Origin of the sequence: Nonomuraea sp. NPDC046570 (assembly GCF_040645915.1) — a bacterium.
Taxonomy (GTDB): Bacteria; Actinomycetota; Actinomycetes; order Streptosporangiales; family Streptosporangiaceae; genus Nonomuraea.
In genome coordinates this window covers 1-57,235 of record NZ_JBEYZF010000004.1, presented here as the reverse complement: position 1 = coordinate 57,235, position 57,235 = coordinate 1, and the positions used below count along the sequence as shown (strand labels likewise).

Here is a 57,235-nt window from a genome sequence, read left to right as displayed (position 1 = left end):
GCCCGCTACCGGGCCGGGCGCGGGTTGAGGGTGTCTCCGTCGAAGCCGATGCCCGTACCGGGATCCACCTCGCAGATCTCCAGCCCCGGTACGGCCAGCAGTCCCGCGATCGCCGCCGCCGAGCCGCCGACGTAGGTGGTCATGAAGTCGATCTCGGTGGCGACGCACCAGGCGCGGTCGTCGGGCCACCACAGGTTCGGCCGCTGCTCCCAGCCGTCCAGCGGCGGCGCCTCCGCGATGGTCGCCACGGTGCCACGCAGCAGGAACATCCCCCGGCCGGGGATCTCGAAGCGGGCCGCGCCCGCCGGCACCGGCACGCCGCCGAACCCGTCCCAGACGGCGTACCAGCACGTGTCCGGGGTCGAGGTGTGCCGGGCGAGTTCAGCCGACAGCCGCTGAGCCGGGCCGGCGGGCAGGGTGCCCTCGTCCGGAGGCTGGTCCCACAGCCCCGGCTGGTCGTCGTGGGAGAGGAAACGGAGGCTGTCGGTGATGGACGGCCACTGCATCCCGGGATGCGCGACATGGCCGCTGGCCTCGGCGACCTCGCGCCAGGACACCTCCCGCCCGTCCAGGTAGGCCGGATGGAACAGCCGCGCGTACGCCTCGAACCCGGCGGGCGTCACCGACCGCACATCCACCCCGAACTCCCCGATCCGGTCCACCAGCCACCGCGCGGGCGCGGCCTCCGACACGAGCTGATACCCGATCACCCCGACACCTTCCCGACACGCCTGGCGAATCCCATCGGCCCAGTCCAGGGCCGCGCTCCCCGATCACCCAGACGCGCCTGCGCGCCTCATCGGCCCAGCGTAGAGCCGCGAAATCCGATGGCCCGTCCGTGTGCGGATATGTCACCGTATGGGAGTGTCGGAGATCTTGAAGCTGCCCCATTCCGTCGAGGAGGCGATCGCCGCCGAACGAGCCGGCCGGCGATTGCGCTATCTGCCCTTCTGGGGGCACCAGCCCGCGCGCCACGGCGCGTCGGGGCGGGCTGTCTGAGCCAGTGGTGGCCGGTGGAGTTCACCGAGGACGGTCACCTGTACCGCTCCGCCGAGCACTACATGATGGCGCACAAGGCGTGGCTGTTCGGTGACGCCGACACCGCGACGAAGATCCTGAACGCGTCCCATCCGGGCGAGGCCAAGAAGCTGGGTCGCGCCGTCCGAGGGTTCGACGACCAGGTGTGGACCGGCCACCGCTACGAGATCGTGGTCCGGGGCAGTACCGCCAAGTTCGGCGGGGCATCCCGGGACTTCCTGCTCGCCACCCACGGCCGGGTGCTGGTCGAGGCCAGCCCCGTCGACCGGATCTGGGGCATCGGCAAAGACGACCGCGCCGCCTCCCCTTCCACCTGGCCGGGCCTGAACCTGCTCGGCTTCGCCCTGATGACCGCCCGCGACATCCTCCGGCTGCCGTCAGCTTCTCGGCCGTAAGTGACCGAGCTTGCAGTTCCTCGCCGTCGATGGCTTCGACGGTCTGGTCCGCGTCAGGCAGCGTGACTCACTGCCCAGCCCGCTACACCGCGTGCGGCGATGTTGCGGGCTGCGTTGACGTCGGCGTGCTCAGCGAAACCGCACGACGTACAGGAGAAGACGGCCTGTTCTGGCCGGTTGGCCCGATCGGTGTGCCCGCAGGCCGAGCATTCCTGGCTGGTGTAGGCCGGATCGACATGGATGAGAGCGATCCCGGCCCGTCGGGCCTTGTAGGCGATGAAGCCACCCAGTTGGGCGAAGCTCCAGGAGTGCAGTGTGACCCGCTGGGGCTTGCGAAGCCGTACCCGCTCGCGGATGCCCTGGAGGTCTTCCAGGGCGATCCCGCGTCCGGTGCGTTCTGCCTCGGTCACGATGCGTTTGGCGATCACATGGTTGGTGTCGGCGGCGAACCGGGCCTCGGCCCGGCGGCGTTTCTTCAGCAGCCGTCTGGCGGATTTGGTCTTCTTGGCCTGCAACCGGCGGCGCAGTTCCCGGTTGCGGTGCCTGACCGCGTTCAAGCCCCGGCCCGTGTGCCGGGTCCCGTCGCCGGTGGTGGCGATGTTGGCGATGCCCAGATCCACGCCGAGGAATCCCTTCGGCTCGGCGACCGGGACGTCGGGTAGGTCACAGGTGGCGATCAGGAACCACATGCCGTCCCGTGACACCAGGTCCGACTCGCCTTTGCGGTGCGCGACCAGCATCGCCAGCTGCCGCTCCGAGCAGGTGAACGCGATACCGCGTAGCCGCCCGGCGATCGTCCAGATCGACACCGTGCGCGCCTCGATCTGCCACGACAGGCAGCGATCGTCATACGGCTGGGCGGCGTGCGGGCGGAAGGCGATCGGTTTGCTCATCGCGCGGGTGCGCCGCCGCGATCCCGGCGGCCCGAGATTGCCGGCCCGCAGGTTGGCCTTGAGTGTGGTGCAGGCGTCGGCGACCTTCTTGATCACGTGCTGGGCGGCCTGAGCGTCCAGACCACGCGCCTTCAGCACCGTGTAGGTGTGCTTGCGCAGGTCGTACTCGCGGGTGATCTGGGTGGTGAACGCGGTCCGCGCGACGAGATCGGCGGCCTGGTTGCAGCCGCGCAGGGTCGCCTCCAGCGCCGCCGCCTGCTCAGGCGTTGGCAGGAGCTTCACCTGCACCACCAGTTTCACAATCGAACAAACTATCATTCGGTCCATGTCACCGCGATGGGAACCGAACCCCGATATCCGCAGAGGCAGGACCGTCGTCCACAGCCTCCACGCCCATTTGGTCTTTACGCCCATATACCGGGGCGAGGTGTTCACCGACGAGATCCTGCGCCGCTGCGAAGACATCATGATCGAGGTATGCGACAGTTTCGGCGCGGTCCTGGTCGAATTCAACGGCGAGCACGATCACGTGCGTCTGCTGGTCTGCTACCCGCCCAAAGTCGCCCTGTCGGTCTTGGTCAACTCCCTCAAAGGCGTCTCGGCCCGGCTCCTGCGCAAAGAGTTCGGCCCGCACGTCCGCCGATATCTGTGGGGCGGGCACTTCTGGTCCCCGTCCTACTTCGCCGCTTCCTGCGGCGGCGCCCCGCCGTCGATCATCGAAGAGTACATCGAGAACCAGAAACGGCCGGGCTGAGCAGCTCACGTGAACCAACTGTCACGGCACCGCCCGGGCCTGGAGCCCTCCCTCGCAGTCGTTTCCTCCCGGGCGTAAACGCCCGGGGTTCCACGCCAGATCCCCCTGAACACGAAAAACGCGGGCCAGAGGAATCCTCTGACCCGCGTTTCCAGGTGGTGGACGATACAGGGATTGAACCTGTGACCTCTTCCGTGTCAGGGAAGCGCTCTCCCGCTGAGCTAATCGTCCGAGGTGGAGACGGGATTTGAACCCGTGTGGACGGCTTTGCAGGCCGCTGCCTCGCCTCTCGGCCACTCCACCGAGTGAGGCCTGAAACACGACCTCTCCGAGCGGAAGACGGGATTCGAACCCGCGACCCTCACCTTGGCAAGGTGATGCTCTACCACTGAGCCACTTCCGCGTTGCCGCCTTACGGCGACGAAGGAAACTCTAGCGGGTTTTCCGGGTGGTTGCGTAATCACTCCGACTTGCGGAGTTGCCTGGCGACGCCGCGATCGATCGCCGGCAGGCTCCGCGCCCGCTCGCAGAGCCCGGACGGCCGGGCGACGCGATCCGCAGCCGCAGGAGCATCCCTGGCCTCCCGGATGTCGTCGCCGGAGGTCACCGCCTACCGGCGAATAACGCTTGAGGCCCGACCTGCGCTAGAACTTGACAGGTGAAGATTGGGCCGATTGAGGTGTGGCCGCCGGTGGTGCTGGCGCCGATGGCGGGCATCACGAACGCGCCGTTCCGGGTGCTCTGCCGCGAGCAGGGCGCGGGGCTCTTCGTGTGCGAGATGATCACGACGAGGGCCCTGGTCGAGCGCAACCCGAAGACACTCAAGATGATCAGGTTCGACGCCTCGGAGCGTCCCCGGAGCATCCAGCTGTACGGCGTGGACCCGGGCATCGTGGGCAGGGCGGTGCGCATGATCGCCGAGGAGGACCTGGCCGATCACATCGACCTCAACTTCGGCTGTCCGGTGCCCAAGGTGACGCGCCGGGGCGGGGGGTCGGCTCTGCCGTACAAGAGGAATCTGCTCCGGAGCATCCTGCGGCAGGCCGTGGCGAACGCGGGGGCGCTGCCGGTGACGATGAAGATGCGGATCGGGATCGACGAGGAGCATCTCACCTACCTGGACGCCGGGCGGATCGCGGTGGAGGAAGGCGTGGCGGCGGTCGCGTTGCACGCGCGCACCGCGCGGCAGCACTACGGCGGGACCGCGGACTGGTCGGCGATCGCCAGGCTCAAGGAGGCGGTGCCGGAGATCCCGGTGCTCGGCAACGGCGACATCTGGTGCGCCGACGACGCGCTGCGCATGGTGGCCGAGACCGGCTGCGACGGCGTGGTGGTCGGGCGCGGCTGCCTCGGCCGGCCCTGGCTGTTCCGCGACCTGGAGACCGCGTTCAACGGCGGCGGCGAGCGGGTGACGCCGTCGCTCGGCGAGGTGGCCGACGTGATGGCCAGGCACGCCGAGGGCCTGACCGAGGTCTTCGACGTCGAGCGGTACGCGATCGCCGACTTCCGCAAGCACGTCGGCTGGTACCTGAAGGGCTTCACCGTGGGCACGGAGCTGCGCCGCGAACTGGCCACCGCCGAGTCGCTCGACGGGCTGCGGGAGAGCCTGGCCAAGCTGGAGCGCGACCAGCCGTGGCCGCCCAACACCGACACCCCGCGCGGCAAGTCGGGCGAGCGCGACCGGGTGCACCTGCCGGACGGCTGGCTCGACGACCCGTGGGACGGCGTCGTGCCCGAAGACGCCGAGTCGGGCATCTCCGGAGGCTGACCGCCCAGAGTGACAAGACTGTGATCCGGAGATGACAGCGGTCGGTCAAAGCTCGGCGTAGCGTGCCCTTCAACGCACGGCACCACCGCGGGGGAGCCTTTGAGCACGACCGCCGACGAACTGATCGCCGAGTACGACGCCGAGCGCCCTGTGCGCAGGCTGACCGGGTGGGTGGCCGGGGCGGTCACGCTCGTCGCGCTGGGACTGTCGCTGTACGTGCTGTGGTGGACGTTCTTTCCCGGGGCGGTCCAGCCGTACCGGATCGGGTTCCTCGCGGTCGTCCTGCCGCTGGTGTTCGTCTGTTTCGGACGTGACAAGCGGCGGCCCAGCGTGGCCGACTGGCTGCTGGCCGCGCTCGCGCTGGTCGCCTGCCTGTACCCGCTGGCGGTGTTCGACGAGTTCATCCGGCGGGCCTCCGAGCCGACCGCGCTCGACGTGGCGGCCGGTCTGACGATCACCGCGCTGGTGCTGGAAGGGGCCCGGCGCACCGTCGGCTGGATCCTGCCCGCGGTCTGCCTGGGCTTCATCGCCTACGCCTACTGGGGCGGGTGGCTGCCGCTGAGCTGGCCGATCGGGCACAAGGGCTACGACGTCGACCGGATCGCGGTGGCGTTCACCATGGGCACCGACGGGATCTACGGCGTGCCGCTCGACGTGGCGGCCACGTACATCATCCTGTTCACGATCTACGGCGCGGTGCTCGACCATTCGGGCGCGGGCAAGTTCTTCGTCGACGTGTCGCTGGCCGCCTTCCGCCGCTCGCGCTCGGCTCCCGGCCGTACGGTCACCCTGGCCGGGTTCCTGCTCGGCACCGTCAGCGGCTCGGGCGTGGCGACCACGGTGAGCGTCGGCAGCGTCGCCTGGCCGATCCTGAAACGCGCCGGCTACCCGCGTGAACAGGGCGGCGGCGTGCTGGCCGCGGCGGGCATCGGCGCGATCCTGTCCCCGCCGACCCTGGGCGCGGCGGCGTTCATCATCGCCGAATACCTCAGGGTCAGCTACCTCACCGTCCTGCTCTACGCGATCATCCCCACCTTCCTGTACTACCTGGGCATCTTCCTGGCGATCGAGATGGACGCCAGAAGGTACGGCACGCAGCCGGTCACCGTCGACGCCCCCCGCCTGTGGCCGCTGCTGAAGCGCTTCGGCTACCACTTCAGCTCGCTCTTCGTGATCGTCATCCTGATGGCGCTCGGCCAGTCGCCGTTCCGGGCCGTGGTGTACGCGACGCTGCTGGCCTTCGCGCTGTCCTTCCTGGACCGCGAGCACCGGCTGACCCCGCGCAGGGCGGCCGAGGCACTGGCCGCCGGGGTGAAGAGCGTGCTGCCCGTGGCGGTGACCTGCGCGGCGGCGGGCACGATCGTCGCGGTGGTCACGCTGACCGGGCTCGGGCTCAAGGTGAGCTCGCTGATCGTGGGGCTGGCGGGCGGCGTGCTGGCCGTCACGGCGCTGCTCTGCGCGGTGGCGGTGCTGCTGCTGGGGCTGGCCGTACCGGTGACGGCGTCGTTCGTCATCGCGGCGGTGATCATCGGGCCGGCGCTGACCAAGCTCGGGGTGAGCTCCCCCGAGGCGTACATGTTCATCTTCTACTACGCCGTGCTGTCGGAGGTCAGCCCGCCGACGGCGCTGTCGGCGTTCGCCGCCTCGGCGATCACCGGCGGCAACGCGCACCGGACGATGATCGCCACCTGGAAGTACACCCTGCCCGCCTTCCTGGTGCCCTTCGCGTTCGTGCTCACCCCGGCCGGGGAGGCGCTGCTCGGCATCGGCTCGCCGGGACAGATCGCCTGGACGCTGGCCGCCTCCGCGCTGGCGGTGGCGACACTCGCGGTGGCCACCGGCGGCTGGCTGGCCGGTCCGGCGGGGCCGGTGGAGCGGGTGCTGTGCGCGGTGGCCGCGCTCCTGCTGCTCGTGCTCTCACCCGTGCCGGTGCTGGCTGGGACGGGTCTCGCCGTGGCGGCGCTCGCCGTCCATCTCATCCTGCGAAAGAGGAGAACCACATGAGGTTGCGCACACTGTCCGCGGCGCTCGTCGCGGGCGTGGTGGCACTGGCCGGGTGCGGCGGCGACCGTTCGGCCCAGCAGGCCGAGCAGACGGGCGGCGGCAAGCGGCTGTCGATCGCGACCGGCAACACGACCGGCGTCTACTACATCCTCGGCGGCGGCCTCGCCGACCAGATCAGCAAGAACCTGCCCGGCTACCAGGCCACCGCCGAGGCCACCGGCGCCTCGGTGGAGAACATCCAGCGGGTGGTGAAGGGCGACTCCGACATCGCCTTCACACTGGCCGACTCGGCGGCCGACGCGGTCGCGGGCAAGGGCGCGTTCACCGCGCCGCAGCCGATCAGGGCGATCGCCCGGCTGTACAACAACTCCACCCAGGTCGTCGCCACGGCCGAGTCCGGGGTGAAGTCGATCGCCGACCTGAAGGGCAAGCGCGTCTCCACCGGCTCGCCCAACTCCGGCACCGAGGTGATCGCGCTGCGCCTGCTGGAGGCGGCCGGGCTCGACCCGGCCACGGACATCACCAAGCAGTCGCTGGGCCTGCCCGAGAGCGTGCAGGGCATCAAGGACGGCACCCTCGACGCCCTGGTCTGGTCGGGCGGCCTGCCCACCCCCGGTATCACCGACCTGTTCACCAGCCTGAAGGAGAAGGTCGCCTTCGTCCCGCTGACGGACCTGCTGCCGAAGATGCGGGCCACCCACGGCCCCGTCTACAGCGCGGGCACCATCGCCAAGGACGTGTACGGCACGCCCGCCGACGCCCCCACCATCGTGGTCCCCAACCTCCTCGTGGTCCACGAGAAGATGGACCCCGTCCTCGCCGAGAGCCTGACCGGGCTGCTGTTCGACCGGCAGAGCGAACTGGCCGCCGTCCACGCCTCGGCCAAGCAGATCACCAAGGAGACGGCCGTGCAGACCGACCCGGTGCAACTCCACGACGGGTCCAAGAAGTACTTCGGTTAGCGTCGGTCCACGCTAGAAGACCGCTCAGACCTCGACGTGTCCGCCGCTGCGCCAGTAGACGTTGTCCCGCCTGCTCAGCAGCTCCTCCTCGATGAGATGGCGGCGCAGCGCCACGTAGTCGTCGTGGAAGGCCCGCAGGGCGACGTCGACGTCCTTCTCCGGGTAGCGCGTCCCCGGCTCGAAGATCCCGGCGATGTGGTGCAGCACGACCAGCCGCTTGTCGCGCTTGGTGGGGATGGCCCGCAGCCGCCCCTCCACCAGGAAGCTCTGCAGCAGCCTCTCCTCGGGCGTGGCCGCCGGCGCGGGCTGCGCCGTCAGGTGCAGCAGTTCGCGGAAGCGCTCGGGACGCGCCTTCCAGGCCCCTTCCTCGTCACGGGTGACCAGGCCGCCGCGCTCTAGCCGGTCGAGCGCCAGCCGCGGGCCGTCGCCGGTCAGGCCCGACTCGGTGCCGAGAATGAGCGCCGCGAACGTGCGCAGCGTGTCGTCCTGGTAGAGGAGCCCGAGGACCCTCCTGATCTCTTCATCGGCCATCCCCCTATTTTGAACCATGAGCGGGTATCGAGCGTCTCATTTGCGTGAACCACAAGATCCTGATCGCTGGCGTGCTCGCGGGCGCCACTCTCACCGCCGCCGCCGCCGCGCCCGCTCTCGCGGTCGCCGGCATCCCCAAGGGCTTCCTGCTGTACGAGAAGGCCGCCGCCAAGAAGGACGACAACCCCGAGACCAACTGGGAGGTCGACCGCCGCACCACGGTCAGGCTGATCGCGAACCCCTGCGGCAAGGCTGACCTCGGTACGGCGGGCCGTACCGCCGCCCGGACGGTGATCTTCACGTCGGTGCCGGACTTCCAGAAGTCCGAGCAGGTGATCCTCTACTCCTCGGCCGCGGCCGCCACCAAGGCCATGGCGGACCTGCGGCAGGCGGTCACGGCCTGCCCGTCGGTCAAGTCGCCCGGCTCGGCCTACCGCTTCTCCGCGACGGGCGCGGCGCTCGGCGACGAGGGGCTGGCCCTCACCGGCCAGATCTACCAGGGCCGCAAGGCCGGGATCGGCGGCGAGCGGGCCATCGTGGCGCGGCGCGGCAGCGCCCTGCTCGTCTACGCGCAGGCGGGGGAGTGGGGCAAGCCGGCCAAGGCCGACTTCACCCAGCAGACCAAGGACGCCAAGAAGATGATCGCGAAGGTCTGCACCGTCGCGACCTGCGGCTGACAGGTATGTCCCGATCTTGGGACACGGTGATGACCCGATCGTGAAACCGCGAAACGGAGACTAGAGGAAGGCGTGTGCCGGAGCGTCCTTGCCAGTCCGCTCCGGCACACGCATCAAGGGTCCTCCCTCAGAGCCGGTTCAGGCCCAGCACGTGCAGGACGGCGCGGCCCTCCTCGTCCGAGGCCGCCAGGTCCACCTGAGCGTCGATGCCCCAGTCGCCGTCGCCCGCCGGGTCCTTGATGACCTGGCGGACCCGCCACAGCTCCTTCTCCTCCTCGATGCGCAGCAGGCCGGGCCCCCGCGCGTCGGCGTCGGTGCCGATCTCCTCGTGGTCGGCGTAGTAGGCGTCCAGCGCCGCGCCCCAGTCGACGTCGGGGGCCAGCTCCTCCAGCTCGGCCTCCTTCTCCAGGGCGGTGAGCTCGACCAGCCGGAACATCGCGTTGCGCACCAGCACCCGGAACGCCCGCGGGTTGCCGGTGACGGGCCGTACCTTGGACTCCAGCTCCCGCTCCTTCTCCAGCGCCTCGTCGGGGTTGGCCAGCTTCTCCCACTCGTCGATGAGGCTGGAGTCCACCTGCCGGACGATCTCGCCGAGCCACTCGATCAGATCGACCAGGTCCTCGGTCTTCAGATGCTCGGGGATGGTACGGCTGAGCGTCCGGTAGGCGTCGGCCAGGTACCGCAGCACCGTGCCCTCGGAGCGGGCCAGCTCGTAGAACTGGATGTAGTCGGTGAACGTCATCGCGCGCTCGTACAGGTCGCGGATGACCGACTTGGGGCTGACGGTGTAGTCGCCGACCCACGGGTGACCCCGGCGGTAGGTCTCGTAGGCGCCCAGCAGCAGGTCCGCCAGCGGCATCGGATACATGATCTCGGCGAGCAGTTCCATCCGCTCGTCGTACTCGATGCCGTCGGCCTTCATCTCCGCGACGGCCTCGCCCTTGGCCTTCTTGAGCTGGGCGGACAGGATCTGGCGGGGGTCGTCGAGGATGGACTCCACGATCGAGACCATGTCCAGCGCGTACCCCGGCGACTCCCTGTCCAGCAGCTCGAAGCTGGCCAGCGCGAACGTGGACAGCGCCTGGTTGAGCGCGAAGTCGTCCTGCAGGTCGATGGTGAGGCGGGCCCTGCGGCCCTGCTCGTCGGGCTCGCCGAGCTGCTCGACCACGCCGCCGGCCAGCAGCGAACGGTAGATCGCGATGGCCTGGCTGATGTGCCGCCGCTGCCACTTGCGGTCCTCGTGGTTGTCGGTCAGCAGGTGCTTCATCGCCTTGAAGCAGTCGCCCGGCCGGTTGATCACCGCGAGCAGCATCGCGTTGCTGACCTTGAAGCGGGAGTTGAGCGGCTCGGGCTCGGCCGTCTGCAGCTTCTCGAAGGTCTCCTCGCTCCAGCCGACGAAGCCCTCCGGCGGCTTCTTACGGGCGTAGCCGCGCCGCCGCTTGGGGTCGTCGCCGATCTTCGCCAGCGCCTTCTCGTTCTCGATGACGTGGTCGGGCGCCTGGCAGGCGACATAGCCGATCGTGTCGTACCCGGCCCGGCCGGCCCGCCCGGCGATCTGGTGGAACTCGCGGGCGCGCAGCCTGCGCACCTTGTTGCCGTCGTACTTCGACAGCGCGGTGAACAGCACGGTCCTGATCGGCACGTTGACGCCGACGCCGAGCGTGTCGGTGCCGCAGATGACCTTCAGCAGTCCGGCCTGGGCCAGCCGCTCCACCAGCCGCCGGTACTTGGGCAGCATGCCCGCGTGGTGCACGCCGATACCGTGGCGTACCAGGCGGGACAGCGCGCGGCCGAACCGCGTCGTGAAGCGGAAGTTGCCGATCATGGCGGCGATCGCTTCCTTCTCCGCCTTGGACGACATGTTGATGCTCATCAGCGCCTGCGCCCGCTCCATGGCCGCGGCCTGGGTGAAGTGCACCACGTAGACGGGCGCCTGGCCGGTGCTGAGCATCTCCTCCAGGGACTCGTGCAGCGGCGTCATCCGGTAGGAGTAGATCAGCGGCACCGGGCGCTCGGCGTGCTTGACCACCGAGGTGGGGCGGCCGGTGCGCCTGGTCAGGTCCTGCTCGAACATGCTGACGTCGCCGAGCGTGGCCGACATCAGGATGAACTGCACGTCCGGCAGCTCCAGCAGCGGCACCTGCCAGGCCCAGCCGCGGTCGGGCTCGGCGTAGAAGTGGAACTCGTCCATGACGACCTGGCCGATGTCGGCGCCCGCGCCGTCCCGCAGCGCGACGTTGGCCAGGATCTCGGCGGTGCAGCAGATGATCGGGGCGCCGGGGTTGACGCTGGCGTCGCCGGTCATCATGCCGACGTTCTCGGTGCCGAAGATCGCGCACAGGTCGAAGAACTTCTCCGACACCAGCGCCTTGATCGGCGCGGTGTAAAAGGTGCGTATGTCCCGGGTCAGCGCGGTGAAGTGCGCGCCGGCCGCGACCAGGCTCTTGCCCGAACCGGTCGGGGTGGCCAGGATCAGGTTGCTTCCCGAGACGACCTCGATCAGCGCCTCCTCCTGGGCGGGATAGAGAGTGAGCCCCCGTTCGGCGTTCCAGGCGACGAACGCGTCGAATATGGCGTCGGGGTCGGCGTCGATCTCTTCAGGCAGGCGGTCTACGAGGGTCACACCCTCCATACTGCCAAGGTCGGCGACCTAGGAGTTAATGCCACCCGTCAGAATGGTGATGACTACGCTCCGCTTACGATTGGTCACATGATGCGTAGAGCGTGCCTTCTCCTGGCCGGACTGCTCGCGACCGGCGCCTGCGGGACGACCGTGCCGCAGGGGGCCGCGCCCGCCACCCCGTCCAACACCGCAGGTCAGACGGCGACCAGGTCGCCGAGCCCATCCCCGGCGTACCGGTTCATCCCCGTGTACGAGCGGGCCACCGCCGGGAGCCTGCTGATGGTGCAGAAGCTGATGCGCGACCGCCAGCTCGTGCAGCACTGGGCGGAGACGGCCAACGACGGGTTCATCCCGCCGGTCAATGTCCGGGTGATCGCCGAGCAGTGCGGCACGGCCGACGCCTTCTACGACCCCCAGGGGAAGTCGATCACCATCTGCTACGAGCTGGGCGCCTTCCTGCGGGAGCTCTTCGCCAAGCCGGCCCCGGGGCAGACGGCCGGGCCCACGCCCAAGGAACTCGACGAGAGCACGGTCGGCGCGCTCAACGGGATCTTCTACCACGAGCTGGGTCATGCGCTGATCGACCTGTACGACCTGCCCACCACCGGCAAGGAGGAGGACGCGGTCGACCAGCTCTCGGCACTGGTGCTCATCACCGGCGCGGAGGAACAGCGGGACTACACGGGCATCATGAGCACCATCGAGGCGTGGGGGCGGATGTCACAGGAGGCCGAGAGTCAGCCACTGGACAAGGAGGCCTTCGCCGACGAGCACTCGCTGAGCGGCCAGCGCTACTACAACATGATGTGCTACCTGTACGGGTCGAACCACAACGCGTTCCTGCCACTGGTGGCGAATCGGGAACTGCCGGTGGAGCGGGCGGCCCAGTGCGAGAAGGAATACGCGAAGATGGCCCGCTCGTGGGCCACGCTGCTGGGCCCGCACCTGCGCGTCGTCCTGCCCAGCCCGTCGCCGATGGCCTCGACCCCGTCGCACACCCGCACCGCGCGGCCCTCGGGCTGACCGCTCAGCGCAGGTCGAGCTGGAGGAGCCAACGGCAGCCCCGCCCCCGAAATCTCGGCCGCCTTCGCCCGCCACGCGTCCACGCCGGGCGGCGTCTCGTCGAAGGTGGCCACACTGCCGTTCACGTAGTGGCCGTAGATCGCGGCAATATCCCGCAGGTCAGCCTCGGTAAGGTCCCTGATCTCCGTCATGACTGTCCATCATGTCCGGGAGGCTCCAGCCACACCAAGGCGGAGGACTTTCCGCCCGTGTATGGCGTGTCATCTTCCGAGCCGGATTCGGCGGAAAATTCGGGGCTTGCGATGCCCGAAAGAGACCCCGCGACTCGCTACTCTCTGTGCCTGGAACATCACCCTCCACCCCCGAGAGGAACTGGTACGTTGACGACCGCAGTAGAGCTGGAGAAGAGGGTCGTGACCCTGGAGGACAGCATGAAAGGGGTGAGTCACCTGGCAGGCGTCGCCTTCGGCCGATACCAGGGTGCCACCGAGATGCTCACGTACCTGACCTTCGACGTGAAGGCCCTGCGTGACGACGTCGCACACGTCAGAACCGACGTGACACTCGTCAAGACCGACATGGCACTCGTCAAGAAGGACATGGCACTCGTCAAGGACGAGATGTCCGAGTTCAAGACGCGAATGGGGCGTCTGGAGAACGACGTCTCGGAGCTCAAGACCGATGTGGCCGAGCTCAAGACCGACGTCTCGGAGCTCAAGAGCGATGTCACCACGCTCAAGAGTGACGTGGCCGAGCTCAAGAGCGACGTGTCCACGCTCAAGAGCGACGTGTCCACGCTCAAGAGCGATATGGCCGAGGTCAAGAGTGAGATCATCACGCTCAAGACCGACGTGGCTGAGCTCAACACCCGTATGACGCGGGTGGAGGAGCGGCTGGACGGGCAGGACGTGGTGCTCAAGTCGCATGGGGAGATGCTGCAGGAGATCCTGCGGCGGCTTCCGCCGGCGGCCTGATCTCGCGAGCTGTCAAGCCGATGGGAGCCCTCCGCGTCAGGGCTCCCGCTCGGCCGTCAGGCGCGGGACTTCGGCGCGGTCAGCAGGAGACCGCCGATGAGGGCGATCGTGGCGAGCGCCGGGGCCAGCCCGGGGGCGAAACCGGTGACGGTCAGGGTCAGGATGCCGCCGCCCACCAGCCCGGCCGCCACGAGCGCGCCCGGCCAGCCCGTCTTTCCGTACGGCAGGGCGGGCGGCTCCTCGAAGCGGGCGAACGCCCGCAGGAGCGGCCACATGACCAGGCCCAGCAGCGCGAGCCAGACCGGCCAGCCCGCCAGCCACGCGAGGCTCCCCGGTGCGGGGGTGTTCACGCCGAGCGTCACCACGACCACACCGGTCACCGCGAACAGCGCGGGCATGTGCCACAGGTAGACGGTCATGATGCGCGGGCCCGCCCAGGCGACCAGCCGGCCGGTGTTCAGCCGCACGATCCACGGCCGCAGCAGTGTGGCCAGGCCGATCTGGCCGAGGCCGACGGCGAGCATGGCCAGCGTGGGCGGCGCCATGTTCGACACCTCGGCGCCGGGCAGGCCGATCATGCTGCCCGGGTAGGGGCCGTAGGCCACCAGCAGCGCCGCCGCCCCGAACCCGGCCGCCGCGAGCACGGCGGGCCGCTTGAGCCGCCCGTCGGTGTAGAAGAAGCCGAGTTGGTGCACGGCCAGCCAGACGAAGACGATGTTGAGGTACCCGGCCGCCTCGAAGCCGGTGGAGAAACGCAGCACGTCGGTCAGCACCGCGCCGGCGGCCAGCACGGCCGGGACGCGCCAGCCGTACCTGTCGTGGGCCCTGAGCAGGAGCGGTGTGGCGGTGACCGCGATCAGGTACACCGCGAGGAACCACAGGAGCTGCCCGGTCAGCCGGGCGCCCACCTCCAGCGGCTGCTCGGGCACGCCGAACGTGAGCAGGATGTGCGGGAGCGGGATCCACACGGCGGCCAGCGGCAGCAGCGGCCAGGCCAGGCGGCGCAGCCGTACGGCCAGCCAGGCGGGGGCGGGCACCGTCGTGCGCCGGAAGCTGATCGCGTTGGCCGCGCCACCGGCGAAGAACACCAGCGGCATGACCTGGCTGATCCAGGTGATCGCCCACGCGCCCGGAGTGGACAGCGCGTTGCCGGTCGCCAGCCGCGCGCCGTCATAGGTGAGCACTGGGATCGTCCAGTGCTGCAGCACCACCAGCGCCATGCCGAACAGGCGCAGCAGGTCGATGAACGAGTCTCGCCCCTTGACGGGGCTCCGGGGGACCGCGACCGGGGTGCTCGTACCGTCGGCGACGGGCAGGGGGCGGTCGAGCAGGACGGTCATGGGGGCCTCGATCTCGTCGGCGGGTGGACGCTTCAAGGCTCCCGTTTCGCGCCGCCGGGCACAGTGACGCGGGCTGCCGTCCTGAGGTTGAGACCTCACTACCGGGGAGGGTAGGGCTAGCCCTACCCCCGGAGGCCGGTGCGCAGGGTCGAGTGAGGGACGCGGTGCTCGTACCGTGGTGGTATGCGCTCCCTGATGAGGCGTGTCCTGCTTGACACGCGCTACCTGCTGATCGGCTTCCCCACCGCGATCATCGGCTTCGTTGTGCTGATCGTGGGGCTGGTAGCGGGAATCGGCACCGCGGTGGTCTGGATCGGCGTGCCGATCCTGGTGGGCACGCTGATGATCGCGCGGGGGTTCGCCGACTCCGAGCGCGGCTGGCTCTCCGACGTGCTGCGCCGCCCGGCCGTACGGCCCCGCTACAAGGCGGCGCCCGAAGGCGCGGGCTCCTTCCGCCGGTTGGTGAACCCGATGACCAGCGGCCAGTCCTGGCTGGACCTGCTGCACGGCATCGTGAACTTCCCCATCGCGATCATCACGTTCGTGGTGGCCGTGGTGTTCTGGGCGATCCCGATCCTGGGCCTGACCTATCCGATCTACGGCCTCGTCACCTCGAACATCCCGGGCAACGTGGAACTCCCCGAGCTGCTCGGCTTCGGCGACGGCTACCTGGTCAACTCGGCCTTCTACGTCGGCCTCGGAGTGCTGGGCGCGATCATCATGCCGCCCGTGGTGCGCGGGGCGGTGCTGATGCGGGCGGGGCTCGGCCGGGCGCTGCTGACCGGCGTGGCCGAGCTGCAGGAGCGCATCGACGACCTGGCCGAGGGCAGGGCCGCGGCGGTGTCGGCGGAGGCGTCGGCGCTGCGCAGGCTGGAGCGCGACATCCACGACGGGCCGCAGCAGCGGCTGGTGTCGCTGGCGATGGACCTGTCGCGGGCCCAGCGGCAGATGGCCAAGGACCCCCAGGCCGCGCAGGCCACCATCGGCCAGGCGATCACCGCCACCAGGGAGACCCTGGACGAGCTGCGCGCCCTGTCCCGCGGCATCGCGCCGCCGATCCTCGCCGACCGCGGCCTGCCCTCCGCGCTCGCCGCGCTGGCCGGCCGCTGCACCATCCCCGTCGAGCTGGACGTGCAGACCGAGGGCCGCTACCAGGCGGCCGTCGAGAACACGATCTACTATGTGGTCGCCGAGACCCTCACCAACGTGGCCAAGCACAGCCGGGCGACGGTCTGCACCGTCCAGCTGTCCCGCACGGGTGGCGTCCTGATGCTGACGATCGGGGATGATGGGGTCGGCGGCGCACACGTCGCCAAGGGACACGGCCTGGCCGGGCTGGCCGATCGGCTCCGCGCAGTCGACGGCGAGCTGACGGTCACCTCGCCGAACGGCGGGCCGACAGTGATCGTGGCGGAGGTGCCGTGCGGGTAGTCGTGGCCGATGACGCAGTCCTCATCAGGGAGGGCCTGGTCAGGCTGCTGGAAGAGTTCGGGCACGAGGTGGTGGCGGCGGTCGGTGACGGGGACGCCCTCGTCGAGGCCGTCGCCGAGCACCGTCCCGACGTGTCGGTGGTCGACGTGCGGATGCCGCCGTCGTTCAGCGACGAGGGGCTCAGGGCGGCGGTGGAGGCGCGCACCAGGGTGCCGGGAGCGCCGGTGCTGATCCTGTCGCAGTACGTCGAGGTGTCCTACGCGGATGACCTGCTCGCCGACGCCAGGGGCGCGGTGGGCTACCTGCTGAAGGACCGGGTCGTCGACGTGGAGGAGTTCCTCGAAGGGCTGCGCCGCGTCGCCTCGGGCGGCACGGTCTTCGATCCGCAGGTGGTGGCCCAGCTCATGGTGCGCAGGCGCAGGAACGACCCGCTGGCGCAGCTCACGCCGCGTGAGCGCGAGGTGCTCGGCCTGATGGCCGAGGGCAAGTCCAATCCGGCGATCGGGCGGCAGCTCGTCATCAGCGACGGCGCGGTGGAGAAGCACATCCGCAGCATCTTCGCCAAGCTCGGCCTCTACGCCGAGGACAGTGACCAGCATCGCCGGGTGCTGGCCGTACTCGCCTATCTGCGGACCTGATGCCGGCCGGTCCGCGCGGGCGCCTGCCGGCGCTGCGCGGACCCGGCACCGGCTTCTAGCCCTGCAGCGCGTCGACCAGCTTCTTGCGCTGCTGGGTGCCCAGGCCGCCGAGACGGCGCTTGTCGTCGACGCCGGCCTCCTCCATCAGCGCGGTCGCCTTGGCGGGACCGACGCCCTTCACGGCGCGCAGCGCCTGCGAGACCTTGATCTTCTTGGCGATGTCGTCGTCGCGCTCCAGCAGGTCGGCGAAGGTCAGCTCGCCGGCCTTGACCTTGGCCAGCAGGGCGGTACGGGCGGCGCGCGCCTCCGCGGCCTTCTCCAGAGCCGCCTTGCGCTGCTCGGGGGTGAGGGTGGGAAGTGCCATCTCTGTTCTCTCCTCGGGGAGTAAGGATTCGGGAGTCTGTTACCCGTGCTGACGCGGCTAATCATGACGGATGCCAGCGGTGCGTGTCGCAGAAAGCCGCCGCTCAGCCCGTTCGCCACACCGAAGCGGCGGCCTCGGCGCACGCCACATCCTGGGCGACGGTACCCCCGCTGACCCCCACCCCGCCGATCACCCGTTCCGCCGCCCAGAGGGGGACGCCGCCGCCGAAACAGATGAACCGATCCCCGGCCAGACCGTAGAGCTCGCCCCCCGGCACGGTCAGCAGTGCCAGATCGGCCGTCGACCTGCGGTTGGCCACCGAGGTGTAGGCCTTGCCCGGCGCCAGTACCGGGCCGGCGATCTCCGCACCCTCCATACGCTGGAACGTCACCAGATGGCCGCCCGCGTCGACGACGGCGACCGAGATGAGCGCGCCCTCCCGGGCGGCCTGCTTGAGCGCGGCCTCGCACATGCGCAACGCGATTTCGAGGTTCACGGGCACCCCTCAGCTATGCCGAAAAATCATGAGACAGAGTGACTTTAGGCACAGGGTCCCCCGGGATTCGACGGGGTCGCGCGGACGGGTTTCGGACGGCTCCGGTTTCCTGGGGCGGTCGTTCCCGCCGGGGCCGGAGGGCCTGCGAACGTGTCGTCCATCACAGGGCGCGCGCCGGGCGTGTCGTTGTGCGCTTCGTCACCTCCAGGTGCCGGTCAGCCGCTCCGCGCCGAGCGCCAGGCGTCCAGGCCCTCGACCGTCAGGAACGCGTCGAACACCGACTCCATCGCCCCCGTCAGGGGCCCGGCACGGCCCAGGGCCGAGGGGACGATCGGGGGTGGCTGACGCTCGCGGAAGGCCATCAGGCCCTCCGCGTAGGTCTCCGACAGCGCCCGCCCGGCCAGCGCGTGCAGATCGACGCCCAGACCCGACAGCGTCACGACCTCGGGGTCGTGCGCGTTCACCAGGGCGCCGATGCCGGTGCCGAGGGCGCGGGCGACGGCGGTCACCGCGGCCAGCGCCGCCGCGTCGCCGTCGCCCGCCTGCCGGACGAGGCGGTCGGCGTGCGGTCGGCCGCGCCCGCCGCCCGCGCTCAGGCCGGCGTGGCGCAGCAGGGCGTTGCCGCCGACGTCGAGACTCCAGCAGCCGATCGCCCCGCACGGGCAGGGCCGCCCGCCGCCGGTGAGCGGCATGTGGCCGAACTCGCCCGCCGTGCCGGAGGCGCCGGTCAGCGGGCGGCCCTCGATCAGCAGCGAGCCGCCGAGGTCGAAGTCGACGTGCAGGTGCAGGCCCACGCCCACCCCGCGCAGGCGCCCGCGCCGCGCCTCGGCCAGCCCGGCCAGCCGGGCGTCGTTGCCCACGTGCAGCGGTACGGCCATCGGCAGCATCGCGGCGAGGTCGACGTCCGCCCAGCCGAGGTGCGCGATGTCGAGGATCCGGCCCCACCGGACCGGACCGGCCGCCGACAGGCCCACGCCGACCACGCGAGGGGTCAGCCGGTCCCTGATGGCGGCGCCGAGTGGCAGCAGGGCGCCTTCGGGGGAGCCGTCGTGGCCTCTGGTCTCCAGCACCGTGTACCGCCCGCCGAGTTCGCACGCGGCCAGTTCCCAGGCGTCCTCGCGCAGGTCTGCGGCGAGCACCAGGGGGCCGTTCGGGTGCGGGCCCGGCACCTGGGTGGGGCGGCCCCTGGCCTGCTCGGCGGCGGGCTCCTCGTGCAGCAGCTCGTCCTCGGCCAGGCCGCCGACCAGGACCGAGGCGGTGCCTCTGGCCAGGTCCAGAGCGCGGGTGAGCTGGGACCTGGTGCTGGCGGCGGCGCGGTCGTGGATCGCGCGCAGGAGGCGTACCCGGTTGTGGGCGCGTAGCTCGCCGCTCGTCTTGGCGCCATACATGCCGCCATTGTGGCAGCCGGATTCAGCGCTTATGCTCTCGGCGTGAACAAAATTGTGGACAAGGTGGCGTCGCGGGCCCGCACGGGTGTCTTCGGGTACTTCTTCCTCAGCGGACTCGTCATGGGCATGTGGGCCGCCGGGCTGCCGACGCTCAACGACCGGTTGCACCTCGGGCCCGCCCTGCTCGGGTCGGTGCTGCTGCTCACCTCCGGCGGCGCGCTGGTGTCCATGCTGATCGCCGGGCGGCTGGTGGACCGCTGGTCGAGCCGGCTCATCTGCTGGATCGGCGGGCCCCTCTCCGCCGTGGTGCTGCTCGGGCCCGCCCTCGCCCCCTCCTACGCGTGGCTGGCCGTGCTCGCCGTGGTCTTCGGGCTCGGGCTGGGGATCACCGAGGTGGCGATGAACGTGCACTCCGTGGAGGTGGAACAGCGCTACAGGCGGCCGATCATCTCGGCTTTCCACGGCGTGTGGAGCCTGGGCGGCGCGGCCGGGGGCGCGCTGACCGCCGCCGGGCTGAAGCTCGGCGTGGACGGGCAGGTGCTGCTCGTGGTGGCCGCGCTCGTCGTGCCGTTCCTGTACATCCCGCACGCCAGGCTCCTGCTGCCCGGACGCCCCGCCGCGCACGCCGCGGGAGCGGACGGCGCCAGGGCCGGGGGCGGGGCGATGCCGTGGGGGCTGGTCGGGATGCTCGGGCTGGTCGCCTTCGCCGGGCACCTCAGCGAAGGCGCCGCGATCGACTGGGCCGCCCTGCACGCGCGGCTCGTACTCGACACCGATCCGGCCGCCGCGCCGCTGGCGTACACGATCTTCTCTGTGGCGATGACCACCGTGCGGTTGATGGGCGACCCGCTGCGCGCGCGGCTCGGGTCGGTGCGTACCATCCAGCTGGCGGGCGTCCTCGCCACCTGCGGGTACGTCTTGGTGCTGGTCGCCCCGCTGACCGGCGCCGCGCTGCGGGTGGCGTGCGCGTGGAGCGGGTGGGCGCTGGTGGGGGTCGGGCTGGCGACCGTGGTGCCGGTGGTGTTCAGCTCGGTGGGCGCGGCGGGCGGGGCGGTCGGCCGGGCACTCTCCCTCGTCACGGCCTTCGGCTACACGGGCCTGCTCCTCGGCCCCGCGGTACTCGGCTACGTCGCGGAGGTCACCTCCCTCCAGATCGCCTTGATCATCCCCGCCGCCCTCGCCGCCGTCGTCACCCTCGCCGGCACCCCCGCCATCCGCGCCCTGCCCACCTCCCCCTCCCGCCCCCTCACCGAATCCAACGCCCCCTGACCGTCTCTCTGCGCGTGCACGGTGAGGCTCTCCGCCCGTACGGCAAGCCGGGGCCGGGCTCCCAGGGTGGTCACCGGCGGACGCCCGCCGGTCGACGCCGCTCGGGAGCCGACACCGGGCCGCCGTTACGTCGCTTGGGTGATCGAGGCTGGGCCCTTTTCTGGCCCCATGGTGGGATTCGGCGGTTCGGGGCCGGGAGAATGGCGGGATGGGGCTTCACGATCTTTCCGCTGGTGGCGGGGTGCTGTCGGAGGTGGCGGTGGTGGCGCGGGCCGCGCTGCGGCGCTACGACCTTTCTCCGGCGGCGACCGCCACGTTGATCAACGTCTCCGAGAACGCGACGTTCCGGGTGGACGATCCCGAGGCCGGACGCACCGCGATCCTTCGAGTGCACCGTCTCGGCTACCACTCTCCCGGCGCCATCGCCTCGGAACTGGCGTGGCTCGAAGCGCTCAGACGTGACGCCGGCGTGCGCACACCCCGGGTGATTCCCGCACGGGACGGCGCCCGGGTGGTCGAGGTCGGACCGGGCGAACCGGGCGTGATCTCCGGCGTCCAACCAGGGGGATCCGGTGATGGGTCGGTTGGGGGGCGGTGCTGTGTGATGTTCGAGTTCTTGCCGGGGGGTGAGCCGCCGCAGGAGGGGCTGGTCGCCGATTTCGGGCGGCTTGGGGCGGTGACGGCGAGGATGCATCGGCATGCGCGTGGGTGGTCGATGCCGGTGGGGTTCAGTCGGTTTCGGTGGGATTGGGATGCGGCCTTCGGGGTGGAGGCCAGGTGGGGGCGGTGGAGTGACGGGATCGGGGTGGATCTGGAGGCGCGGGCCGTGCTTGAGCGGCTGGAGAAGGAACTGGGGGAGCGGCTCGGGCGGTATGGGATGGGGGCCGAGCGGTTCGGGCTGATCCATGCGGATCTGCGGTTGGCGAATCTGCTCGTGGACGGTGACGGGCCGCCGAGTGTGATCGACTTCGACGACTGCGGGTGGGGGTGGCATGTCTACGATCTGGCGGCGGCGCTGAGCTTCATGGAGGACGATCCGCGGGTGCCCACCTTGATCGACTCCTGGCTGCGCGGCTACCGCACCGAGGAGTCGCTGAACAGGGAGGACGAGGCGGAGATCTGGACGTTCATCCTGTTCCGGCGCCTCCTGCTGACGGCCTGGATCGGCACCCACCAGGGCGTGGAGATCGCCAGAGAACTCGGCGCCACCTACACCGAAGGCACCTGCACCCTCGCCGACCGCTACCTAACCTCCCGCGGCCACCTCAACTCCCTCTGACCCCCCAACCTCCACCCACCCCACACCCGGTGAGGGTTGCCGGGTGCTGAATGTGGCCTGGGGCTTGGGGGGTTGCTCAGCCCCTTCCGTTCGGGGCTTTCCGCTCATCTCTCGGAGGCGGAGGTCGTGTGGGTGGTCTCTCCGGACTCGTGGGGCTTGTAGTTTGTGGGGCGCACAGGGTCTGACCTGGCGTTATGGGATCGTGACTTGACCCTGATGGTGCGTGCCTGTTTCATGAAGCCCATCGCGGTAAACGTTTACAGTCGCTTACTGGAAACGTTTACCCCCAAGAAAGGACGCGCCTTGGCCGACGGACCCACGATCAACACCATCGCCGAGCGCGCCGGGGTCTCCATCGCCTCGGTCTCGCGGGTGTTGAACGGCCTGCCGACCCGGCAGGAGACGGTGAGCAAGGTGCTGGCCGCCGCCGAGGAGCTCGGGTACGTCCGCAACGCCGTCGCCCGCTCGCTGAAGTCCCGCCGTACCAACCAGATCGCCTTCGCGATGGCCGACATCGGCAACCCCAACTACCTGGCGATGGTCCGGCAGATCCAGCCGGTGCTGAAGGCCGCGGGATACCGGCTGGTGCTGCAGTCCACCGACGCGATCGCCGCCGACGAGATCGACGTGCTGCACAGCCTCGGCGAGCGGTACGTCGACGGGCTGATCCTGAGCCCGCTGCGGGTCACCGACGAGCACCTGAAGATGATCGCGAGCGCCCGCGCGCCGGTGGTCATCATCGGCCTGATGCCCGACGGCATCCCGGTGGACAACGTCAGGGCCGACTCGCGGACCGGTGTACGGCTGGCGCTGGACCACCTGCACGCGCTCGGCCGCCGCCGGATCGGCCTGGTCAACGGCCCGGTCGACACGGTTCCGGGCGCCGCCCGAGGCGAGGCCTACCGGGACGCGCTGGGCGCGCTCGGCCTGCCGTACGACGAGAGTCTGGTGGAGATCGGCGACTTCTACCGGGCGGAGGGGGCGCGGGCGGTGGCGCGGCTGCTGGAGCGGGAGCCCGAGGTGGACGCGCTGATGTGCGCCAACGACCTGATCGCGCTCGGCGCGCTGGACGTGCTGCGGGCCACGGGCCGGCGGGTGCCGCAGGACGTGGCGGTGGTCGGCATGGACGACACCGACCTCGCGGCGGCGGCCTGGCCGTCGCTCACCAGCGTCTCGCTCGGCTCGGCCGAACGTGGCAGGGCCGCCGCCGAGCTGCTGCTGGACCGCCTCGACAACCCTGGGCGCGAGCCGCGCGTGGTGACGGTCGAGCCGAGGCTGGCGGTGCGCGCCTCCACGGTGGGCGAGGCCGCCGCGGTGCCCGCCTCGACTTCGTCCGAGGAGCCCCCGTACGCGGAGGCCCGCCGCGCCGGCCCGGCGGATGCCCCCGGCGACGCACCCGCGCGGGCAGAAGGCGTACAGGCCGGGGACGGCACGATCACGAACGGGGGCGTCTCATGACGGCGACCGCGACCAGACCCGCGCCGACCGCGCGGAAGCCGCGCGGCAAGCCCCGCTCCCGCCGCAACCGCGAGGTGCTGATGCTGATGCTGCCGGCCCTGGTGCCGGTGGTGCTGTTCAGCGTGATCCCCCTCGTGTACGGCATCGGCCTGGCCTTCACCGACGCCCGCGCGGGCCGCAACGACGTCCCCGACTTCGTCGGCCTGGCCAACCTCGGCGAAATGCTGGCCGACGACGTCTTCTGGTCCTCCTTCAAGATCGGGATCATCTGGGCCGTCTCGGTGACGACCCTGCAGTTCCTCCTCTCCCTCGGCCTGGCCCTGCTGCTCAACCAGAACCTGCGCTTCCGCGGCCTCGCCAGGGTGCTCGCGGTGGTGCCGTGGGCGATGCCGCCGGTGGTCATCGGCCTGATGTGGCGGCTCGTCTATCACCCGGACGCGGGCATTCTCAACAGCATGCTCGGCACCAACATCGACTGGCTGGCCGACTTCTCCCTCGCCCTGCCCGCGGTCATCGTGATGGGCGTCTGGGCGGGCATGCCGCAGACCACGGTGGTGCTGCTGGCGGGCCTGCAGAGCGTGCCGAAGGAGCTCTACGAGGCGGTCGAGGTGGACGGCGCGGGCAGGTGGCGCAAGTTCTGGAACATCACCCTGCCGCAGCTGCGCCCGGTCGTGGTGGCCATCACCTCGCTCGACTTCGTGTGGAACATCAACCAGTTCAGCCTCGTCTACGTGCTCACCCAGGGCGGGCCCGGCGGGCAGACCAGGCTGCCGATGCTGTTCGCCTATGAGCAGGCCTTTCGGTACGGCTTCTTCGGATACGCCGCCATGCTCGGCCTCGGCATCGTGATCGTCGTGCTGGCCGTCCTCGGTCTCTACCTGTGGCGGCAGATGCGGGAGGCGTCATGAGAAGGACTCCGCAGTACCTGGCCCTGCTCGCCTACCTGTTCTTCCTGGCCTTCCCGCTGGTCTGGCTGCTGTCGACGGCGCTGAAGACGCCGCAGGAGATGGCCAACCTCAATCCCACCTGGATCCCGCAGAACCCGACGCTGGCCAACTTCTCCGACGCGTTCGGCGAGCAGGACCTGGTCGGCGCCGGGCTGCGCAGCCTGATCGTGGCGGTCTGCAGCGCCTTCCTGACCGTGGTGCTCGCGCTGCCCGCGGCGTACGCGATGGCCCGCTTCAAGGGGCTGGTCAGCAAGATCGGGCTCGGCTGGGTGCTGGTCAGCCAGGTCTTCCCGTTCATCCTGATCATCATTCCGCTGTTCATGGTGCTGAAGAACCTGGATCTGATCAGCACCCTGCAGGGGCTGGTCATCGTGCACGTGACGTTCACGCTGCCGTTCGCGCTGTGGATGCTGCAGGGCTACGTGCGTGCGGTGCCGGCGGAGCTGGAGGAGGCCGCCGCCGTCGACGGCGCGGGCCGCGCCCGGACGCTCGTCAGCGTGGTGGCGCCGCTGCTGGTCCCCGGCGTGGTGGCGACCCTGCTCTTCTCGTTCATCTCCTCGTGGAACGAGTTCATGTTCGCGCTCGTGGTCCTGAGGGACCCCGACGTGATGACCCTGCCGCTCGTCCTGGCCCGGTTCACCGGGCCGGAGGGAGTGGCCAGGCTCGGCCCGATGGCCGCGGCGTCGCTGATGGCGACCATCCCGAGCCTGATCTTCTTCGCAATCATCCAGCGGCGGCTGAGGTCCGGCCTGATGGCCGGAGCAGTCAAGGGCTGACCCCTCGATAGGAGAGTGCCATGCGTATCAAATCCGCGTTGGCGGCAGCGGCGATCGTCGCCCTGGCCGCCGGGTGCGGCGGTGGCGGCGGTGCGGACGGCGAGGCCGCCAAGCCCGGCGAGCCGGTCAAGCTCGACTTCCTCAGCCTGGCCTGGCAGAAGGAGTCGGTCGCCGCGAACAAGGCGATCGTGCAGGCCTGGAACGCCGCCAACCCGAACATCCAGGTCACCTACGTGCAGGGCAGCTGGGACACGGTCAACGACCAGCTCGTCACCTCCTTCGCCGGCGGCGAGGCGCCCGACGTGATCCACGAGGACTCCCCGGCGCTGTCCGGCTTCGCCGCCCAGGGCTACCTGCTGGACCTGAAGGACAAGGTGCCCGCCGAGCTGAAGAGCGACATCCCGCAGGCCGCCTGGGACACCGTCACCTTCGACGACGGCAAGGGCAACCAGGGCGTGTACGGCGTGCCGTTCCTGCAGGAGTCGCAGGTCATCATCGCCAACAAGAAGCTGCTCGACGGCGCCGGCGTCCGCATCCCCACCCCGGACAACCCGTGGACATGGGACGAGTTCGCCGAGATCAGCAAGAAGCTGACCAAGGACGGCAAGTTCGGCACGGCCTGGCCGATGAAGGCGCCGGTGAACAAGACGCTGAACCTGGCGCTCAACTTCGGCGGCACCTTCTTCCAGACCGGCGCCGACGGCAAGACCACGGTCAAGGTCGGCCCCGAGGAGAAGCAGGTCCTGCAGCGCATCCACGACCAGCTGCACAAGGACAAGTCGGCCGACCCGGCCGCGCTCGGCCAGGGCACCGCCGACCCGCTGCCCGCCTTCTACGCGGGCAAGTTCGCGATGCTGCCGGCCGGGGTGTTCCTCCGCCAGCAGGTCGCCGAGCAGGCGCCGAAGGACTTCGCGTGGGTCACGCTGCCGCCGCTGAAGGGCACCTCCACCGACCAGGGCGCGGTCTCCCAGACGCTGTCGGTGGCCACCGACAGCAAGCACCCGGAGGAGGCGATGAAGTTCATCTCCTACTTCCTCAACGGGGAGAACCAGGCCAAGCTCGCCAAGGGTGACTGGCTGCTGCCCACCTCGCAGCAGGCCGCCGCCGACCCGTCGATGACCACCGAGGAGAACGGCTGGGCCGTGGCCACCGCCTCGGTCAAGAACCTGGTCGTCGCGCCGTTCCTGAAGGTCAACGGCTTCGACGAGTGGAAGAGCAAGGTGGCGACGCCGACGCTGCAGCAGTACTACGCCAACAAGATCTCTCTCGACGAGGCGGCCAAGCAGCTCGTGGACGAGGGGAACAAGGTGCTGGAGCGGTACCAGCGATGACGCCGCTCCTGGATCGCGCCCGGGGGTGCCTGCTCGGCCTGGCGGCCGGCGACGCCCTCGGCGCACCCGCCGAGAACCTCGAGCCGGAGGAGATCGCCCGCAGATGGGGGCGGCTCACCGAGATCGAGGGCGGCGGCACCGACGACACGGAGTACGCCATCTTCGCGGCCTCCCTGCTCGTCCGGCACGGCCACGACCTGACCTCCGAGCACGTCGCCGACGCCTACCGCACCCAGATCATCCCGTCGGTGACCGGGCCGATGCGCGGCGCCGGGTTCTCCGAACTCGGCACCATCCAGGCCATCCGGCGCGGGCTCGAACCGCCGATGACGGGACGGGTGCACGCGCACGGCTGGTCCGACGGGCTGGCCATGCGGGCGGCGCCGTACGGGATCTTCTGCCCCGGTGATCCGGCTGAGGCGGCCCGGCTGGTCGAGCAGGACGGGCGGGTCAGCCAGAGCGGCGAGGGCATCCTCGGCGGCCGGGCGGTCGCGGCGGCGGTGGCCGCCGCGATGGCGGCGGCCGAGCCCGCCGACGTGGTCGCCGCCGGGCTGGCGGCCGTCCCCGCGGACTCGTGGACGGCCCGCAACCTCCGCCGGGTGCTCACCGTGCTGCACGCCCACCCGGTAGACGACACAGCCGCGCTGACGAGGGCGCTGCACGACGCCGTCGTCGTGCGGCACTACCCGTGGACCGACCTCGCGCCCGAGGCCGTCGCCCTGGCCTTCGCCGCCTATTTGGCGGGCGGCGGCGACGTGGAGGAGTCGGTGACCTTCGCGGTCAGCCTCGGCCGCGACGCCGACACCATCGGCGCCATCGCCGGCGCCCTGGCGGGCGCGAGCAGGGGAGAGGACGGCGTGCCCGACCGCTGGGCCGACCGGATCGGTCCCGCCACGGGCAAGTGCCTGCCGATCGTGGCGGGCAGACACGTACTCGACGTCGCCGACGAACTGGCGAAGGGACTGTAGGGACATGTCGGGGGACAGGATCAGAGGGGCGTTCGCCGGGCTGGCCGTGGGTGACGCCGCGGGCTGGCCGGCCGCTCGCCATCGATCGGCGCTGCACGCGCCCTGGAGCAGGCGGCTGCGTCACGAGCTCGACGCCTTCGCCGAGAAGTACCGCGTCACCACGCTGCCGGTGCCGTTCGCGCTGAACCAGCCGATCGCGCCGCTGGCCGCCGGGCCGTCCGACGACACCGAGTGGCTGGCCTGGACCGCGCTCACGCTGGAGGACGACCGCGCGGCGGCGTTCCGGACATTCGTCGGGCGTGAGGACATCAGGGCGCGGATCTCGGTGACGACCGCCATCGACAACCTGGCGCGCGGCGTCGAGCCGCCCGCCAGCGGGCACGACAACCCGCACCACTTCGACGACGCCGCCGCGATCAGGGCGGTCGCCTTCGGCGCGACCGGGCGCGACCCGGTCGCCGACGCGCAGGTCACCAACGCCGGTGACGGCGTGCTCGGCGCCCGCGCGATGGCCGCCGCGATCGCGGCCGCGATCTCCTCGGGCTCGGTCGCGCAGGCCGTACGGGCGGCGCTGGCCGAGCTGCCCGAAGACACCGCCATCGGGCTGAACGCGCGCACCGCGCTGGCCGTGGCCCGCGAGGCGGGCGACGCGTTCGGGGCCGTGCCCGGCCTCGACGCCGCGCTGCTCGACCACGTCTACAGCTACGGCGTATCGGCGGCGGCGACCGTGCCGGTGGCGCTGGCGCTGGCGGAGGTGTCGGGCGGGGCTATCGGCGCCGCCGTACCGGCCGCCGCCTGCCTGGCCTCGCTGGCCGACTCGGCGCCCGCGCTCGCGGGCGCGCTGACCGGCGCGGCCGGCGGCTACGCGGCGATCCCGGAGGGGTGGACCGCCGCGGCCGCCCGGCTGGCCGGCTGTTGCCTGCCCGAACTGGCGGGCAGGGATCTCATGGACATCGTGGAGGGAATCGCATGACGCCGCTGCAGGACAAGGCCACCGGATGCGTGGCGGGAGCGGCGGTCGGTGACGCGCTCGGCGGCGCCACCGAAGGCTGGACCCCCGAGCAGATCGTGCAGAGGTACGGCGGGCAGGTCGAGGGGGTCGTCCCGCCGTACAACACCGACTGGCGCAACGCCAGGCCGATCGCGCCGTACCACAAGGGCGACGGCCACATCACCGACGACACCCTGATGACGCACGCCCTGATCAGGGTGTACGAACGCGCGGGCGGGCACCTGGACGCCTACTCGGCCGCCGACCACCTGGTGCCCGAGCTGATGGGCGCGCGGGTGTGGATCCCGGAGCTGGAGGCCGAGGCGCTGCCGCTGCAGCGGATCTTCCTGGCCGAGAAGTGGATCGTGGCCAGGCTGCACTACGGCCACGTCGACCCGCGCGAGGCGGGCACGGGCAACATCGTCAACTGCGGCGCCGCGATGTACATGGCGCCGGTCGGCATCGTGAACGCCGCCGACCCCGACGCCGCCTACGCCGAGGCGGTCGACCTGGCCGGGGCGCACCAGTCGAGCTACGGCCGCGAGGCGGCGGGCGTCATGGCGGCCGCGGTCGCCGAGGCGATGCGGCCGGGCGCGACCGTCGACTCGGTGGTGGCCACCACGCTGCGGCTGGCCAAGGACGGCACCCGGGCGGCCATCGACGCGGTCTGCTCGGCGGCGCGCGGCCTGGGCCACTGGGACGGCTCCTTCGAGGTGCTGCGCGCGGCCATGCGGCCCTTCGACACCGTCGCCGACACCTACCGTGACCAGGGGCTGGGGGCGCGGCGGCCGAGCCGTACGCACAGCATCGAGGAGTTGCCGCTGGCGCTGGCGTTCCTGGTGATCGCCAAGGGGGACTACCGGGAGACGGTCCTGGGCGGCGTCAACTACGGGCGCGACGCCGACTCGATCGCCTCCATGGGCGGGGCCGTCGCGGGTGCGCTGGGCGGGCTGGCGGCGGTGCCGGGCGAGTGGGTGGAGCAGGTGGGGACGGCCAGCCGTACCGACCTGGTGGCGCCGGGGTTGGTGATCGCCGAGCTGGCCGAACGGATCCACCGGCAGGACCTGGCCCGGCGGCGCGCCCACGAGGACGCCTTCGCCGCGCTGTCCGAGGGGGAGCGGGCGTGATGCTGCGGCTCACCTGGGTGCAGCCGGAGGACCTGGTCGGGCACGAGCTGCGCCAGGCCGCCGAGGACGGGCGCGACGTGCGGGAGATCGCCGCCCGCTGGCACGCGGCGGGCGGCCACGACGCCCCGCCGCGCGCGGGCGCCTCGGAGCCGGGCGCGCTGCGGCTGCGCGCGCTCGCCGGGGAACTGCTTGACGAGCTGGACGCGATCCCGTCGCCGCTGCCCGAGCCGTCGGACCTGGCCGGGATCCTCGGCGCGGCCCGCGAGCCGGGGAAGCGGCGCGCGCCCGAGGAGGGCCGGCTGCTCGGCGCCTGGCAGGGGCGGGCGGCCGGATGCGTGCTCGGCAAGCCGGTGGAGAAGATCCCACGCGAGGGGGTACGGCAGATCGCCCAGGCCACGGGCAACTGGCCGATCAGGGGCTGGTTCACCGCCGAGGGCCTGCCCGCCGACCTGGCCGCGAAGTGGCCGTGGAACCGGCGCAGCGCGCTCAACTCGCTGGCCGAGAACATCGACGGCATCCCCGAGGACGACGACCTCAACTACCCGCTGCTGGCCCTGTCCGTCCTGGAACGGCACGGCCGCGGCTTCACCACCGAGGACGTCGCCAAGCTGTGGCTCGACGAGCTGCCCGCCAGCCGGACGTTCACCGCCGAGCGGGTCGCCTACCGCAACCTGCTCGACGGCGTCGAGCCGCCGGAGACCGCCACCCGGCGCAACCCGTTCCGCGAATGGATCGGCGCGCTGATCAGGGCCGACGTCTACGGCTGGGTCAACCCCGGCGACCCGGTGACCGCCGCGGCCCACGCCTGGCGCGACGCCCGGCTCAGCCACACCGCCAACGGCGTCTACGGCGCCATGTTCGTCGCCGCCATGTGTGCCCAGTCGCTGGTCGCCGACTCGGTGGCGGAGGTCGTCGAGGCGGGCCTGTCGGTGGTGCCGCGCGAGTCGCGGCTGGCCGTGGCCGTACGGGAGGCGGTCGCCGACGCCACCCGCGAGCCCGACTTCGAGCGCGTCCTCGACCTCCTGCACGAGCGGCACGGCCACCTGCACTGGGTGCACACGATCAACAACGCCGCCCTGATCGCCGCCAGCCTCGTGCACGCCGGGGGCGACTTCACCGCCTCCGTCGCCGGGGCCGTCGCGGGCGGCTGGGACACCGACTCGGCCGGCGCCACCGTCGGCTCCATCGCCGGGGCGCTCAACGGCGGCGTCCCGGAGCGGTGGCGCATGCGCGACAGCCTGGCCAGCAGCCTGACCGGGTTCGACGGCATCGGGCTGGGTGAGCTGGCACGGCGGACACAGAGGATGATGGACCTATGATCTCGGTGTTCGGCAGTGTCAACATGGATCTGGTCGCCTACGTGAGCAAGGCGCCCGCCAGGGGAGAGACGGTCACGGGGCGGGCCTTCCACACCATTCCCGGCGGCAAGGGCGCCAACCAGGCGATCGCCGCCGCCAGGGCCGGGGCGCGCGTGGCGTTCCTCGGCGCGGTCGGCGACGACGGCTTCGGCGTGCAGATGCGCCAGACGCTGGTCAGGTCCGGCGTCGAGGTGACGGGGCTGCGCCAGGTGCCGGGCGCCAGCGGGATCGCGCACATCGTGGTCGACGACTCCGGCGGCAACTCCATCATCGTCGTCCCGGGCGCCAACGGCACGATCTCCGGGCCGTCCGGCGAGGACCTGGCCGTCATCGCCCGGTCGGCGGCGCTGCTGCTGCAGCTCGAACTGCCGATGGAGGCGGTGATCGGCGCCGCCCAGGCCGCGCGCGTCTCCTCCGCCCCGGTGATCCTCACGCCCGCGCCCACCCAGCCCCTGCCCCGGGAACTGCTGGAGGCGGTCACGCTGCTGGTGCCGAACGAGCACGAGGCCGCCGACATCACCGGCCACGCCGACCCCGACGACGCCTTGGCCGCGCTGCTGGACCTGGTGCCGGAGGCGGTCATCACACTCGGCTCGCGCGGCGCCCTGTACGGCTCGCGCGGCGGCGAGCGGCTGCGGGCGCCGGCCGTACCCGTGCGGGCGGTCGACACGACGGCGGCGGGCGACACCTTCGTCGGCGCGCTGGCCGTGGCCCGCAGCGAGGGCAGGCCGCCCGCCGAGGCGCTGCGGTTCGCCTCGGTCGCGGCCTCGATCTCGGTGACGCGCGAGGGCGCGAGCACCTCCATGCCGACCCGTCAGGAGATCGACGCCGCCGGCTGAGGATCGCTCAACGTGCCGACTCTACTCCGGAGGGTCCATTTCCGGCCGTGAGTGGGTAGTTCACCTGGCATGTACGAGATCGCCCAGCGCGTCCTCCCGATGGACGCCGAACCGCACGAGGTCATCGTGACGATCGGCCTGCCCTACGAGGAGCCGACCGGGGAGTGGTCGTGCCCGTACCGCATCGACGGTCTCGACGGCTGGGAGCACGAGCGCAAGGTCACCGGGCCCGACTCGCTGCTGGCCCTGGAGCTGGCGCTGGTCATGGTGCGCAGTGCCGTCGCGGGCTCCCACGAGGCCCGGCGGGGGCTGCTCGCCTGGGACGAGTACCGGCCGTCCCGCGTCCCGCGGACCGTCTACGTGACCAGGTACGGCGACAGCGCCTACATCTCCCTGACCCGCGAGGCCGTGCCCGGCGAGGCGGAACGGCAGCAGCAGGTGGCGGACATCGTGCTCGACTTCGGCGAGTCGGGTGAACTGGTGGGCCTCGAACTCCTGGACGCGGCCACCCTCATGCCCGCGGAGCTGCGCGGCTGACCGGTGCTCAGCCGCAGGCCCGGGTGATCACCTGCAGGTAGTCGGCGGTGTCGGACCGGATCCTGTCCACGGCCGCCGCGGCGTTCGTCGTGTCGATGGTCCGGTAGGTGGTGGCCAGGCCGGTGAGCGCCTCGTTGAGGGTGGGCTCCCCCGCGCGGGCGGCGGCCTTCCCGAGCTTGACGGCCGTGTCGTCCAGCGCCCTCTTCAGCCCGCCCGGATCCCCGGTCAGCCCCGCGGTCCTGCCGATCAGGTCACCGGTGAGCTCGGTCGCCTCGTCGCACGCCTGCGCCAGATCCATCACCCCGCCCATGTCCTGGATCGCCCCGCACCCTGCCACGAGGAACATCGCGGGCACGACCATGAGCACACGGGGGAGACGACGCATGCCAGCGACCCTACCCAAATGTCCACTCGTTCCGGATTCCGCGACACCCCGCGCATGCAGGTGGGGCGGGATTGTCGTGGGTGTCGTCTACTCTCCCGATCACTGATCAAGACCGGTAAATCTGGAGAGATGCGGACATGACCTATCTCGAGTTGTCCGAAGACGACGGCAGCGCGCACAAGTTCTACGAGGTGGTGGTCGCCGGAACCGAGGTGACGATCACCTACGGGCGGATCGGGGAGGCGGGACAGCGCAAGGTCTCGTCCTTCCCCACCGCGGACAAGGCGCGGGCGGTGGCGGACAAGAAGCTCGGGGAGAAGCTGCGCAAGGGGTACGCGCCCGCCGTACGCGGGGTGCGGCAGCGCAGGCAGGTCACCCGCAGGAGCATCACCAGCACCCGCTCCACCGCCCGGCAGGCCCCGGTGCTGTGGCGGTTCGACAGCGGCGCCGCCGCGTTCGGCATCTTCGTCGACGAGGAGCGCTGCTGGGTCGGCAACCAGAACGGCGACGTCTACACCATCGCCCACTCCGGCCAGGTGACCGGCCGCTTCCGGCTGCCCGACGGCGTCAAGTGCATCGTCGCCGACGACTTCTGGATCTACGCGGGCTGCGACGACGGCAAGGTGTACGACCTGGGCGGCAAGGTCCCCAGGGTGGCCTACGAGATCGCCGCCGACGTCGACATCTACTGGCTGGACGTCCACGACGGCGTGCTCGGCGTCTCCGACCAGGCGGGCCGGATCACCACCATCGACTACGAGGACGAGTTCCAGTGGGCGCGCAAGGGCCACGGCACCTCGGCGTGGATGGTCCGCTGCGACAGCGACGCGGTCTACCACGGCCACTCGAACGGCGTGGCCCGCTACGACGCGGCCGACGGCACCCCGCAGTGGCAGACGCCCGTGGCCGGCGCGGTGTTGTTCGGCTGGCAGGAGGAGCACTCCGTCTACGCGGGCACGTCGCGCAGCACCGTGCACCGTCTGGCCAAGAGCGACGGCGCGATCGAGGCCGTCTACCGCTGCGACGGCGCGGTCTTCTCCTGCGCCACCGCGCCCGGCGGACGCTACGTCTTCGCGGGTGACAGCCACTCCTCGATCTACTGCTTCGACGCCTCCGGCGAGCGGCTGTGGAAGCTCGGCACCGGCTGCGGCTCGGCGTACTCCATGCAGTTCCTCGACGACCGCCTCTACATCGTCACCACCGACGGCACGCTCGCCTGCATCGACGCCAGCGAGGCCGCGATCAAGGCGGCCAGCGGCGGCACCGTCCCCGTGCCCGTCGACGTGAAGGCGTCCGCCTCGCTGGCGGCGGTCGAGCCGTCGGTCGTGCTGGAGACCGTCACCCACGCGGGCGACGGCGTGGTGGTGGAGTGCGTGCGCGAGGGCGACCGGCTGCGGGTGCGGGTGGCCAGCCCCGGCTACGAGACCTGGAACGTCCAGTTCCCCAAGAACATCCGCGAGCCCGGCGCCCGCTACCTGGTCGAAGGGCTGCGCTCGTCCGGCCGCGGCGGCTTCTACCGCACCTACGGGGAGATCAGGCGGCTGCTCTGAGGAGATAATGCGCCCATGACGCCCCCGCGCCTCGTCGCCACCGACCTTGACGGCACGCTCCTGCGGACGGGGGCCTTCTTGTCCCCGCGAACCCGGAACGCCCTCCGCCTGGCCCGTGAGGCGGGCGCCGAGGTGGTCTTCGTCACCGCCAGGCCGCCCCGCAGCGTCGACGCGATCGCCGAGGCGGCGGGCGTGTCCGGCACCGCGATCTGCAGCAACGGGGCGATCGTCTACGACCTGGCCGGGCGCTCCGTCCTCAGGACGCACGCGCTCGAACCTGCCACCGCGCGCACGGTCGCCGAAACGCTGTCCGAGGCCCTGCCCGGGGTCGCGTTCGCGGTCGAGACCGGCTCGGGCGTGCTGTTCGAGCCCGAGTACCAGGCGCGCGCCCTGCCGGACGGCCGCGCGGTGCCGTCGCCGTGGGAGGCGGGGGAGCCGATCGTGAAGGTGCTGGCCTGGTCGGCCGCCAGGCACGCCGACGAGATGTTCACCGCCGCCGTCGCCGCGCTCGACGGCACCGCCGAGGTCACCCACTCGGGCGGCCGGGGACTGCTGGAGATCAGCGCCACCGGGGTGACGAAGGCGGGCACGCTCGCCGGGCTCTGCGCAGAGCGGGGCGTCGACCCGGCCGACGTGGTGGCCTTCGGCGACATGCCGAACGACCTGGCCGTCCTCGCCTTCGCCGGAACCGGGTACGCGATGGCCAACGCCCACCACCTGGTGCTCGCCGCCGTCGAGCGGACCACGCTGTCCAACGACGAGGACGGCGTGGCGGCGGTCCTGGAACAGCTCTACGCCTCCGGCCTACCCCAGCGGGAGTAGACCGGAGGACGACGACGGGCGGATGCCCGCCGCCCGCCCGCGCAAGATCCTGGAGTCCTCACGGACGTTCTACGGAGGATCAGTGGCAACCGAGGTCGAAGCGCGGAAGGGCAGCGGGGTCCAGACCGCTTTCAAGGTGCTCGTCACACTCGCGGCGGTGGCGGTGCTCGTCCAGGCGGTGACCGCCGGGCAGCTCATGAGCGGCGCGGCGGGCGGCGCGCACGGCATGGGCTCCACGGCCGTGCACGTGCTCGGCCTGCTCCAGCTCATCGCGGCCGTGCTCATCTGGCGTCCGGGGCGCGGTCCGGGCTGGCCCGCGCTGGCCAGCCTGGTCGCCCTGCTGCTCGGCTTCGTCCAGTCGGCCATGGGCGGATCCGGGGTGATCAGCGTGCACGTGCCGCTCGGGATGGCGCTGTTCGGGCTCACCGTCTGGCTCACGGTGTGGGCGTGGACCCGCCGCGCGCCAGCCGGTCGGCCCGCCTGATCGGCTCGGGCTGACGGAACCGGGGCGCCAGCTCCAGCACCTGGTCGCAGGCGGTGTCCAGGGCGATGCGGTGCCCTTGGGAGACGAAGACGGGCTTGACGCCGTCCTGGGTGCGCAGCGCCCTGCCGACCACGGCGCCGTCGAGCGTGATCGGCGACCAGGAGCCGCGGCTGCGGCCGGGCTCGTCGAAGTCGCCGACGAACGCGGTCTTGCCGACGCCGAGGGCGGGCAGGCCGGTCAGCACGCCGAGGTGGCAGGCCAGGCCGAAGCCGCGCGGGTGGGCCAGGCCGTACCCGTCGCAGACCAGCAGGTCCGGGGTGACGCTCAGCCGTTCGAGCGCCTCGACCAGGGCGGGCGCCTCGCGGAAGGCGAACAGGCCCGGGATGTAGGGGAAGGTCGTCCTGCCGCGCACGGACACCTGCTCGACCACCTCCAGCGTGCCCGAGCGCAGCACCACCACGGCGGCGGTCAGCTCGTCCTCGCCGCGGTAGTGCACGTCGAGGCCCGCGACCAGCGGGAACGTCGCGGGGCCGGTCAGCGACACGAGCGGGCGGAGGCGGTCCTGGACGGCCTCGGCCTCGGCCCGCGTGGCGGGCCAGGGGTGTAGGGAGTGGACGCGCACCCGTCCCAACCTAGCCGCGTCCCGGGCCGCAGGGTCACGCGGAGAAATATTCGCTAATGTCGTGAGTCATGCGCTGCTCTCCGATTCGGACATCGACGCCGTGAGCCAGGTGCGGGTCGTCATCGCCCCCGGACTCGTGGCCGACCGGGCGCTGCTCGGCGAGGTCGCCGAGCGCGAGTTCGCCGCGCTCGGCGTCAGAGGCGTCCTGATCCACGCCCACGACGCGGCCGAGGTACGCGCCCAACTGCCCCCGGCCCCAGGGGGGGCGGGCGCGCTGGTGATCCTGCCTGGGCCGGAGGACGAGACGCGCGAGCTGATGCGCGACTCGCCCGACGGGGTCGTCTGGCTCGACCTGGCCAGGGTCGGCCCCGTGCCCGGCGCCGCGCACATCCAGGGGCGCGGGGTCGAGGGGCTCGCCTGGGCGATCCGGCACGCCGTGCACCGCCGCAGACGCCCGCCGACGCGCGTGCCGTACGGCGGGCATCCCGACCAGCGCGGCGAGCTGTACCTGCCGGAGACGGACGGCCCGCACCCGGTCGTGGCGCTCGTGCACGGCGGGTACTGGCGGTCGATCTGGGGCGCCGACCTCATGGACGCTCTCTGCGCCGACCTGGCCGGTCGCGGGTTCGCCGCGTGGAACCTGGAGTACCGCAGGCCGGACCTGCACGGCTGGGACGTCACCACCGCGGACGTGGCCGCCGGGCTGGCGGCGCTGGCGGACCTGCGGGCGCCGCTCGACCTGGACCGGGTCGCGGTCGCCGGGCACTCGGCGGGGGCGCAGCTCGCGTTGCGGGCGGCGGCGGACGGCGCCCGGGTGGCGCTGGCGGTGTCGCTCGCCGGAGTCCTGGACCTGGTCGAAGCCGACCGCCGCCACATGAGCACCGGCGCGGTCTCCTCCGCCCTGGGCGCCACCGCGCCCGCCGAGGTCTACCTGCGGTCCTGCCCGCTGCTCAGGCTTCCGCTGGGAGTGCCGCAGCTCATCGTCCAGGGCTCGGGCGACGACCTGGACCTGGTCGACTTCGGCCGCAGGTACGCCAGAGCGGCCAGCGAATCGGGCGATGAAGTGACATATCTGGAAATGTCGGGTGACCACTTCGCGGTGATCGATCCGGCGGCCCCGATCTGGCGCACCACCGCCCTGGCCATCGCCAAACGCCTGGACCACACGGGCGGCTGACCGCTCGCCGCTTCCACGACTGCCCTGCTGGAGTCGGGCGAGCGCCTGCCCTTCACCGCCTGAGCCCCTGGACTTCGCGGTGCCCCTACCTGTACTAACAAGGGGACGAAAGGGGTCACTGTGGAGGTAACCGTTGTTGGCGCAGGACTGGTCGGCTGCCTGTTGGCTTGCTACCTGGCCCGCCGAGGGCATGAGGTCACGCTGTACGAGCGGCGGGCCGACCCGCGTGAGGCGGGCGCCGAGCGGGGCAGGTCGATCAACTTGGCGATCTCCGAGCGGGGCATCGACGCGCTGCGCCGCCTCGGGCTAGATGGGGAGGTGCTGGCCGAGGCCCTGCCGATGCCCGGCCGGATGATGCACGCTATCGACGGCACGCTCAGTTTCCAGCCCTACAGCGCCGACGGCAGGCGGGCGATCAACTCGATCAGCCGGGGTGAGCTGAACCGCAAGCTGCTCGACGCGGCCGAGGCGATGCCCGGCGTGCGCGTGCACTTCGGGCACCGGCTGACCGGGATCGACGACGGAGTGCTCACCTTCGACACGCCGCAGGGGCCGGTCACCTCGGGCAAGACGCCGGTGGTGATCGGCGCCGACGGCGCCTACAGCGCGGTGCGGGCCAAGCTGCAGACGCAGCCGGGCGTGGACTTCAGCCAGTCCTACCTCGACTACGGCTACAAGGAGCTGAGCGTCCCGGCCCGGTACGGGGACTTCGCCTTCGACCCCGGCGCGCTGCACATCTGGCCGCGCGGCCGGTCCATGATGATCGCCCTGCCCAACCCCGACCGGACCTTCACCTGCACCCTGTTCTGGCCGCACGAGGCGTTCGACGCGCTGGACACGCCGGAGAAGGTCCGCCGCCACTTCGCCGAGCACTATCCCGACGCGGCCGAGGCGATGCCCGGCCTGGCCGACGACTACGCGGCCAACCCGGTCGGCAACCTGGTGACGATGCGCTGCTCGCCCTGGCACCGCACCATCGGGCCCACCACGATCGGGCTGGTCGGCGACGCCGCGCACGCCATCGTCCCGTTCTACGGCCAGGGCGCCAACTGCGGGTTCGAGGACTGCGTCGAACTCGACCGCTGCCTGGACGAGACCGGCGACGACTTCCCCGCCGCGCTGGCGCTGTTCGAGCGGCGCACCGCGGACACCGAGGTGATCGCCAGGCTGGCGCTGGACAACTTCGTGGAGATGCGCGACAAGGTCGGCTCCCGGACGTTCCTGGCCGGCAAGCGCGTCGAGCACGCGCTGGAGCGGGTGCTGCCCGGCCGCTACGCCTCCCGGTACGAGCTGGTGTCGTTCTCCACCACGCCCTACTCCGAGGTGGAGCGACGCATCGCCCGGCAGCGGCGGTGGGTGGCGGGGGCGGGCCTCGGCGTGGCGGCCCTGGTGGCGCTGGCCCTGCGCAGGGGGAAGTAGCACGATAAGGGCATCGCCTGCGATCACTAACCCGGCTTAGGACTTACTCGTCCTAGCGGGCGACGTGCAGGCGGAACCCGTAGAGGCCCGCCGCGCCGACGGCGTACAGCGCGGTGCCGCCGGGAGTCCACGCGCAGGCGTCCAGCGGCCTGTCGACCCGCACGGCGGCGGTGCGGCGGCCCTTCTCGACGTCCCAGACGCGCAGCGTGCCCGCCCGGTCGGTGGTGGCCAGCCAGGAGCCGAACGGGCCGATGGCCAGGCTCGTGACGTCCGCCTCCTCGCCGTCGAGGTCGCGCATGAACGTGCCGTGCCCGTCCCACATCCGGACCGTGCCGTCGTCCAGCGCGGCGGCCAGCCACGAGCCGTCGGGCGCGACGGCCAGCCCGCCGATCGCGGCGGGAGCCGTCAGCGTGGGCCCGAACCGGTCCCCGCCGGGCCGCCACCGCCAGACCCGGTCCCAGGCGGCGGCGGCCAGCCAGCTGCCGCCGGGGTCGGCGGCCAGGTGCCGGATCTCGGCGGGCGCGTGCCAGGACGTGGCGAGCGTGCCGCCGGCCGACCAGATCTCGAGCCGCCGCTCGCCGCCGGAGGCGACCCAGGAGCCGTCGGGGGCGATGGTCACGGCCGCCGCCGCGTCCTGGTGGGAGGGCCGCGACCAGAGCACGCGGCGGTCGCGGCCGAGCAGCCACACGCCGCCGTCGAGGTCGGCGGCGGCCAGGCGGGAGCTGTCGGCGGAGATCGCGACCGCGGCGAAGTGCTCGTCCTCGCACACGGTCTCGGGCGAGCTGCCGTCGGCGTCCCAGAAGGTGATCCCCGGTATCCCGGCCGTGGCCAGCCAACTGCCGTCCCTGGCGGCGTCGATCGCCGTCCCGTGCCGCCTGCGGTAGTGCTCGTCCGGTTCGGGGGCGCCCTTGACGTCCCAGATCCTGGCCGTGCCGTCGTGGCCGGCGCTGGCCAGCCAGGAGCTGTCGGGGGCGGCCGCCAGGCCGGTGATCTCGCCGTCGTGGGCGGCCATGGTGGCGCCCTCCGCCGCGCCGGGCACCGAGAGCGTCACCTCGTCGTAGGACGCCTCGGCGAGCCAGGCGTCGCTGGGGGCCAGCGCCAGCGCGCCGCAGAAGTGCTCCTGGCTGCCGATCTCGAACACCTGCTCACCGTCGGGACTCCATCCGCTCAGCCGGTTCTCCCCGGCGAGCAGCAGCAGGTCCCGTGAGGGATGCACGGTGATCGCGAAGCCCGGGGGGACGTCCAGCGGGATCCACGCGCGCTGCGTACCGTCCGCGCCGAGGATCCGCACGCCGTCGTCGGAGAGGGCGGCCAGCCAGGTCCCCCGGAGCCCGACGACGAGCCGCACGGGACGGCGCGCGCCCGTCGCGCAGGTTCGCAGCGCCGCGCCCTCGGAGGTCCAGGTGCGCAGCGTGCCGTCGTTGTCGATCGAGGCGAGCCAGCTGCCGTCGGGCGCGATCACCACGTCGTTGACGATGCTCTCGTGGCCGGTCAGCGTTCTCCGGGCGGCGCCGTCCGCCGACCACAGGCGGACGGTGCGGTCCCAGCCGCTGGTGGCCAGCCAGGTGCCGTCGGGGGCGATGGCGCCGTTCGTCACCAGGGTGTCGTGGTCGAGGACGGCTCTCGTCGTGCCGTCGAGGTTCCACAGCCTGGCCGTGCCGTCGTCGCCCCAGGTGGCCAGCCAGGTCCCGTCGGGAGCCACCGCGACGCCGTTCACGTGGCCGTCGTGCCCGGCCAGCGTGCGGCGCAGCGCGGAGTGCGGCAGGTCGGGCGGCGCCCACCTGCTCTCCAGCCAGTCCTCGCCGGAGCCGCCGAGCAGGCCGCGCACCTCCTGCGCGATCCGGGGCAGCAGGTGCAGGCGCGCGGCGAGGGTGGCGAGCGCGGTCAGTCCGCCGCGCGACTCCCCGGCGAACAGGTGCGCGTTCTGCGCGAGGGTACGGCGCAGCCGCCCCGCCTCGGGGGTCGCCGCCAGGGCCAGGTCGCGCTCGACCGCCGCGAGGCCGTACCACTCGAGCTTGGCGGCCACCCAGCGGCCGGTGCACACCAGGTCGGCGACCGGCTCGCCGGCCTGCTCGAAGTGGGCGGGGAAGTGCCGCAGGAAGTAGTGGAAGTCGGCCGAGGTGGGCTCGCTCTCGGGGATCTCGCCGAAGATGAGCGCCCTGGCGGCGCGCGCGGCGCCGTCGGGGCCGAGCGCGCGGCGGGCGTAGGCGTGGACCGCCTCGGGCACCAGCAGGACGTCGCGGTCGGGCGCCTGGGCGAGCAGGCCGAGCGCGCCCATCCCGGCCAGCGCCAGCTCGGTGTCCATCGCCGACATGCCCGCCGTCTCCTGCCACAGGCCCGCGACGATCCCGTGCGGCAGCGGGCCGTGCCCGGCCAGGACGCCCAGCTCCAGCAGCCGGTCGGCGGTCTCGGGGAAGGACAGCCCGCGCTCCAGCACCTCGTGGACGGCCGCCGCCCTGGCGGCGGGGTCGGCCGGGTCGAAGCCGTTCGCGGGTGCCGCGCCGAGCGCGGCCATCAGCGTGAGCAGCAGCGGCCAGCCCTGGGCGCGGCCCACCGCCGCCTCGTCGAAGGCGTGCGGGCCGTCCGCCAGCAGGGCGCGGGCGTCGCCGGGCGGCAGCGGCGGCACCCTGACCACCGCCAGGGTGTCGTCGCCGGGCGGGGTGAGCAGGGTGGTGAGGACGATCGCGACGGGCAGCAGGCCCATCGCGACGGCGGCGCCGAGCACGGCCTGGTGGCGCACGCCGTCGATCACGATGAGCCGGTCCCTCCGGGCGGCGGCGGCCATCTCCGTGAGCCGGTGCGCCGCCCGCTCCTCGCCCTCCCGCTCGACCGCGTCCGTGAACGGCCGCAGCCACGCCTCCATCAGGTCGCCGCCCGGCAGCGCCTCGGCGAACACCTCGGGGATCAGCTCCTCGGGCGCGCCGTCCGCGGTCAGCCAGGTGATGCCGTCCGGGAAACGCGCGCGGACCTCGGGCCGCTCGACGGCCGCGGCGGCGGTCCAGGTGGTGCCGAACCCCTCCGCGCCCTCGATCGCGGGGGTGACGACGATGATGCCCTGGTCGCCCGAGACGAGCGCGGCCACCAGTTCCTCAACAGCGTCATACGTCACCGGTGAGCCCCCTCCCCGGATGCGCGCCGATCCGTACCGCCAAACTAGTCTCTCCGGGGTCAGCGCGGGCTGAGCGCGTCGAGCACGCTGCTGGCCTGGTGGTTCGCGCCGAGCCTGTTGGGGTGGAACGGGACCGCCGGGCCCGGCGGGTTGGTGGAGATCGGCAGCAGCGCCTCCACCCAGCGGGTGCCGGGCGGCTTGCACACGTCGTGGCCGAGGCTGGTGGAGTAGGTGTCGACCAGCTCCACCTGCTCGGCGGCGGCCACCCGGCCGAGCATCGCGTTGAGCTCCCGCAGCCGCGCGCTGAGCCAGCGCATGTCCTCGTCGGTGACCGTGACGTACGGCCAGCAGCCGCCGTTCTCCGGCAGCCCCGCCAGGTAGTTCACCAGCAGGATCCGCGCCCTCGGCGAACGCTCGCGCACGCCCCTGACGGCCGCCGCCACCTTGGGCTCGGTGGCCTGGATGTTGCGCGACATCCGGTCGGTGCCGTCGGTGACCCACTTGCGGCTGCACGGCTTGCCGAGCGGCGCGGGCAGCGCGAGCCCCGGGACCGCGGCCAGCGACGGCAGCAGGTTGATGCAGCCGAGCACGGCGTGCGACAGGCCCGCGTCATTGCCGCCGATGCCGAGCGTGACCAGGTCGGTGCGGCGGGTCAGCCGGTCGAACTGCGGCTTGTTGACGCCCTCGATGAGACGCGGGACCAGTCTCACGCGCTGCGGCTCGCGCATCGCCGTGGTCGTCGCGCCGCTGCAGGTGGCGTCGCGGAAGGTGGCCACGCGCAGGGCGGCGGCCACCTGCTTGGGGTAGTTGTAGGTGGCCTGCAGGCAGCCGCGGGGCGTGTGCTCGGTGGTCATGTGGGTGAGCGAGACGTCGGCCGACCAGGAGTCGCCGAGCGCGACGTACTCCTGGTAGGCGGGTGCGTGGGAGGCGGGGAACAGGGTGAGCGCCGTCGCTAGCGCGACCGGGATGGTGAACAGCACCGCTACATTGTGCGGTCACCGTGTGCGGTCGTGCCATGACTCTGAGTAAAGGGCGTCAAAGGTAATGGCTTTTGCCTCCGTCTGTGCGGGTGGCGGCCTGCCGGCGCCCGCCCCTCACTCCCGGTACATCGGCCGGGTGACGTCGTCGGAGGGTTGGGGGAAGGTCAGGACGGGCGGGCGGGGCCGCCGCCAGCGGGAGGGGAGGCAGGAGGCGGTCAGCAGCAGGACGCCCACGACGAGGAAGCCGCCGGAGTACAGCAGCAGCCGGTAGCCCTCGACCAGGAACGACGGCACCGGGCCGGGGTCGAGGACGGGGGCGTCGAGCAGCAGCGAGACGGTCGGCGCGAGGCCGAGCAGGGTGAAGGCGAGACCGCCGATCAGCGAGGCCACGGGGGACAACCGGGAAGCGGCCAAGATCCCGCCGAGTAGGCCGGTGGCGATGAGCGACCCTACCCCGGCCGGCGATGGTGACTGGACGCTCCAGTCGGCCCACACCCGGTCCACGCCGTAGGTCAGCCCCAGCGCGAGCAGTGGTGTGAACAGGACCCCCGTGACCGCTCCCAGCGCATGACGAGAAACGTCAGACATGACTCAACCCCGTTTCGTCAGGCCCCCGCTGCCCAACGTACTGAGATTTCAGGGGCGGCGCGTGGATTCCCTGACGACCAGCTCGGGCTGGAACATGATCTGCTGGTGGGCGTGCGTGCCCGGGTTGTCGCACTCGTCGAGCAGCAGCTCGACCGCCACCCGCCCGAGCTGGTAGGTGGGCTGCCTGATCGAGCTCAGCGACACCGCCGACGCCGAGGCGAAGTCGATGTCGTCGTAGCCGATGAGCGCCACGTCGCCGGGCACCCGTACGCCCGCCTGCAGCAGCCCGCGCAGCACGCCGAGGGCCAGCAGGTCGTTGGCGCAGAACAGCGCGTCCGGCAGCCGCCCGGCGGCCAGCAACTGCTCGGCCGCCTGCTGTCCGGCCCGCGCGTTCATCGCGGCCATCGGCACCTCCCGCAGCGCCTCGGCCGGGTCCAGGCCCGCCTCGGCCAGCGCCCGCTCGGCGCCCTGGCGCCGGTCGGCGCACTGGCGGATCGCGGCGGGCCCGGTGACGAAGCCGACGCGGGTGGCGCCGCCGGCCAGCAGGTGCGCCACCGCCAGCGCGCCGCCGGTCACGTCGTTGACCGCGACCGCGCACTGGTCGGGCCGCTCGGCCGGGTGGTCGACGAGCACCACGCAGATGCCGCGCTCCCTGAGCCGGTCCAGAGGCCGGGAGTCCTCGCCGGTGGGGGTGATCAGCACGCCGCGGACCCGCTGCTCGGCGAAGACCCGCAGGTTGCGTTCCTCCTTGGCGCCGCTGCCGGAGGAGTTGCCGAGGATCACCGCGTAGCCGCGCTCGCTGGCCAGGTCCTCGACGCCCGCGGCCACGTCGGTGAAGAACGGGTTGCCGATGTCGATCACCGACAGGCCGACCGTGCGGCTGTGGCCCGCGCGCAGCGTGGAGGCGGAGGCGTGCCGGACGAAGCCGAGCTCCCGGATGACCGCCTCGACCCTGGCCCGGGTCGCCTGGGCGACCTTCTCCGGGCGGTTCAGCACGTTGGAGACCGTGCCGGGGGAGACGCCGGCCCTGGCGGCGACCTCCTTGATGTTCACCTGCTCGGTGCTCACCCGGCGGCGCCCGGCAGCCGCGCGGCCATCGCCGCCCACGGCCCCTGGCCGCCCGACGGGTGGAAGGTGCGCAGCGTGCTGGCGCGCCGTACCAGCTCGCGCGGGTCGTCGGCCAGCCCGTGCGCGCGAGCCTGCACCAGCACGTTGCCCAGCGCGGCCGCCTCCACCGGGCCCGCGACCACCGGCAGCCCGGTGGCGTCGGCGGTCAGCCGGCAGAGCAGCGCGTTGCGCGCGCCTCCGCCCACCACGTGCACCACCTCGATCTCCTTCCCGCTCAGCCGCGCGGCGTCGCTGACGGCTTTCCGGTAGGCGAGGGCGAGGCTTTCCAGCACGCATCGTACGGCCTGCGCCCGCCCCTCCGGCACCGGCTGGCCCGTGCGGGCGCAGTACTCCGCGACCCGCCCCGGCATGCCCCCCGGCGCCAGGAACACGGGATCGCCCGCGTCGATCACCGCCTGGAACGGCTCGGCGTCCCCGGCCGCCCGCAGCAGCCCCTCCAGGTCGCTCTCCCCCCACTCGCGCAGGCACTCCTGCAGGATCCACAGCCCCATGACGTTACGCAGGTAGCGGGTGGTGCCGTCGATCCCGGCCTCGTTGGTGAAGTTCGCCGCGCGGCCGTCCGCGCCGAGCAGGGGCTCGGGCAGTTCCACGCCGACCAGGGACCAGGTGCCGCAGGAGATGTAGGCGAAGCGGTCGGTGGTGGCGGGCACGGCGGCGACGGCGGAGGCGGTGTCGTGCGAGGCGACGACGGTGACCGCGGCGCCGTACCCGGTCTCGGCGGCGACGTCGGGCCGCAGCGGACCCGCGGGCGTTCCCGGGGGGCGTAGTTCGGGGAAGAGGTGGGCGGGCAGGCCGAGCCTGGACATCAGCGGGTGCGACCAGGCGCGCTTCCTGACGTCGAACAGGCCGGTGGTGGAGGCGTTGGTGGGTTCGGCGCCGATCGAGCCGGTGAGCCAGTAGGTGAGCAGGTCGGGGATCATGAGCAGCGTCGAGGCGGCGCGCGGCGGGTCGGCCAGCAACTGGTAGATCGTGTTGATCGGCAGGAACTGCAGGCCGTTGACCTGGTACAGCTCCTCGTCGCCGATCAGTTCGGCGAGCCGGGCCACGGCGCCGTCGGTGCGCTCGTCGCGGTGGTGCACCGGGTTGCCGAGGAGCGCGCCGCGCTCGTCGAGCAGGCCGTAGTCGACGCCCCACGAGTCGATGCCGATCGAGGCGGACGGGCCCGCCGCCCGCAGGCCGTCGAGCACTCCCCGGTAGAGGCCGAGGATGTCCCAGTGCAGGGTGCCGCCGACGCGGACCGGGCGGTTGGCGAAGCGGTGCGCCTCGGTGAGGTCGATCGTGCCGGGGCCCACCTCGGCCACCATGACCCGGCCGCTCGAGGCGCCGAGGTCCACTGCCGTGAATCGCATCCCATGATTAAAACGTATCAACGCGGATCCGTCACCTGACCGGGGGAACCGTTGACGTGATTGATGCTTGGGCTTACATTCCCAGCGAGTCTATTAAAACGTTTGTCGGATGGGGAGGCTTGTCCATGCAGCGGGTCTGTTTCCTGCTGAAGGTCCGCCCGGACCGGATCGAGGAGTACCGGGAGCGGCACCAGGCGGTGTGGCCGGACATGCTCGGCGCGCTGCGGGAGGCCGGGTGGCGCAACTACTCGCTCTTCCTGCGCGAGGACGGGCTGCTGGTGGGCTACCTGGAGACCGCCGACTTCGAGGCGGCGCGGGCGGCGATGGCCCGGACCGGGGTCAACACGCGCTGGCAGGAGGAGATGGCGCCCTACTTCGAGGACGGCCGTCCCGACGAGGGACTGCTGAGCCTGGACGAGATTTTCCACCTGGACTGAAATCGGGGACACATGATCAAGGACTTGCTGCGCGGGCAGCACATCGAGACCCCGTCGTGGGCCTACGGCAACTCCGGCACCCGCTTCAAGGTGTTCGCGCAGCCGGGCGTGCCGCGTGATCCGTACGAGAAGATCGCCGACGCGGCGCGGGTGCACGCCTTCACCGGCGTCGCGCCCACCGTCGCGCTGCACATCCCCTGGGACCGGGTCGACGACTACCCGGGCCTGGCCGCGCACGCCGCCGAGCTGGGGGTGCGGATCGGGGCGATCAACTCCAACGTCTTCCAGGACGACGACTACCGGCTGGGCAGCGTCACCCACCCCGACCCGGCCGTTCGCCGCAAGGCCCTCGGCCACCTGCTGGACTGCGTCGACGTGATGGACCAGACCGGGTCGGACACGCTGAAGCTGTGGTTCTCCGACGGCACCAACTACCCGGGCCAGGACGACATCCGCGCCCGCCAGGACCGCCTGGCCGAGGCCCTCCAGGCCGTGTACGAGCGGCTGGGCGAGGGGCAGCGCTTCCTGCTGGAGTACAAGCTGTTCGAGCCGGCCTTCTACACCACCGACGTGCCCGACTGGGGCACCGCCTACGCGCACTGCCTGCGGCTCGGCGACAAGGCGCAGGTCGTGGTCGACACCGGCCACCACGCGCCGGGCGTCAACATCGAGTTCATCGTGGCGTTCCTGCTGCGCGAGGGGAAGCTCGGCGGGTTCGACTTCAACTCGCGCTTCTACGCCGACGACGACCTCATGGCCGGCGCCGCCGACCCCTTCCAGCTCTTCCGGATCATGTACGAGGTGGTCCGCGGCGGCGGGTACGGCCCCGGCGTCGCCTTCATGCTCGACCAGTGCCACAACATCGAGCCCAAGATCCCCGGCCAGATCCGCTCGGTCATGAACGTCCAGGAGGCCACCGCCAAGGCCCTGCTCGTCGACCGCGACGCGCTGGCCGCCGCCCAGCGGGCCGGTGACGTGCTCGGCGCCAACGCCGTCCTGATGGACGCCTACAACACCGACGTCCGCCCCCTGCTCGCCGAGTTGCGCGAGGAGACGGGCCTGGACCCGGACCCGATGGCGGCCTACGCCAGGTCCGGCTACTTCGAGAAGATCTGCGCCGAGCGGGCCGACGGCGCGCAGGCGGGCTGGGGGGCCTGATGGACACCGTGAAGCAGTTGCTGGACCGTTCGCACACGCTGGGCGCCGACCCGCGCACCACCAACTTCGCCGGCGGCAACACCTCGGCCAAGGGTGTGCAGCGCGATCCCGTCACCGGCGCGGACGTCGAGCTGATGTGGGTGAAGGGCTCGGGCGGCGACCTCGGCACGCTGACCGCCGCGGGGCTGGCCGTACTCCGCCTGGACCGGCTGCGGGCGCTGGCCGGCGGCTACCCGGGGGTGGAGCGCGAGGACGAGATGGTCGCCGCGTTCGACTACTGCCTGCACGGCAAGGGCGGCGCCGCGCCGTCCATCGACACCGCCATGCACGGCCTGGTCGACGCCGCCCACGTCGACCACCTGCACCCCGACTCCGGCATCGCCGTCGCCACCGCCGCCGACGGCCCCGCGCTGACCGAGCGGATCTTCGGCGACCGCGTGGTGTGGGTGCCGTGGCGGCGGCCCGGCTTCCAGCTCGGCCTGGACATCGCCGCGATCAAGGCGGCCCACCCGCGGGCGATCGGCTGCGTCCTCGGCGGGCACGGCATCACCGCGTGGGGGGCGACCAGCGCGGAGTGCCAGGCGAACTCCCTGGAGATCGTCACCACCGCCGCCCGGTACATCGAGGAGCACGGCAGGCCCGACCCGTTCGGCCCCGTCGTCCACGAGCCGCTGCCCGAGGACGCCCGGCTCGCGCGCGCGGCGGCGCTGTTCCCGCTGGTGCGCGGCCTGGCCTCGACCGACGCCCGGCAGGTCGGCCACTACACCGGCAGCCCCGAGGTGCTGGACTTCCTGTCCCGCGCCGAGCACCCGCGCCTGGCCGCGCTCGGCACCTCCTGCCCCGACCACTTCCTGCGCACCAAGGTCGCGCCCCTGGTGCTGGACCTGCCGCCGGACGCGCCGCTCGCCGACGCCGAACGGCGGCTGCGCGAGCTGCACGCCGCCTACCGCGCCGACTACGCCGCCTACTACGCCCGGCACGCCGAGGAGGGCTCGCCCGCCATGCGCGGCGCCGACCCGGCGATCGTGCTGGTGCCCGGCGTCGGCATGTTCTCCTTCGGCAAGGACAAGCAGACCGCGCGGGTGGCCGGCGAGTTCTACGTCAACGCGATCAACGTGATGCGCGGCGCCGAGGCGATCTCCGCCTACCGGCCGATCGAGGAGTCGGAGAAGTTCCGCATCGAGTACTGGGAGCTGGAGGAGGCCAAGCTGCGCCGCCTGCCCGCGCCCAAGCCGCTGGCAGGGCGGATCGCGCTGGTCACCGGCGGCGGCTCGGGCATCGGCGCGGCCACCGCCCGCCGCCTCGCCGCCGAGGGCGCCTGCGTCGTGGTGGCCGACCGCGACCTGGGCGCGGCCGAGAAGGTCGCCGCCGAACTCGGCGCCGGAGCCCACCGCCCGTCCGACGTGGCCGTCGCCGTCCAGGCCGACGTCACCTCCGAGGAGCAGGTCGCCGAGGCCGTACGGCAGGCGGCCCTCGCCTTCGGCGGCGTCGACCTGGTGGTCAACAACGCCGGGCTGTCCCTGTCCCGCTCGCTGCTGGAGACCACGCTCGACGACTGGGACCTGCAGCACGACGTCATGGCCCGCGGCTCGTTCCTGGTGTCCCGCGAGACGGTCAAGACCATGATCGCCCAGGGCCTCGGCGGCGACGTCGTCTACATCTCCTCCAAGAACGCCGTCTACGCCGGCCCGAACAACGTGGCCTACGGCGCGGCCAAGGCCGACCAGGCGCACCAGGTCCGGCTGCTGGCCGCCGAGCTGGGCGAGCACGGCATCCGGGTCAACGGCGTCAACCCGGACGGCGTGGTCCGCGGCTCTGGCATCTTCGCCTCCGGGTGGGGCGCCAACCGGGCTGCGGTGTACGGCGTGCGGGAGGACCGCCTCGGCGAGTTCTACGCCCAGCGGACGCTGCTGAAGCGGGAGGTGCTGCCCGAGCACGTCGCGGCGGCGGTGTTCGCGCTCACCGGCGGCGACCTGTCGCTGACGACCGGCCTGCACATCCCGGTCGACGCCGGAGTCGCGGCGGCGTTCCTCCGCTGACCGGTTCTCGCCAGCCGGTCGCCGGACCGGCGGGAAAGGTGCGGACGCCGACCATGTGCCGGTACGGCGGGCGTGTGCACCCGCCGTACCGGCACGAGAGGTCAGGATCTGGGAAGCGGGCGGTGACCCCAGGAGACCGCCCGCTTCGGATCAGGTCAGATGCGCTGCCAGAGGGCAGGCACGTTCGGCGGCTCCCAGCCCGGCAGGGAGGTGTGTCCCTGGAGGCAGCGGTAGCTGACGCCCTGATAGGTGACGGTCGCCCCGGCGGCGTAGGGGGTCCAGGTCTGCCACGTGGTGCTCTGGTCGCCGCCGACGGTGAGGTTGAAGGTCGCGGAGTGGTCGGCGGTGGCGCCGTCCGCGTTGACGGTGATCGCGTGCGGCCCGGTGGGCGCGCTCGCGGTCGTGCTGACCGTCATCGTGGCCGACTGGCCGGCGTTGATGGTCTGCGGGCTGAAGGTCACCGACACCCCGGCGGGGGCGTTGGCCGCGTTCAGCGTGATGCTCTGCGCGCTGCCGCTGGTGACCTGGGTGCTGACCGTCGCCGTCGCCGACTGGCCCGGCTGGACCGTGGCCGAGGACGGGTTGACGCCGATCGAGTAGTCGTCGTCCGGCGGGGGCACGTCGCCGACGGCGAGCTTCCACAGGACGTGCGCGGCCGCGTCGGCGTTGCGGTCGAGCGCGGTGGTGTTGACGTTGGCCGGGTAGGTGTCGCACGCGGAGTGGTAGCAGCGGTCGAACGCCTGGTTCGCGGTGCCGCCCCACTTCTGCGCCTGCGCGGTGGTCTTGACCGCCTCGGCGCCGGTGAAGACGCCGCCGACCCGCACGCCCGCGTTCTTGAACGGCGCGTGGTCGCTACGGCCGTCGCCGGCCATCTCGCGTTCGGTCTGCACCCCGAGGGTGGTGTAGTACTGGTTGAACAGCCCCTGCAGGGTGGTGTCGTCGTCGTAGACGAAGTAGCCGGGGTTGGGCGAGGCGGTCATGTCGAAGTTGAGGTAGGCCTCGACTCCGCTGGCGCCGCCGTTCTGCACGTAGTAGGTCGAACCGCGCATGCCCAGTTCCTCGGCGCCCCACCAGCCGAAGCGCACGTGCTTGGTGAGCGTCGGGTTGGTCCGGGCGAGGGTGAGCGCCACTTCCAGCAGGGTGGCCGAGCCGGAGCCGTTGTCGTTGGCGCCCGGACCGGCCGAGACGCTGTCGAGGTGGCTGCCCAGCATGATGGTCTGGTTCGCCGGGCCACCGGGCCAGTCGGCGATCAGGTTCGAGTGGGTCTGGCCGCCGTAGGTGAAGGTCTGCACCCGGGTCTGGTAGCCGGCCGCGTCGAGCCTGCCCTTCACGAAGTTCAGCGCGTTGGTGTAGCCGGTCGAGGGCGACGGCCGGTTGCCGTAGCTCTGGAACTGGCCGAGGTGGGCGGTCACGTTGGCGACCGCGATGTCAGGCGTGCCCGGCGGCGCGGAGCCGATGGTCAGCGCGAAGGTGGCCTCCTTGTCCACCGAGGCGCCGTCGGCCTGGACCCGGATCGAGTGCGGTCCCCCGGTGGGCGTGCCGGACGAGGTGGACAGCGTCAGCGTGGAGGTCTGCCCGGCGGTGATGGTGGCCGGCTGGAAGCTGGCCGTCACGCCGGAGGGCAGGGTGCCCGCGGTCCGCAGCGTGATCGACTGCGCGTTGCCCGAGGTCACCGTGGTGCGCACGGTGGAGGTGACCGTCTGGCCGGGCTGGGCGCTGCCGGAGCTCGGGCTGAGCGAGACGGTGTAGTCGTCGCCCGGGTTGTTGGAGCAGACCGGGTCGTTGGTCGCGGGCACGCTGACCGCGTTCCAGGCGTTCCGGGTGGCGTTGAACTCGGCGCAGGTCGGGAAGAGCGTCTTGGCCGCGTTCAGCGTGGCGACGCGGGCCTTGGCGTGGGTCCACGGCAGCGTCTTGCTGTTCAGGCCGCCCATGAAGATCTGGCCGGCCTTCTGGATGCCGATGCCGGTCACCGACGCGGGGCCGCCGGAGCAGATCGGGCTGCTCGGCTTGCCGCCGCCGGGGTTGTTGCCCTCGGCGAGCAGGTAGAACCAGTGGTTCTGCGGGCCGGCCGCGGCGTGCACCTCGGTGTTGGGGATGCTGGGGCCGTAGCAGTTCGGGTCGCCCAGCGCCGAGGGGTTGTACATGTTGCGGATCGGGCCCTGCCCGACCAGGTTGACCTCTTCGCCGACCAGGTAGTCCGCGGGGTCGCTGGAGTTGTTGGCGAAGGCCTCGGTGAGGGCGCCGAAGATGTCGCCGGTGGACTCGTTCAGGCCGCCGGCCTCGTTGCCGCTGCCGGAGCCCTGGCTGCCGGAGAACTGGAAGATGGCGTGGCCGTACTCGTGGGCCACCACGTCCATCGGCGTGGCCTGGCGCTGGTTGTCCTGGGAGTGGCCGAAGTTGGTGAAGGAGCCGTTCCAGTAGGCGTTGACCTCGTTCAGGCCGACGCGCGCGGGGAAGGCGCCGCCCTGGCCGTTGAACCCGTTGCGGTTCAGCCAGGTGCTCAGCATGTTCCACTCGGTCTGCGCGCCGTAGAGCGCGTCGACGCAGGCGGTCTCCAGGTTGGTGCCCGAGCCGTTGCCCCAGTTGTCGTCGGTGCCGGTGTAGGCGGTGCCGTTCTGCCCGCCGCAGCGCAGGCCGGGGCGGGTGGTGTCGGTCATGGAGTAGCTGCCCGACGTGGTGATCGACACCGGGTTGCCGTTGTAGTAGGAGTTGCCGGTGCCGGCGCGCACGTCGTCGTAGGAGTCGATGACGCGGCCGTTGCGGGCGTCCACGAAGACGTGCGTGACACTGGGCGTCGTGCCGTTCTTGCCGGTGACCACGACCTCCCAGGCCAGCTTCGGCTTGTCGGTGACGGCGTGCACGAGCAGCGTGGGCGTGCTCACGCTCTCCACGGTCTCGACCTTGGCCCTGGCCCTCTGTACGGCCACGGCCTCGGTCACCTTGGTTCCGGCGTCGACCTTCAGCTCGACCTGCTGACCCGTGGTCACGCTCTGCACGGCCTGGCCCGAGGCGTCGGTGGTGACGATGACGTCACCGCCGTACACCGGCAGGCCCGCGTGCTTGCGCTCGTAGGTGAGGTACTGCACGCCGCGGGTGCCCGCGATGGTGCGGGACAGGACGAAGTCGTCCTGCGGCGAGGTGTGCAGGGCCGAGGCGGAGCTGGTGAGCGCGCTCTCGGCACTGGAGATCGCCAGCTTGCGGACCTCCGGGTCCGGTGGGACCACGATGGAGGCCCCTGACCCGGCGGAAGCCGAGGCCGAGAGGCCGGCGAGTGAGGACGTGGTCAGGGCGACCGCCGACAGAACAGCGACGGCACCCAACCTGAGCTTGGGATGCACTCTGGGTGACTCCTATCCCTTGGGGGGTAGAGGGATCTGAGCCCGGCCGGGGCTGGACCACATTTGACACCAGGAGTGCGGATTCAGTAACCCGTCAAATTCCTATAACTTCGTGATATGGGGGGTTGGGGGAGTGGGCCGTGGCGTCTGAGCCAGGCGGTGTAGACGGGAGACCTGCCGGTGTCGGCCCAGTACGCCTGCCGTACCCGGAAGACCAGTTCGCCGCCGTGCACCTCCACCGGGCCGCCCTCGGTCCAGCCGAGGATGTGCCTGAACTGGAGTGGCGTGCCCGCCAGCGGGCGGATGGCGACGCCGGGGTAGCCGCGGCTGGTCGCCTGGAACATCCCGGCGCAGCGGGAGGCGGCGATCAGGTCGATGGCCACGCTCAGCGTCGCCTCGCAGGCGATCCTGGGCGTGAAGCCCGCCTTCGCGCACGCCTCGGCGAAGTGCTCGCGGTGGCCCGACTCGATGAGCGCGGGCAGCGACCAGTCCTCGTCGGCCAGGTCCGCCAGGTCGATCTCCTGGCACGCGGCCAGCGGGTGCGAGGCCGCCACGCCGACGAAGATCGGCTCGGCCGCCACGACCGCGTACGTCACCCCCGGCGGCGGGTTGAGCGGGTGGCCGGGGTAGTCGCCCAGCGTGGCCAGTTCCAGGCGCTGCGCGCCGAGCAGCCCCGGCAGCACGTCCATGGCCTCCTCGGTGCGCATGCTGACCTCCGCCTCGGGCAGCAGGTCGCGCAGGCTGCGGATGACGGAGACCGCCAGGTGGCTGGACATGCACCCGACGCGTACCGCCCCGCGCCCGGCGTACCTCCTGCCGTCGCGGCGCAGCTCGTCGAAGGCCGGCAGCAGCGACCTGGACCTGGCCAGCACCCACGAGCCGAGCGGGGTGGGGCTGGCCCCCGACCTGCCCCGCTCGAACAGCGGGCCGCCGAACATGCTCTCGATCCGCCGGAGCTGCGCGGCCAGCGAGGGCTGCGAGGTCTTGAGCGCCACGGCGGCCTTGGAGATGCTCCCATGATCCGCTATGGCACAGATGGCGCGTAGGTGACGCACTTCTAAGTCCACATGCAGAGCGTATTAGTTAACAACCTTTCCAGTAAGGCCCAACATGTGAACAGGTCCGCCACGCCGGGCCAGGCCGTGCTCGACGAGCGTCCGCACCACCACGCGCAGCGCGCGGCGCAGGGTCAGCTCCTCCAGGTGGCCGTGGCCGATCACCAGGCCGTTGCCGTACGGCCCGGCCGGGTGGTGGTAGCGCGACAGCTCGGCCACCTGCACCTGGCGCTCGCGCAGCGCCCGCGCGACGACCTCGGCGCGGATCCCGTCCGGCAGCACGAGCGTCGCCGCCGAGCCGCTGTCCGCGCCCAGCAGGCTCGCCCGGGGGAACACGCCCAGCGCCTCGGCGACCAGCGCCCGCCTGGGCGCGTACAGCGCGGAGAGCCGGTCGACGCGCCTGCTCACGCAGCCCGAGGTGAGCAGCGTGGCCGCCGCCTGCTGCGACGGGTACGGCGGCTGCTCCCGCCCGGCGGCGATCAGCTCCTCGATCGCGGCGGCGAGAAACCGGGGCGCGACGATGAAGGCCAGGCGCAGCGCGGGCGTCAGGACGTCGCAGAACGTGCCCACCATGACGGCCAGCGACGGGTCGCTGACGGCCATGAGGCCGGGCTGAGGGCTGAGCCGGGCGTCGAACACGCCGTCGAAGGCGGGCTCGATCACGATCGTGCCGCGCCGCGCCGCCCACGCGGCGACCTCCTTACGCCGCTCCGGCGTCATCCGCGTGCCCAGCGGCTCGCCCCGGTCGGGCATCACGACCAGCACGTCGCACGCGGCGGGCACGAGGTCGACGCGGGCGCCCGCGCCGTCGACGGGCACCGGCAGCACGGTGCCGTGCCGGCTGAGCGCGGTCCTGACCGGGGCGGGCGCGGGGTTCTCCAAGCCGATCACCGGCCGTTTGCCCAGGGCCAGCAGGATGAGCTGGACGGCGTGGCCGTACCCGGCGGCGACGATCACCTCGTGCCCGTCCGGGAGCGGCCCCCGCGAGTCCCGCAGATGTGCCGCGATCGCGTGCCGCAGCTCGGGCAGCCCGGCGGGCGGCGGCTCGTCGGCCGGAGGCTGCCGGTGCCCGGCGTCCCGCCAGGCCGCGCGCCAGGCCGCGAGCGGGAAGCCTTCGGGGCTCGGCAGGTCGGGCAGCATGCGGACGGCCGTCGCCGGGAGCGGCGGCGGGCGGCGGGGGGCCGGATCGGGGAGGGTCGGGGCGAGATGTCCGGTGCGTTCCTCGCGGCGGGAGCTCGCGGAGACATAGGTGCCCGATCCCGTCCTGCCGGTGACGTACCCGTGCGCGAAGAGCACCTCGTAGGCCGCCACCACCACGCCCCGGGAGACTTGCAGCACCGAGGACATCGTCCTGGTCGACGGCATGCGCGCGCCCGGGGCCAACCGGCCGGTGTCGATGGCCGTGCGGAGCTGGTCGACGAGCTGTTCCTGCAGCGGCGCGGACGGGCTGCGCTCCAGACGGATCGGGACGCTGAGCTTCTCCGGGTCGCGCATGCCATTCCTTTCCAATGCCTCATCCCCTAAGGCGTGACATTCCGTTCCATATCGGTCCATCTACCGTGGATGTGATTGACCGGGTGGACCGGCCTGCTAGTTTGTTTGGATCCAAACGAATGCGCGCGGTTCCGCGTCCGGACACCGAGAAGGGCTGCCGTCATGGACCTGCACCACTGGCTCGACAAGGCCGTGACCGCCATCGAGGACTGGCAGGAGGGCTTCGGCCCCTACCCGGAGCACCCCTCGCTGGCCGTCGACGACGAGGCGTTCGGCGCCGCGTTCGAGCGGCTCACCAAGCGGCTGCACGGCAACTACCCGTTCTTCCACCCCCGCTACGCCGGGCAGATGCTCAAGCCGCCGCACCCCGCCGCCGTCGTCGGCTACCTGGCCACCATGCTGATCAACCCCAACAACCACGCGCTGGACGGCGGCCCCGCGACCGCCCCGATGGAACGCGAGGTGGTGGCCGCTCTGGCCGCGATGTTCGGCTTCGGCACCCACCTCGGCCACCTGACCAGCAGCGGCACCATCGCCAACCTGGAGGCGCTGTTCGTCGCCAGAGAGCTGCACCCGGGGCGGGGGATCGCCTACAGCGCCGAGGCGCACTACACGCACTCCCGGATGTGCCGGGTACTCGGCGTCGAAGGCCACGCCGTCCCCGTCGACGACCACGGCCGGATGGACCTGGACGCGCTGGAGACCCTCCTGCGCACCGGCCGGATCGGCACCGTCGTCCTCACCACCGGCACCACCGGCCTCGGCGCCGTCGACCCCGTCCACGAGGCGCTGGCCCTCCGCGACCGGTACGGCGTCCGCCTCCACGTCGACGCCGCCTACGGCGGCTTCTTCACCCTTCTGGCCGGCCACGAACTCCCCGCCGAGCCGTGGCGGGCGATCGCGCGGTGCGACTCGGTCGTGGTCGACCCGCACAAGCACGGGCTCCAGCCGTACGGCTGCGGCGCGGTCATCTTCCAGGACCCCGCCGTCGGCCGCTTCTACGTGCACGACTCGCCGTACACCTACTTCACCTCCGACGACCTGCACCTCGGCGAGATCAGCCTGGAGTGCTCCCGCGCCGGAGCCTCCGCCGCCGCCCTCTGGCTCACCCTGCAGCTGCTGCCTCTCACCCGCGCCGGCCTCGGCGAGGTCCTGGCCGCCGGACGCCGGGCCGCGTCCCGCTGGTCGGCCCTGATCGACCAGTCCGACCTCCTGACCCTCTACCAGCGTCCCGAACTGGACATCGTCACCTACTACCCGGCGGCCGGCTCCCTGGCCGACATCGACCGCATCTCGGCCCGCATGCTCGACGAGGGCATGAACGACCCCTCCGACGCCGTCTACCTGAGCACCTTCAACGTCACCGCCGCCGCCATCTCCGCCCGCCACCCCGAGCTCACTTGCGACGCCCCCCAGGGCAGAATCCTCCGCAGCGTCCTGATGAAACCGGAAACGGAAACAGTCATCGACCTCCTCCACACCCGCGTGGAACGCCTGGCCGAGAGCTGATCACGCCGCCCGGGAGGCGTGGTGTTTCACCCTCCCGCTGGCGGCGCGGGGCGAGCGGGCCATGATTATTTACGAAGTGGCAGGGTCTGGCGAAGGCGGGCTCGGCGAGAGCGGCACGCCGCCGGGGTTTTGGGTCGGTCAGCATGGCGCCCGCATGACCGCCAACGCACCCAAGTTTCCGAGCGCCTAATAGAAGGGAGGTCGTCGCTAGCCGTTGCCCAAAGGGCGGATGGGGGAGGAAGAGCGGCGGCGGCATGTGTGTGTGCAACCGCGTACGTGAAATAGGTGGCGTACGGCGGGCCCGGCCCGGTTGGGGGTTGGCGTCAACGAGCGGTTGGGCATGGATGGTTCACGTGTCTGTTCGGGCAGCAGACCACGCCGACCGTGATGAAGCGCCCACCGCGTAGCCACTC

Annotated in this window: 49 protein-coding genes and 3 tRNA genes; 31 read left to right on the top strand and 21 right to left on the bottom strand. The window is 71.8% G+C overall.

The annotated features are described in order from the left end of the window. Positions 1–5: 5 nt before the first annotated feature. Positions 6–710, bottom strand: coding sequence for a hypothetical protein (locus tag ABZ911_RS08565; RefSeq protein ID WP_358053391.1), 705 nt, complete (start codon positions 708–710; stop codon positions 6–8). A gap of 303 nt (positions 711–1,013) precedes the next feature. Here ABZ911_RS08565 and ABZ911_RS08560 point away from each other — a divergent pair, with 303 nt between their 5' ends. After that, on the top strand, positions 1,014–1,433 hold the full coding sequence (locus ABZ911_RS08560) for an NADAR family protein (RefSeq protein ID WP_358053389.1): 420 nt from the start codon (positions 1,014–1,016) through the stop codon (positions 1,431–1,433). Positions 1,434–1,486: 53 nt separating this feature from the next. Here ABZ911_RS08560 and ABZ911_RS08555 read toward each other — a convergent pair whose 3' ends face one another. Then, a complete protein-coding gene (locus ABZ911_RS08555) occupies positions 1,487–2,608 on the bottom strand; it encodes a transposase (protein WP_358053386.1) in 1,122 nt (373 codons plus the stop codon). Positions 2,609–2,651: 43 nt separating this feature from the next. Here ABZ911_RS08555 and tnpA point away from each other — a divergent pair, with 43 nt between their 5' ends. After that, the gene (gene tnpA / locus ABZ911_RS08550) at positions 2,652–3,080 is read left to right on the top strand and encodes an IS200/IS605 family transposase (protein WP_358053384.1); all 429 of its coding nucleotides are present in this window, start codon (positions 2,652–2,654) and stop codon (positions 3,078–3,080) included. A gap of 156 nt (positions 3,081–3,236) precedes the next feature. Here the strand turns inward: tnpA and ABZ911_RS08545 are convergent. The 3 genes from ABZ911_RS08545 to ABZ911_RS08535 form a co-directional block, all read right to left on the bottom strand. After that, positions 3,237–3,311, bottom strand: a tRNA-Val gene (locus tag ABZ911_RS08545). A gap of 1 nt (position 3,312) precedes the next feature. Beyond that, positions 3,313–3,383, bottom strand: a tRNA-Cys gene (locus ABZ911_RS08540). A 28-nt stretch (positions 3,384–3,411) separates the two neighbouring features. Further along, positions 3,412–3,483: transfer RNA gene (locus ABZ911_RS08535), tRNA-Gly, on the bottom strand. A 255-nt stretch (positions 3,484–3,738) separates the two neighbouring features. On the opposite strand from ABZ911_RS08535, the gene dusB reads away from it, so the two are divergent. From dusB to ABZ911_RS08520, 3 genes are all read left to right on the top strand, one after another. Then, positions 3,739–4,848: a tRNA dihydrouridine synthase DusB gene (gene dusB / locus ABZ911_RS08530; RefSeq protein WP_358053382.1), complete on the top strand. Its 1,110-nt coding sequence runs from the start codon at positions 3,739–3,741 to the stop codon at positions 4,846–4,848. 99 nt (positions 4,849–4,947) lie between these two features. After that, on the top strand, positions 4,948–6,852 hold the full coding sequence (locus tag ABZ911_RS08525; protein ID WP_358053380.1) for a TRAP transporter fused permease subunit: 1,905 nt from the start codon (positions 4,948–4,950) through the stop codon (positions 6,850–6,852). Continuing rightward, a complete protein-coding gene (locus ABZ911_RS08520) occupies positions 6,849–7,814 on the top strand; it encodes a TAXI family TRAP transporter solute-binding subunit (RefSeq protein WP_358053377.1) in 966 nt (321 codons plus the stop codon). The genes ABZ911_RS08525 and ABZ911_RS08520 overlap by 4 nt, the downstream gene beginning before the upstream one ends. Before the next feature lie 24 nt (positions 7,815–7,838). Here the strand turns inward: ABZ911_RS08520 and ABZ911_RS08515 are convergent, their stop codons facing one another. Beyond that, the gene (locus tag ABZ911_RS08515) at positions 7,839–8,345 is read right to left on the bottom strand and encodes a DUF2087 domain-containing protein (RefSeq protein ID WP_358053375.1); all 507 of its coding nucleotides are present in this window, start codon (positions 8,343–8,345) and stop codon (positions 7,839–7,841) included. Between the two features lie 44 nt (positions 8,346–8,389). Between ABZ911_RS08515 and ABZ911_RS08510 the strand changes: the two genes are divergently transcribed. Further along, entirely contained in the window at positions 8,390–9,022 is a 633-nt protein-coding gene (locus ABZ911_RS08510; RefSeq protein ID WP_358053373.1) for a hypothetical protein, read from the top strand. A gap of 127 nt (positions 9,023–9,149) precedes the next feature. On the opposite strand, the gene ABZ911_RS08505 is transcribed toward ABZ911_RS08510, so the two are convergent. Continuing rightward, a complete protein-coding gene (locus tag ABZ911_RS08505) occupies positions 9,150–11,654 on the bottom strand; it encodes a DUF3516 domain-containing protein (RefSeq protein WP_358053371.1) in 2,505 nt (834 codons plus the stop codon). Between the two features lie 78 nt (positions 11,655–11,732). On the opposite strand from ABZ911_RS08505, the gene ABZ911_RS08500 reads away from it, so the two are divergent. Continuing rightward, positions 11,733–12,668 (top strand): DUF4344 domain-containing metallopeptidase, encoded by a 936-nt coding sequence (locus ABZ911_RS08500; protein ID WP_358053369.1) that lies wholly within the window; start codon positions 11,733–11,735, stop codon positions 12,666–12,668. A 380-nt stretch (positions 12,669–13,048) separates the two neighbouring features. Further along, positions 13,049–13,642, top strand: a complete 594-nt coding sequence (locus ABZ911_RS08495; RefSeq protein WP_358053366.1) for a hypothetical protein — start codon at positions 13,049–13,051, stop codon at positions 13,640–13,642. Between the two features lie 56 nt (positions 13,643–13,698). Here ABZ911_RS08495 and ABZ911_RS08490 read toward each other — a convergent pair whose 3' ends face one another. After that, complete coding sequence (locus tag ABZ911_RS08490) at positions 13,699–15,018, bottom strand: acyltransferase (RefSeq protein ID WP_358053364.1); 1,320 nt, start codon at positions 15,016–15,018, stop codon at positions 13,699–13,701. Positions 15,019–15,165: 147 nt separating this feature from the next. On the opposite strand from ABZ911_RS08490, the gene ABZ911_RS08485 reads away from it, so the two are divergent. Next, positions 15,166–16,413, top strand: coding sequence for a sensor domain-containing protein (locus ABZ911_RS08485; RefSeq protein ID WP_358053362.1), 1,248 nt, complete (start codon positions 15,166–15,168; stop codon positions 16,411–16,413). Beyond that, the gene (locus tag ABZ911_RS08480; RefSeq protein ID WP_358053361.1) at positions 16,404–17,051 is read left to right on the top strand and encodes a response regulator transcription factor; all 648 of its coding nucleotides are present in this window, start codon (positions 16,404–16,406) and stop codon (positions 17,049–17,051) included. Before ABZ911_RS08485 ends, ABZ911_RS08480 begins: the two co-directional genes overlap by 10 nt. Positions 17,052–17,106: 55 nt before the next feature. Here ABZ911_RS08480 and mihF read toward each other — a convergent pair whose 3' ends face one another. From mihF to ABZ911_RS08465, 3 genes are all read right to left on the bottom strand, one after another. Beyond that, positions 17,107–17,415, bottom strand: coding sequence for an integration host factor, actinobacterial type (gene mihF, locus ABZ911_RS08475; RefSeq protein ID WP_358053359.1), 309 nt, complete (start codon positions 17,413–17,415; stop codon positions 17,107–17,109). Positions 17,416–17,518: 103 nt separating this feature from the next. Continuing rightward, positions 17,519–17,911 carry a heme-binding protein gene (locus ABZ911_RS08470; RefSeq protein WP_358053357.1) on the bottom strand — a complete coding sequence of 131 codons (393 nt, stop codon included), beginning with the start codon at positions 17,909–17,911 and terminating at the stop codon, positions 17,519–17,521. A 215-nt stretch (positions 17,912–18,126) separates the two neighbouring features. Next, a complete protein-coding gene (locus ABZ911_RS08465; RefSeq protein WP_358053355.1) occupies positions 18,127–19,299 on the bottom strand; it encodes an ROK family protein in 1,173 nt (390 codons plus the stop codon). A gap of 42 nt (positions 19,300–19,341) precedes the next feature. Between ABZ911_RS08465 and ABZ911_RS08460 the strand changes: the two genes are divergently transcribed. The 12 genes from ABZ911_RS08460 (at position 19,342) to ABZ911_RS08405 (ending at position 32,179) form a co-directional block, all read left to right on the top strand. Continuing rightward, positions 19,342–20,568, top strand: coding sequence for an MFS transporter (locus ABZ911_RS08460; RefSeq protein WP_358053353.1), 1,227 nt, complete (start codon positions 19,342–19,344; stop codon positions 20,566–20,568). A gap of 208 nt (positions 20,569–20,776) precedes the next feature. After that, entirely contained in the window at positions 20,777–21,847 is a 1,071-nt protein-coding gene (locus ABZ911_RS08455; protein WP_358053351.1) for a phosphotransferase, read from the top strand. Positions 21,848–22,150: 303 nt separating this feature from the next. Further along, positions 22,151–23,305: a LacI family DNA-binding transcriptional regulator gene (locus ABZ911_RS08450; protein WP_358053349.1), complete on the top strand. Its 1,155-nt coding sequence runs from the start codon at positions 22,151–22,153 to the stop codon at positions 23,303–23,305. Beyond that, positions 23,302–24,213 (top strand): sugar ABC transporter permease, encoded by a 912-nt coding sequence (locus ABZ911_RS08445; RefSeq protein ID WP_358053347.1) that lies wholly within the window; start codon positions 23,302–23,304, stop codon positions 24,211–24,213. The genes ABZ911_RS08450 and ABZ911_RS08445 overlap by 4 nt, the downstream gene beginning before the upstream one ends. Next, positions 24,210–25,028, top strand: coding sequence for a carbohydrate ABC transporter permease (locus ABZ911_RS08440; RefSeq protein ID WP_358053345.1), 819 nt, complete (start codon positions 24,210–24,212; stop codon positions 25,026–25,028). Before ABZ911_RS08445 ends, ABZ911_RS08440 begins: the two co-directional genes overlap by 4 nt. Before the next feature lie 20 nt (positions 25,029–25,048). Then, the gene (locus tag ABZ911_RS08435) at positions 25,049–26,359 is read left to right on the top strand and encodes a sugar ABC transporter substrate-binding protein (RefSeq protein WP_358053343.1); all 1,311 of its coding nucleotides are present in this window, start codon (positions 25,049–25,051) and stop codon (positions 26,357–26,359) included. Then, a complete protein-coding gene (locus tag ABZ911_RS08430) occupies positions 26,356–27,327 on the top strand; it encodes an ADP-ribosylglycohydrolase family protein (protein WP_358053341.1) in 972 nt (323 codons plus the stop codon). Before ABZ911_RS08435 ends, ABZ911_RS08430 begins: the two co-directional genes overlap by 4 nt. Positions 27,328–27,331: 4 nt before the next feature. Then, on the top strand, positions 27,332–28,300 hold the full coding sequence (locus ABZ911_RS08425) for an ADP-ribosylglycohydrolase family protein (RefSeq protein ID WP_358053339.1): 969 nt from the start codon (positions 27,332–27,334) through the stop codon (positions 28,298–28,300). Beyond that, complete coding sequence (locus ABZ911_RS08420) at positions 28,297–29,445, top strand: ADP-ribosylglycohydrolase family protein (RefSeq protein WP_358053337.1); 1,149 nt, start codon at positions 28,297–28,299, stop codon at positions 29,443–29,445. Before ABZ911_RS08425 ends, ABZ911_RS08420 begins: the two co-directional genes overlap by 4 nt. Further along, positions 29,445–30,764 carry an ADP-ribosylglycohydrolase family protein gene (locus tag ABZ911_RS08415; RefSeq protein ID WP_358054017.1) on the top strand — a complete coding sequence of 440 codons (1,320 nt, stop codon included), beginning with the start codon at positions 29,445–29,447 and terminating at the stop codon, positions 30,762–30,764. Before ABZ911_RS08420 ends, ABZ911_RS08415 begins: the two co-directional genes overlap by 1 nt. Further along, the gene (gene rbsK / locus ABZ911_RS08410) at positions 30,761–31,642 is read left to right on the top strand and encodes a ribokinase (protein ID WP_358053335.1); all 882 of its coding nucleotides are present in this window, start codon (positions 30,761–30,763) and stop codon (positions 31,640–31,642) included. Before ABZ911_RS08415 ends, rbsK begins: the two co-directional genes overlap by 4 nt. Positions 31,643–31,711: 69 nt before the next feature. Beyond that, positions 31,712–32,179, top strand: coding sequence for a DUF2283 domain-containing protein (locus ABZ911_RS08405; protein ID WP_358053333.1), 468 nt, complete (start codon positions 31,712–31,714; stop codon positions 32,177–32,179). A gap of 7 nt (positions 32,180–32,186) precedes the next feature. Here ABZ911_RS08405 and ABZ911_RS08400 read toward each other — a convergent pair whose 3' ends face one another. Beyond that, positions 32,187–32,564, bottom strand: coding sequence for a hypothetical protein (locus tag ABZ911_RS08400; protein WP_358053330.1), 378 nt, complete (start codon positions 32,562–32,564; stop codon positions 32,187–32,189). 137 nt (positions 32,565–32,701) lie between these two features. Between ABZ911_RS08400 and ABZ911_RS08395 the strand changes: the two genes are divergently transcribed. The 3 genes from ABZ911_RS08395 to ABZ911_RS08385 all read left to right on the top strand — a co-directional run bounded on the left by ABZ911_RS08395 (position 32,702) and on the right by ABZ911_RS08385 (position 35,420). Then, positions 32,702–34,114, top strand: coding sequence for a WGR domain-containing protein (locus ABZ911_RS08395; protein ID WP_358053327.1), 1,413 nt, complete (start codon positions 32,702–32,704; stop codon positions 34,112–34,114). A gap of 15 nt (positions 34,115–34,129) precedes the next feature. Continuing rightward, positions 34,130–34,936 (top strand): HAD-IIB family hydrolase, encoded by an 807-nt coding sequence (locus tag ABZ911_RS08390; RefSeq protein ID WP_358053325.1) that lies wholly within the window; start codon positions 34,130–34,132, stop codon positions 34,934–34,936. Between the two features lie 82 nt (positions 34,937–35,018). After that, positions 35,019–35,420 (top strand): hypothetical protein, encoded by a 402-nt coding sequence (locus ABZ911_RS08385; RefSeq protein ID WP_358053323.1) that lies wholly within the window; start codon positions 35,019–35,021, stop codon positions 35,418–35,420. Here ABZ911_RS08385 and ABZ911_RS08380 read toward each other — a convergent pair. Next, positions 35,371–36,042 (bottom strand): endonuclease V, encoded by a 672-nt coding sequence (locus ABZ911_RS08380; RefSeq protein ID WP_358053321.1) that lies wholly within the window; start codon positions 36,040–36,042, stop codon positions 35,371–35,373. The genes ABZ911_RS08385 and ABZ911_RS08380 overlap by 50 nt on opposite strands. 61 nt (positions 36,043–36,103) lie before the next feature. On the opposite strand from ABZ911_RS08380, the gene ABZ911_RS08375 reads away from it, so the two are divergent. Both ABZ911_RS08375 and ABZ911_RS08370 read left to right on the top strand, forming a co-directional pair. After that, positions 36,104–37,219: an alpha/beta hydrolase gene (locus ABZ911_RS08375; protein ID WP_358053320.1), complete on the top strand. Its 1,116-nt coding sequence runs from the start codon at positions 36,104–36,106 to the stop codon at positions 37,217–37,219. A gap of 120 nt (positions 37,220–37,339) precedes the next feature. Further along, on the top strand, positions 37,340–38,638 hold the full coding sequence (locus ABZ911_RS08370) for an NAD(P)/FAD-dependent oxidoreductase (RefSeq protein WP_358053318.1): 1,299 nt from the start codon (positions 37,340–37,342) through the stop codon (positions 38,636–38,638). A 52-nt stretch (positions 38,639–38,690) separates the two neighbouring features. Here the strand turns inward: ABZ911_RS08370 and ABZ911_RS08365 are convergent, their stop codons facing one another. From ABZ911_RS08365 to ABZ911_RS08345, 5 genes are all read right to left on the bottom strand, one after another. Next, positions 38,691–41,747, bottom strand: a complete 3,057-nt coding sequence (locus tag ABZ911_RS08365) for a WD40 repeat domain-containing protein (RefSeq protein ID WP_358053316.1) — start codon at positions 41,745–41,747, stop codon at positions 38,691–38,693. Between the two features lie 59 nt (positions 41,748–41,806). Next, positions 41,807–42,727 carry an SGNH/GDSL hydrolase family protein gene (locus ABZ911_RS08360; RefSeq protein ID WP_358053314.1) on the bottom strand — a complete coding sequence of 307 codons (921 nt, stop codon included), beginning with the start codon at positions 42,725–42,727 and terminating at the stop codon, positions 41,807–41,809. Positions 42,728–42,841: 114 nt separating this feature from the next. Beyond that, complete coding sequence (locus tag ABZ911_RS08355; RefSeq protein WP_358053312.1) at positions 42,842–43,315, bottom strand: hypothetical protein; 474 nt, start codon at positions 43,313–43,315, stop codon at positions 42,842–42,844. A gap of 48 nt (positions 43,316–43,363) precedes the next feature. Then, positions 43,364–44,383 carry a substrate-binding domain-containing protein gene (locus ABZ911_RS08350; protein ID WP_358053310.1) on the bottom strand — a complete coding sequence of 340 codons (1,020 nt, stop codon included), beginning with the start codon at positions 44,381–44,383 and terminating at the stop codon, positions 43,364–43,366. Beyond that, positions 44,380–45,792, bottom strand: a complete 1,413-nt coding sequence (locus ABZ911_RS08345; RefSeq protein ID WP_358053308.1) for a rhamnulokinase family protein — start codon at positions 45,790–45,792, stop codon at positions 44,380–44,382. The genes ABZ911_RS08350 and ABZ911_RS08345 overlap by 4 nt, the downstream gene beginning before the upstream one ends. A 125-nt stretch (positions 45,793–45,917) precedes the next feature. On the opposite strand from ABZ911_RS08345, the gene ABZ911_RS08340 reads away from it, so the two are divergent. The 3 genes from ABZ911_RS08340 to ABZ911_RS08330 are packed head-to-tail and all read left to right on the top strand — an operon-like array spanning position 45,918 to position 49,426. Continuing rightward, on the top strand, positions 45,918–46,229 hold the full coding sequence (locus ABZ911_RS08340) for an L-rhamnose mutarotase (protein ID WP_358053305.1): 312 nt from the start codon (positions 45,918–45,920) through the stop codon (positions 46,227–46,229). A 12-nt stretch (positions 46,230–46,241) separates the two neighbouring features. Continuing rightward, a complete protein-coding gene (rhaI, locus tag ABZ911_RS08335) occupies positions 46,242–47,387 on the top strand; it encodes an L-rhamnose isomerase (RefSeq protein ID WP_358053302.1) in 1,146 nt (381 codons plus the stop codon). Further along, positions 47,387–49,426 carry a bifunctional aldolase/short-chain dehydrogenase gene (locus ABZ911_RS08330; protein ID WP_358053300.1) on the top strand — a complete coding sequence of 680 codons (2,040 nt, stop codon included), beginning with the start codon at positions 47,387–47,389 and terminating at the stop codon, positions 49,424–49,426. Before rhaI ends, ABZ911_RS08330 begins: the two co-directional genes overlap by 1 nt. A 155-nt stretch (positions 49,427–49,581) precedes the next feature. Here the strand turns inward: ABZ911_RS08330 and ABZ911_RS08325 are convergent, their stop codons facing one another. The 3 genes from ABZ911_RS08325 to ABZ911_RS08315 all read right to left on the bottom strand — a co-directional run bounded on the left by ABZ911_RS08325 (position 49,582) and on the right by ABZ911_RS08315 (position 55,313). Further along, entirely contained in the window at positions 49,582–52,650 is a 3,069-nt protein-coding gene (locus tag ABZ911_RS08325; RefSeq protein WP_358053297.1) for a M28 family peptidase, read from the bottom strand. Between the two features lie 197 nt (positions 52,651–52,847). Then, positions 52,848–53,831 carry a LysR family transcriptional regulator gene (locus ABZ911_RS08320; RefSeq protein ID WP_358053295.1) on the bottom strand — a complete coding sequence of 328 codons (984 nt, stop codon included), beginning with the start codon at positions 53,829–53,831 and terminating at the stop codon, positions 52,848–52,850. A gap of 12 nt (positions 53,832–53,843) precedes the next feature. After that, positions 53,844–55,313, bottom strand: a complete 1,470-nt coding sequence (locus ABZ911_RS08315; protein ID WP_358053293.1) for a PLP-dependent aminotransferase family protein — start codon at positions 55,311–55,313, stop codon at positions 53,844–53,846. Positions 55,314–55,475: 162 nt separating this feature from the next. Between ABZ911_RS08315 and ABZ911_RS08310 the strand changes: the two genes are divergently transcribed. Further along, entirely contained in the window at positions 55,476–56,822 is a 1,347-nt protein-coding gene (locus tag ABZ911_RS08310; RefSeq protein WP_358053291.1) for an aminotransferase class I/II-fold pyridoxal phosphate-dependent enzyme, read from the top strand. Positions 56,823–57,235 lie beyond the last annotated feature (413 nt).

Bases quoted from the DNA above. Each gene is read 5' to 3' on its own strand.
- ABZ911_RS08330 (WP_358053300.1), top strand. From the start codon at position 47,387: ATGGACACCGTGAAGCAGTTGCTGGACCGTTCGCACACGCTGGGCGCC.
- mihF (WP_358053359.1), bottom strand. From the start codon at position 17,415: ATGGCACTTCCCACCCTCACCCCCGAGCAGCGCAAGGCGGCTCTGGAG.
- ABZ911_RS08425 (WP_358053339.1), top strand. From the start codon at position 27,332: ATGTCGGGGGACAGGATCAGAGGGGCGTTCGCCGGGCTGGCCGTGGGT.
- ABZ911_RS08345 (WP_358053308.1), bottom strand. From the start codon at position 45,792: ATGCGATTCACGGCAGTGGACCTCGGCGCCTCGAGCGGCCGGGTCATG.
- rbsK (WP_358053335.1), top strand. From the start codon at position 30,761: ATGATCTCGGTGTTCGGCAGTGTCAACATGGATCTGGTCGCCTACGTG.
- ABZ911_RS08485 (WP_358053362.1), top strand. From the start codon at position 15,166: ATGCGCTCCCTGATGAGGCGTGTCCTGCTTGACACGCGCTACCTGCTG.
- ABZ911_RS08415 (WP_358054017.1), top strand. From the start codon at position 29,445: ATGCTGCGGCTCACCTGGGTGCAGCCGGAGGACCTGGTCGGGCACGAG.
- ABZ911_RS08420 (WP_358053337.1), top strand. From the start codon at position 28,297: ATGACGCCGCTGCAGGACAAGGCCACCGGATGCGTGGCGGGAGCGGCG.
- ABZ911_RS08310 (WP_358053291.1), top strand. From the start codon at position 55,476: ATGGACCTGCACCACTGGCTCGACAAGGCCGTGACCGCCATCGAGGAC.
- ABZ911_RS08340 (WP_358053305.1), top strand. From the start codon at position 45,918: ATGCAGCGGGTCTGTTTCCTGCTGAAGGTCCGCCCGGACCGGATCGAG.
- ABZ911_RS08445 (WP_358053347.1), top strand. From the start codon at position 23,302: ATGACGGCGACCGCGACCAGACCCGCGCCGACCGCGCGGAAGCCGCGC.
- ABZ911_RS08395 (WP_358053327.1), top strand. From the start codon at position 32,702: ATGACCTATCTCGAGTTGTCCGAAGACGACGGCAGCGCGCACAAGTTC.
- ABZ911_RS08520 (WP_358053377.1), top strand. From the start codon at position 6,849: ATGAGGTTGCGCACACTGTCCGCGGCGCTCGTCGCGGGCGTGGTGGCA.
- ABZ911_RS08500 (WP_358053369.1), top strand. From the start codon at position 11,733: ATGATGCGTAGAGCGTGCCTTCTCCTGGCCGGACTGCTCGCGACCGGC.
- rhaI (WP_358053302.1), top strand. From the start codon at position 46,242: ATGATCAAGGACTTGCTGCGCGGGCAGCACATCGAGACCCCGTCGTGG.
- ABZ911_RS08435 (WP_358053343.1), top strand. From the start codon at position 25,049: ATGCGTATCAAATCCGCGTTGGCGGCAGCGGCGATCGTCGCCCTGGCC.
- ABZ911_RS08390 (WP_358053325.1), top strand. From the start codon at position 34,130: ATGACGCCCCCGCGCCTCGTCGCCACCGACCTTGACGGCACGCTCCTG.
- ABZ911_RS08355 (WP_358053312.1), bottom strand. From the start codon at position 43,315: ATGTCTGACGTTTCTCGTCATGCGCTGGGAGCGGTCACGGGGGTCCTG.
- ABZ911_RS08315 (WP_358053293.1), bottom strand. From the start codon at position 55,313: ATGCGCGACCCGGAGAAGCTCAGCGTCCCGATCCGTCTGGAGCGCAGC.
- ABZ911_RS08455 (WP_358053351.1), top strand. From the start codon at position 20,777: ATGGGGCTTCACGATCTTTCCGCTGGTGGCGGGGTGCTGTCGGAGGTG.
- ABZ911_RS08400 (WP_358053330.1), bottom strand. From the start codon at position 32,564: ATGCGTCGTCTCCCCCGTGTGCTCATGGTCGTGCCCGCGATGTTCCTC.
- ABZ911_RS08430 (WP_358053341.1), top strand. From the start codon at position 26,356: ATGACGCCGCTCCTGGATCGCGCCCGGGGGTGCCTGCTCGGCCTGGCG.
- tnpA (WP_358053384.1), top strand. From the start codon at position 2,652: ATGTCACCGCGATGGGAACCGAACCCCGATATCCGCAGAGGCAGGACC.
- ABZ911_RS08440 (WP_358053345.1), top strand. From the start codon at position 24,210: ATGAGAAGGACTCCGCAGTACCTGGCCCTGCTCGCCTACCTGTTCTTC.
- ABZ911_RS08515 (WP_358053375.1), bottom strand. From the start codon at position 8,345: ATGGCCGATGAAGAGATCAGGAGGGTCCTCGGGCTCCTCTACCAGGAC.
- ABZ911_RS08405 (WP_358053333.1), top strand. From the start codon at position 31,712: ATGTACGAGATCGCCCAGCGCGTCCTCCCGATGGACGCCGAACCGCAC.
- ABZ911_RS08465 (WP_358053355.1), bottom strand. From the start codon at position 19,299: ATGTATGGCGCCAAGACGAGCGGCGAGCTACGCGCCCACAACCGGGTA.
- ABZ911_RS08505 (WP_358053371.1), bottom strand. From the start codon at position 11,654: ATGGAGGGTGTGACCCTCGTAGACCGCCTGCCTGAAGAGATCGACGCC.